This window comes from Shewanella holmiensis (assembly GCF_025370255.1).
Taxonomy (GTDB): domain Bacteria; phylum Pseudomonadota; class Gammaproteobacteria; order Enterobacterales; family Shewanellaceae; genus Shewanella; species Shewanella holmiensis.
The window spans coordinates 115,344-173,014 of sequence record NZ_JAMTCD010000003.1; the positions used below are offsets into that span (position 1 = coordinate 115,344).

The 57,671-nt window shown below is 40.8% G+C and carries 61 protein-coding genes and 2 tRNA genes (2 of these 63 cut by a window edge); 19 read left to right on the top strand and 44 right to left on the bottom strand.

The features are described from left to right. The 10 genes from nusA to rlmE all read right to left on the bottom strand — a co-directional run. Positions 1–94: the 5' end (the start) of a transcription termination factor NusA gene (gene nusA / locus NE535_RS03585; protein ID WP_261297322.1), read on the bottom strand. 1,406 nt of this gene lie to the left of the window's left edge; the window shows 94 of its 1,500 coding nt (coding positions 1–94); its start codon is at positions 92–94; its stop codon lies off the left edge, out of view. A 31-nt stretch (positions 95–125) separates the two neighbouring features. Continuing rightward, on the bottom strand, positions 126–581 hold the full coding sequence (gene rimP / locus NE535_RS03590; RefSeq protein ID WP_261297323.1) for a ribosome maturation factor RimP: 456 nt from the start codon (positions 579–581) through the stop codon (positions 126–128). A 160-nt stretch (positions 582–741) separates the two neighbouring features. Continuing rightward, positions 742–818, bottom strand: a tRNA-Met gene (locus NE535_RS03595). 83 nt (positions 819–901) lie between these two features. Further along, positions 902–988: transfer RNA gene (locus NE535_RS03600), tRNA-Leu, on the bottom strand. A gap of 12 nt (positions 989–1,000) precedes the next feature. Then, complete coding sequence (gene secG, locus NE535_RS03605) at positions 1,001–1,336, bottom strand: preprotein translocase subunit SecG (protein WP_261297324.1); 336 nt, start codon at positions 1,334–1,336, stop codon at positions 1,001–1,003. Between the two features lie 5 nt (positions 1,337–1,341). After that, the gene (gene tpiA, locus NE535_RS03610) at positions 1,342–2,124 is read right to left on the bottom strand and encodes a triose-phosphate isomerase (protein ID WP_188840567.1); all 783 of its coding nucleotides are present in this window, start codon (positions 2,122–2,124) and stop codon (positions 1,342–1,344) included. Between the two features lie 149 nt (positions 2,125–2,273). Then, positions 2,274–3,611, bottom strand: a complete 1,338-nt coding sequence (glmM, locus tag NE535_RS03615; protein ID WP_261297325.1) for a phosphoglucosamine mutase — start codon at positions 3,609–3,611, stop codon at positions 2,274–2,276. Between the two features lie 37 nt (positions 3,612–3,648). Next, entirely contained in the window at positions 3,649–4,503 is an 855-nt protein-coding gene (gene folP, locus NE535_RS03620; protein ID WP_261297326.1) for a dihydropteroate synthase, read from the bottom strand. A gap of 76 nt (positions 4,504–4,579) precedes the next feature. Then, entirely contained in the window at positions 4,580–6,547 is a 1,968-nt protein-coding gene (gene ftsH / locus NE535_RS03625) for an ATP-dependent zinc metalloprotease FtsH (protein WP_280925362.1), read from the bottom strand. Between the two features lie 46 nt (positions 6,548–6,593). Then, complete coding sequence (gene rlmE / locus NE535_RS03630; RefSeq protein WP_261297328.1) at positions 6,594–7,223, bottom strand: 23S rRNA (uridine(2552)-2'-O)-methyltransferase RlmE; 630 nt, start codon at positions 7,221–7,223, stop codon at positions 6,594–6,596. A gap of 90 nt (positions 7,224–7,313) precedes the next feature. Here rlmE and yhbY point away from each other — a divergent pair, with 90 nt between their 5' ends. Then, positions 7,314–7,613 (top strand): ribosome assembly RNA-binding protein YhbY, encoded by a 300-nt coding sequence (gene yhbY, locus NE535_RS03635; protein WP_261297329.1) that lies wholly within the window; start codon positions 7,314–7,316, stop codon positions 7,611–7,613. A gap of 68 nt (positions 7,614–7,681) precedes the next feature. On the opposite strand, the gene secF is transcribed toward yhbY, so the two are convergent. From secF to NE535_RS03720, 17 genes are all read right to left on the bottom strand, one after another. Then, positions 7,682–8,605 carry a protein translocase subunit SecF gene (gene secF, locus NE535_RS03640; RefSeq protein ID WP_261297330.1) on the bottom strand — a complete coding sequence of 308 codons (924 nt, stop codon included), beginning with the start codon at positions 8,603–8,605 and terminating at the stop codon, positions 7,682–7,684. Between the two features lie 4 nt (positions 8,606–8,609). Beyond that, entirely contained in the window at positions 8,610–10,421 is a 1,812-nt protein-coding gene (gene secD / locus NE535_RS03645) for a protein translocase subunit SecD (RefSeq protein ID WP_261297331.1), read from the bottom strand. Between the two features lie 144 nt (positions 10,422–10,565). Further along, positions 10,566–11,159: a hypothetical protein gene (locus NE535_RS03650; protein WP_261297332.1), complete on the bottom strand. Its 594-nt coding sequence runs from the start codon at positions 11,157–11,159 to the stop codon at positions 10,566–10,568. A gap of 234 nt (positions 11,160–11,393) precedes the next feature. Continuing rightward, a complete protein-coding gene (gene greA / locus NE535_RS03655) occupies positions 11,394–11,870 on the bottom strand; it encodes a transcription elongation factor GreA (RefSeq protein WP_261297333.1) in 477 nt (158 codons plus the stop codon). Between the two features lie 266 nt (positions 11,871–12,136). After that, the gene (gene nqrM, locus NE535_RS03660) at positions 12,137–12,358 is read right to left on the bottom strand and encodes a (Na+)-NQR maturation NqrM (protein WP_261297334.1); all 222 of its coding nucleotides are present in this window, start codon (positions 12,356–12,358) and stop codon (positions 12,137–12,139) included. A 25-nt stretch (positions 12,359–12,383) separates the two neighbouring features. Further along, on the bottom strand, positions 12,384–13,364 hold the full coding sequence (locus NE535_RS03665) for an FAD:protein FMN transferase (protein ID WP_425347441.1): 981 nt from the start codon (positions 13,362–13,364) through the stop codon (positions 12,384–12,386). 126 nt (positions 13,365–13,490) lie between these two features. Continuing rightward, positions 13,491–14,738 (bottom strand): NADH:ubiquinone reductase (Na(+)-transporting) subunit F, encoded by a 1,248-nt coding sequence (gene nqrF, locus NE535_RS03670; protein ID WP_261297336.1) that lies wholly within the window; start codon positions 14,736–14,738, stop codon positions 13,491–13,493. 47 nt (positions 14,739–14,785) lie between these two features. Then, the gene (gene nqrE, locus NE535_RS03675) at positions 14,786–15,394 is read right to left on the bottom strand and encodes an NADH:ubiquinone reductase (Na(+)-transporting) subunit E (RefSeq protein ID WP_261297337.1); all 609 of its coding nucleotides are present in this window, start codon (positions 15,392–15,394) and stop codon (positions 14,786–14,788) included. A gap of 5 nt (positions 15,395–15,399) precedes the next feature. After that, positions 15,400–16,032, bottom strand: coding sequence for an NADH:ubiquinone reductase (Na(+)-transporting) subunit D (locus NE535_RS03680; protein WP_188840556.1), 633 nt, complete (start codon positions 16,030–16,032; stop codon positions 15,400–15,402). Further along, a complete protein-coding gene (locus tag NE535_RS03685) occupies positions 16,032–16,826 on the bottom strand; it encodes a Na(+)-translocating NADH-quinone reductase subunit C (protein ID WP_261297338.1) in 795 nt (264 codons plus the stop codon). The genes NE535_RS03680 and NE535_RS03685 overlap by 1 nt, the downstream gene beginning before the upstream one ends. After that, positions 16,819–18,018: an NADH:ubiquinone reductase (Na(+)-transporting) subunit B gene (locus NE535_RS03690; protein ID WP_261297339.1), complete on the bottom strand. Its 1,200-nt coding sequence runs from the start codon at positions 18,016–18,018 to the stop codon at positions 16,819–16,821. Before NE535_RS03690 ends, NE535_RS03685 begins: the two co-directional genes overlap by 8 nt. Beyond that, positions 18,018–19,352 carry a Na(+)-translocating NADH-quinone reductase subunit A gene (locus NE535_RS03695; RefSeq protein WP_261297427.1) on the bottom strand — a complete coding sequence of 445 codons (1,335 nt, stop codon included), beginning with the start codon at positions 19,350–19,352 and terminating at the stop codon, positions 18,018–18,020. Before NE535_RS03695 ends, NE535_RS03690 begins: the two co-directional genes overlap by 1 nt. Positions 19,353–19,833: 481 nt before the next feature. After that, positions 19,834–21,903, bottom strand: coding sequence for a TonB-dependent receptor (locus NE535_RS03700; protein WP_261297340.1), 2,070 nt, complete (start codon positions 21,901–21,903; stop codon positions 19,834–19,836). Positions 21,904–22,164: 261 nt separating this feature from the next. After that, positions 22,165–22,674: an S-ribosylhomocysteine lyase gene (luxS, locus tag NE535_RS03705; RefSeq protein ID WP_188840721.1), complete on the bottom strand. Its 510-nt coding sequence runs from the start codon at positions 22,672–22,674 to the stop codon at positions 22,165–22,167. A gap of 347 nt (positions 22,675–23,021) precedes the next feature. Continuing rightward, positions 23,022–24,119 carry a TRAP transporter substrate-binding protein gene (locus NE535_RS03710; RefSeq protein ID WP_261297341.1) on the bottom strand — a complete coding sequence of 366 codons (1,098 nt, stop codon included), beginning with the start codon at positions 24,117–24,119 and terminating at the stop codon, positions 23,022–23,024. 164 nt (positions 24,120–24,283) lie between these two features. Beyond that, positions 24,284–24,583, bottom strand: a complete 300-nt coding sequence (locus NE535_RS03715) for a BolA family protein (protein WP_261297342.1) — start codon at positions 24,581–24,583, stop codon at positions 24,284–24,286. A 111-nt stretch (positions 24,584–24,694) separates the two neighbouring features. Continuing rightward, entirely contained in the window at positions 24,695–25,306 is a 612-nt protein-coding gene (locus NE535_RS03720) for an alpha-ketoglutarate-dependent dioxygenase AlkB family protein (protein WP_261297343.1), read from the bottom strand. 115 nt (positions 25,307–25,421) lie between these two features. Here NE535_RS03720 and NE535_RS03725 point away from each other — a divergent pair, with 115 nt between their 5' ends. Both NE535_RS03725 and NE535_RS03730 read left to right on the top strand, forming a co-directional pair. Next, positions 25,422–26,021, top strand: coding sequence for a PH domain-containing protein (locus tag NE535_RS03725; protein WP_261297344.1), 600 nt, complete (start codon positions 25,422–25,424; stop codon positions 26,019–26,021). A 1-nt stretch (position 26,022) separates the two neighbouring features. Beyond that, entirely contained in the window at positions 26,023–27,603 is a 1,581-nt protein-coding gene (locus tag NE535_RS03730) for a PH domain-containing protein (protein ID WP_261297345.1), read from the top strand. A 213-nt stretch (positions 27,604–27,816) separates the two neighbouring features. On the opposite strand, the gene NE535_RS03735 is transcribed toward NE535_RS03730, so the two are convergent. After that, complete coding sequence (locus NE535_RS03735) at positions 27,817–28,248, bottom strand: universal stress protein (RefSeq protein WP_261297346.1); 432 nt, start codon at positions 28,246–28,248, stop codon at positions 27,817–27,819. A 343-nt stretch (positions 28,249–28,591) separates the two neighbouring features. Between NE535_RS03735 and NE535_RS03740 the strand changes: the two genes are divergently transcribed. From NE535_RS03740 to NE535_RS03765, 6 genes are all read left to right on the top strand, one after another. After that, complete coding sequence (locus NE535_RS03740) at positions 28,592–30,016, top strand: coniferyl aldehyde dehydrogenase (protein ID WP_261297347.1); 1,425 nt, start codon at positions 28,592–28,594, stop codon at positions 30,014–30,016. A 12-nt stretch (positions 30,017–30,028) separates the two neighbouring features. After that, a complete protein-coding gene (locus NE535_RS03745; RefSeq protein WP_261297348.1) occupies positions 30,029–30,622 on the top strand; it encodes a TetR/AcrR family transcriptional regulator in 594 nt (197 codons plus the stop codon). Positions 30,623–30,805: 183 nt separating this feature from the next. Next, positions 30,806–31,690, top strand: coding sequence for a MipA/OmpV family protein (locus NE535_RS03750; RefSeq protein WP_261297349.1), 885 nt, complete (start codon positions 30,806–30,808; stop codon positions 31,688–31,690). 2 nt (positions 31,691–31,692) lie between these two features. Then, the gene (locus tag NE535_RS03755; protein ID WP_261297350.1) at positions 31,693–32,112 is read left to right on the top strand and encodes a DUF3019 domain-containing protein; all 420 of its coding nucleotides are present in this window, start codon (positions 31,693–31,695) and stop codon (positions 32,110–32,112) included. Continuing rightward, positions 32,112–32,825 (top strand): winged helix-turn-helix domain-containing protein, encoded by a 714-nt coding sequence (locus NE535_RS03760; RefSeq protein WP_188840543.1) that lies wholly within the window; start codon positions 32,112–32,114, stop codon positions 32,823–32,825. The genes NE535_RS03755 and NE535_RS03760 overlap by 1 nt, the downstream gene beginning before the upstream one ends. Before the next feature lie 17 nt (positions 32,826–32,842). Then, complete coding sequence (locus NE535_RS03765; protein WP_261297351.1) at positions 32,843–34,105, top strand: ATP-binding protein; 1,263 nt, start codon at positions 32,843–32,845, stop codon at positions 34,103–34,105. Here the strand turns inward: NE535_RS03765 and NE535_RS03770 are convergent. Next, positions 34,102–34,413, bottom strand: coding sequence for a DUF1289 domain-containing protein (locus NE535_RS03770; protein WP_261297352.1), 312 nt, complete (start codon positions 34,411–34,413; stop codon positions 34,102–34,104). The genes NE535_RS03765 and NE535_RS03770 overlap by 4 nt on opposite strands. Before the next feature lie 146 nt (positions 34,414–34,559). On the opposite strand from NE535_RS03770, the gene NE535_RS03775 reads away from it, so the two are divergent. After that, positions 34,560–35,072 carry a DUF4136 domain-containing protein gene (locus NE535_RS03775; RefSeq protein ID WP_261297353.1) on the top strand — a complete coding sequence of 171 codons (513 nt, stop codon included), beginning with the start codon at positions 34,560–34,562 and terminating at the stop codon, positions 35,070–35,072. Positions 35,073–35,290: 218 nt separating this feature from the next. Here the strand turns inward: NE535_RS03775 and NE535_RS03780 are convergent, their stop codons facing one another. Together NE535_RS03780 and NE535_RS03785 are read right to left on the bottom strand one after the other, a co-directional pair. Continuing rightward, positions 35,291–36,436 (bottom strand): HlyD family secretion protein, encoded by a 1,146-nt coding sequence (locus tag NE535_RS03780; RefSeq protein WP_261297354.1) that lies wholly within the window; start codon positions 36,434–36,436, stop codon positions 35,291–35,293. After that, complete coding sequence (locus NE535_RS03785; RefSeq protein WP_261297355.1) at positions 36,436–36,828, bottom strand: DUF3302 domain-containing protein; 393 nt, start codon at positions 36,826–36,828, stop codon at positions 36,436–36,438. The genes NE535_RS03780 and NE535_RS03785 overlap by 1 nt, the downstream gene beginning before the upstream one ends. Positions 36,829–37,049: 221 nt before the next feature. Here NE535_RS03785 and purT point away from each other — a divergent pair, with 221 nt between their 5' ends. After that, a complete protein-coding gene (gene purT / locus NE535_RS03790) occupies positions 37,050–38,225 on the top strand; it encodes a formate-dependent phosphoribosylglycinamide formyltransferase (RefSeq protein WP_261297428.1) in 1,176 nt (391 codons plus the stop codon). A gap of 96 nt (positions 38,226–38,321) precedes the next feature. Here purT and NE535_RS03795 read toward each other — a convergent pair whose 3' ends face one another. From NE535_RS03795 to NE535_RS03820, 6 genes are read right to left on the bottom strand one after another with little or no spacing between them, the layout of a single operon-like run. After that, the gene (locus NE535_RS03795; RefSeq protein ID WP_261297356.1) at positions 38,322–38,765 is read right to left on the bottom strand and encodes a hypothetical protein; all 444 of its coding nucleotides are present in this window, start codon (positions 38,763–38,765) and stop codon (positions 38,322–38,324) included. A 19-nt stretch (positions 38,766–38,784) separates the two neighbouring features. Then, entirely contained in the window at positions 38,785–39,735 is a 951-nt protein-coding gene (locus tag NE535_RS03800; RefSeq protein ID WP_261297357.1) for a D-2-hydroxyacid dehydrogenase, read from the bottom strand. A 25-nt stretch (positions 39,736–39,760) separates the two neighbouring features. Next, entirely contained in the window at positions 39,761–40,375 is a 615-nt protein-coding gene (locus tag NE535_RS03805) for a porin family protein (RefSeq protein WP_261297358.1), read from the bottom strand. 45 nt (positions 40,376–40,420) lie between these two features. Continuing rightward, on the bottom strand, positions 40,421–41,194 hold the full coding sequence (gene djlA, locus NE535_RS03810; protein ID WP_261297359.1) for a co-chaperone DjlA: 774 nt from the start codon (positions 41,192–41,194) through the stop codon (positions 40,421–40,423). Between the two features lie 29 nt (positions 41,195–41,223). After that, entirely contained in the window at positions 41,224–41,934 is a 711-nt protein-coding gene (gene murU, locus NE535_RS03815; protein WP_261297360.1) for an N-acetylmuramate alpha-1-phosphate uridylyltransferase MurU, read from the bottom strand. Further along, complete coding sequence (locus NE535_RS03820; protein ID WP_261297361.1) at positions 41,931–42,989, bottom strand: aminoglycoside phosphotransferase family protein; 1,059 nt, start codon at positions 42,987–42,989, stop codon at positions 41,931–41,933. The genes murU and NE535_RS03820 overlap by 4 nt, the downstream gene beginning before the upstream one ends. A 152-nt stretch (positions 42,990–43,141) precedes the next feature. On the opposite strand from NE535_RS03820, the gene lptD reads away from it, so the two are divergent. From lptD to NE535_RS03855, 7 genes are all read left to right on the top strand, one after another. After that, entirely contained in the window at positions 43,142–45,442 is a 2,301-nt protein-coding gene (gene lptD, locus NE535_RS03825) for an LPS assembly protein LptD (protein ID WP_261297362.1), read from the top strand. A 154-nt stretch (positions 45,443–45,596) separates the two neighbouring features. Continuing rightward, positions 45,597–46,901 (top strand): peptidylprolyl isomerase SurA, encoded by a 1,305-nt coding sequence (surA, locus tag NE535_RS03830; RefSeq protein ID WP_261297363.1) that lies wholly within the window; start codon positions 45,597–45,599, stop codon positions 46,899–46,901. Positions 46,902–46,905: 4 nt separating this feature from the next. Next, positions 46,906–47,892, top strand: a complete 987-nt coding sequence (gene pdxA / locus NE535_RS03835; RefSeq protein WP_261297429.1) for a 4-hydroxythreonine-4-phosphate dehydrogenase PdxA — start codon at positions 46,906–46,908, stop codon at positions 47,890–47,892. Between the two features lie 9 nt (positions 47,893–47,901). Beyond that, entirely contained in the window at positions 47,902–48,714 is an 813-nt protein-coding gene (gene rsmA / locus NE535_RS03840; protein ID WP_261297364.1) for a 16S rRNA (adenine(1518)-N(6)/adenine(1519)-N(6))-dimethyltransferase RsmA, read from the top strand. Positions 48,715–48,770: 56 nt separating this feature from the next. Continuing rightward, positions 48,771–49,151, top strand: a complete 381-nt coding sequence (gene apaG / locus NE535_RS03845) for a Co2+/Mg2+ efflux protein ApaG (protein WP_261297365.1) — start codon at positions 48,771–48,773, stop codon at positions 49,149–49,151. A gap of 3 nt (positions 49,152–49,154) precedes the next feature. After that, positions 49,155–49,973 carry a symmetrical bis(5'-nucleosyl)-tetraphosphatase gene (locus tag NE535_RS03850; protein ID WP_261297366.1) on the top strand — a complete coding sequence of 273 codons (819 nt, stop codon included), beginning with the start codon at positions 49,155–49,157 and terminating at the stop codon, positions 49,971–49,973. A 108-nt stretch (positions 49,974–50,081) separates the two neighbouring features. Beyond that, complete coding sequence (locus tag NE535_RS03855) at positions 50,082–52,103, top strand: HAMP domain-containing methyl-accepting chemotaxis protein (protein WP_261297367.1); 2,022 nt, start codon at positions 50,082–50,084, stop codon at positions 52,101–52,103. Between the two features lie 378 nt (positions 52,104–52,481). Here NE535_RS03855 and NE535_RS03860 read toward each other — a convergent pair whose 3' ends face one another. From NE535_RS03860 to rplU, 7 genes are all read right to left on the bottom strand, one after another. Then, positions 52,482–52,892 (bottom strand): DUF3718 domain-containing protein, encoded by a 411-nt coding sequence (locus tag NE535_RS03860; RefSeq protein WP_261297368.1) that lies wholly within the window; start codon positions 52,890–52,892, stop codon positions 52,482–52,484. 67 nt (positions 52,893–52,959) lie between these two features. Then, complete coding sequence (folA, locus tag NE535_RS03865; protein ID WP_261297369.1) at positions 52,960–53,463, bottom strand: type 3 dihydrofolate reductase; 504 nt, start codon at positions 53,461–53,463, stop codon at positions 52,960–52,962. Between the two features lie 14 nt (positions 53,464–53,477). Next, positions 53,478–53,948 carry a threonine/serine exporter family protein gene (locus tag NE535_RS03870; protein ID WP_261297370.1) on the bottom strand — a complete coding sequence of 157 codons (471 nt, stop codon included), beginning with the start codon at positions 53,946–53,948 and terminating at the stop codon, positions 53,478–53,480. Beyond that, positions 53,948–54,706, bottom strand: coding sequence for a threonine/serine exporter family protein (locus NE535_RS03875; RefSeq protein WP_261297371.1), 759 nt, complete (start codon positions 54,704–54,706; stop codon positions 53,948–53,950). Before NE535_RS03875 ends, NE535_RS03870 begins: the two co-directional genes overlap by 1 nt. Positions 54,707–54,721: 15 nt before the next feature. After that, positions 54,722–55,897: an Obg family GTPase CgtA gene (gene cgtA / locus NE535_RS03880; protein WP_261297372.1), complete on the bottom strand. Its 1,176-nt coding sequence runs from the start codon at positions 55,895–55,897 to the stop codon at positions 54,722–54,724. 308 nt (positions 55,898–56,205) lie between these two features. Further along, entirely contained in the window at positions 56,206–56,460 is a 255-nt protein-coding gene (gene rpmA / locus NE535_RS03885) for a 50S ribosomal protein L27 (protein ID WP_007650346.1), read from the bottom strand. Positions 56,461–56,476: 16 nt separating this feature from the next. Then, positions 56,477–56,788 (bottom strand): 50S ribosomal protein L21, encoded by a 312-nt coding sequence (gene rplU / locus NE535_RS03890; RefSeq protein WP_188840520.1) that lies wholly within the window; start codon positions 56,786–56,788, stop codon positions 56,477–56,479. A 518-nt stretch (positions 56,789–57,306) separates the two neighbouring features. On the opposite strand from rplU, the gene ispB reads away from it, so the two are divergent. Further along, on the top strand, positions 57,307–57,671 hold the 5' end (the start) of the coding sequence (ispB, locus tag NE535_RS03895; RefSeq protein WP_261297373.1) for an octaprenyl diphosphate synthase. It continues 607 nt past the right edge of the window; 365 of the gene's 972 nt are visible here — the first part of the coding sequence; its start codon is at positions 57,307–57,309; its stop codon lies beyond the right edge, outside the window.

Here is a 57,671-nt window from a genome sequence, read left to right on the forward strand (position 1 = left end):
CAAGCGCAATTTCTAACGCTTCAAAAATTTTCTCACGCGGAACCGCTTTCTCATTTGAAACCGCTTCTGCTACTAGCAGGATCTCTTTATTCATTTGGTCTAGCCTCGTTCTTCACCTGAAACTATTAAAATTTTGCGATGATGTTGCCTTTGCGGATATTATCCAAAGCAACAACCAAGTCTTTGCCATCTACTTTGATTGTCAGCATTTGACCTTCAACTTTAGAAATGGCGCCTTTTAAATTACGACTACCTGCAACAGGCATAGTCAATTGTACTTTTGCATCTTCGCCGATATATGCCGCATATTGCTGAGCATTAAATAGCGGTCTATCAACCCCAGGGGAAGATACTTCTAGTGTAAATTCTGTTGAAATTGGGTCTTCAACATCAAGTACCGCACTTACTTGACGACTCACCTCGGCACAATCTTCAATATTGATCCCATTTTCGTGATCAATGAAAACGCGTACGATTGAGTGTTTACCAGCCTGAACATATTCGATGCCCCAAAGCTGAAAACCAAGTGCTTCAACTGGTACAGCTAACATCTCTACCAATCTTGATTCTAGTGTTGCCAAAAATGACCCCCAAAAAAACAAAAAAAGGGCTAAAAGCCCCTATCAAATCCGCCTTAAAAACACGGAATATCAAAAGTCCATATAACAAAAAACCCCGTAATTACGAGGCTATTTTATTATAGAACCTGTATCTGTTATCAGAAAATCAATAACAGGGAGCTGGTTGCGGGAGCCGGATTTGAACCGACGACCTTCGGGTTATGAGCCCGACGAGCTACCAAACTGCTCCATCCCGCGTCAACTGAGTGCAAGTATATTGACTTACGTCTTACCTTGCAATAACTATTCAGTAAAATCCATTCAACTGAACATTTTTTAACTGGTGCCGAGAGCGGGACTTGAACCCGCACGTCCGTTAGGACACAGCCACCTCAAGGCTGCGCGTCTACCAATTCCACCACCTCGGCTTAATCTGGTAATTAGTCAGGAATCTTAGTTTCTGACTGTTGCTCTACAACTGGTGCATCATCAATGATTTGCTCAGCTGCTGAACCTAAATCGTTCCACTTATCTTCAGCTTTGTTATGGTTAGCACTTAAATTACCGATAATTAAACTTAACGCGAAGAAAGCGATTGCTAAAATGGCTGTGCTTCGTGTTAGAAAATTACCTGAACCGCTAGAACCAAATAACGTACCTGACGCGCCTGCGCCAAATGATGCGCCCATGTCGGCGCCTTTACCTTGTTGAATAAGAATCAGACCAACTAGGCCAATTGCTACCACCAAGTAAACAACTATAAGAACTTCGTACATAATAATTACGCGCTCATTGCTATGGAACATAAACTTAGGAATTCGGACGAATTTAAGCTAGCTCCGCCAATCAGTCCACCATCAACATCAGGTTGGGCGAAAATATCTGCCGCATTACTCGGCGTAACACTCCCACCGTATAAAATCCTGATATTCTCTCCAATAAATGGAGATACTTCAGACAGGCGATTGCGAATAAACGCATGAACTTCTTGTGCCTGCTCTGGAGTTGCACTTTTACCTGTTCCTACTGCCCATAAGGGTTCGTAGGCGATAATTGCATTATCAAAAGCCATGGTGCCATTTTTTTCAATGACGATATCTAGTTCTTCAGCAATAACTTCAAAAGTACGTCTTGCTTCACGAGCTGGACCTGATTCACCTACACATAAAATAGGGGTCAAACCATGTTTTTGAGCCGCAGCAAATTTCTCTGCTACTATGTTACTCGTCTCTCCGTACATACGGCGACGTTCGGAATGGCCAATAATCACATATCGACATCCTGAATCTTTTAGCATCTGCCCGGATATTTCGCCGGTGTACGCACCAAAATCATGTTGACTAAGATTTTGAGCGCCCATTCTAACAAGCGCACCATCTAAGGTTTGCTTATTTGACTCAAGCAGTTGCCTAACACTTTCAAGATAAATTGAAGGCGGGCATAAAACCACTTCAGCTGAATCATTTTGCAGCTTCGAAGCAAACTTCTTGAATAACTCTTGGGCTAATGCCGAATTACCATTCATTTTCCAGTTGCCAGCTACCATAGGTCGTCTGAGTGCCATCACGGTCTCCTCTGAAAGCGGCGTGAATAATAGCGAACCACTTATCAAGTTACAATAGGTAATAGATGAATATTTACAATAAGCTGTCGAAGTGGTTATTTTTCACCCCAGCGACAGCATAAATTAAATATGACTATTTATTTTTAAGATTAGCAGGCCTGTTTTACCGACTCGGCAATTTTATTTGCAAATGCGAGTACTTGATCGTGATCATCACCTTCCACCATAACGCGAATTAACGGTTCAGTTCCCGATTTTCTTAATAGAACGCGACCGCGAGCACCTAGTTGCTGTTCAACGTAAGCCTGGGCTGATTTGACGGCATCTGAATCTAATGGATTATCACTACCTTCAAATCTCACATTGACCAATACTTGCGGTAACATTTTCATTGGTTCGGTAAGAGACTCTAAGCTTGCATTTTGTCGGCGCATTGCAGCCAGAACTAAAATGCCCGCGATAATGCCATCGCCAGTGGTACCGTGATCTAAGTTGAGAATATGGCCAGAGTTTTCACCACCAATACGCCATTCATGTTGCTTTAACAGCTCCATCACATAACGGTCGCCAACATTAGAGCGAACAAAAGGAATATTCAAATCTTGTAAGGCTAAATCAAGCCCTAGGTTGGACATTAAAGTGCCAACAACGCCACCTTTTAATACCCCGCGCTTTTGGGCATCAACAGCCAAAATGTAAAGAATTTGGTCACCGTCAATTACTTCACCACGGCGATTGACCATCATAATTCGGTCGCCATCACCGTCTAATGCAATACCAAGATCTGCATTTTCGGCTAATACGGTTTCACAAATCTTCGCCATTGAAGTTGCACCAACTTTATCGTTGATGTTCATGCCATCAGGTTTATCACCAATAGCAACCACCTCAGCACCTAGCTCACGAAAGACACTAGGAGCGATATGATAAGTGGCACCGTGGGCACAGTCGACGACAATTTTAAGTCCAGTGAGAGTGTGTTCAGCCGGGAAATTGCCTTTACAATATTCGATATAGCGACCAGCAGCATCATCAATTCGACGTGCTTTTCCGAGTAAATGTGATTCAACACAAATTAGCGGTTTTTCTAGTTCTGCTTCAATTTCTAATTCAATCGCATCATCGAGCTTACTGCCATCAGTAGAGAAAAATTTAATACCGTTATCATAATATGGATTATGCGATGCACTGATCACAACACCGGCTTCTGCTCTAAATGTTCGCGTTAAATAGGCAACAGCAGGCGTAGGCATAGGGCCAAGCAATAACACATTTAAGCCTGCAGCGGATAAACCCGCCTCTAAAGCTGACTCAAATAAATAGCCTGATATGCGAGTATCTTTACCGATGATGACTTTCTTTGTACCACTGCGAGATAATACTCTACCAGCAGCCCACCCCAGTTTTAATGCAAGCTCAGGTGTCATTTTGCCTGAACCGACCTTGCCTCGAATGCCGTCGGTGCCAAAAAATTGTCTTTGTTTCACGTTTCCCCACTTAAGTGAATTCACTCAGTTTTTTTCTTTAATCTTGATTAGCTACATGCCTAGCGTAACTGCATGTCTCTGCCATCACCTTTAATACATCGACGGTTTCGGGCACGTCGTGTACACGTATAATATGAGCACCATGTTGTGCAGCTATCAATGCACCAGCCAAGCTGCCAGCAAGACGTTCTGCAGTGTTTCGTTGTAACAGATCACCGATCATACGTTTTCGCGACAAACCAATTAATATCGGTAGGTCGAACTGATGAAATGCCGCTAACCCTGCTAATAGCTGGTAATTATGCGCTAAAGTTTTACCAAAGCCAAAGCCTGGATCTAATATTATCTGGCTTCTTGTGATCCCTGCGTCCTCACAAGCTGAAATTCGTTGCTCAAAGAATTCAAATACATCCTTAAAGACATCTTTATATTCAGGTGAGTTTTGCATTGTTTGAGGTTGACCTTGCATGTGCATCAGGCAGACGGGCACATTCAAACTTGCAGCCATGGCTAAAGCACCCGGTAATTGCAATGCCCTTACGTCATTAATCAAATTTGCACCAGCAGCAACAGCCTGCTTCATCACTTCGGGTTTACTCGTGTCTATCGAAATCCATACATCATGTTTTGATGCGATATATTTGATTATAGGTATCACTCTTTCAAGTTCTTGCTCGACAGTGACTTCAGTTGCACCCGGCCGTGTTGACTCACCACCAATATCGATGATCCTCGCGCCTTGGTCAATAATATGATCAACGTGCTGACATGCTCGCTCAAAAAGGTTAAACGATCCACCATCTGAAAAAGAATCTGGAGTGACATTCACAATGCCCATAACAATTGGCTGAGACAGTTCTAATAGCTTCTCACCATGCGATAATTTGAACATGATTTAATAACCTGTAAATGTTTTCTCATTAAACAAGAAAACCCCTTTCGGGGTTTTCTTTACTCATCAACTCAGCTTATTTAGCAGGTGATTCGTCAGTATTTAATTCGTCTTTTTTAGGTGCGTCATCTGCACTTGAAACGACATCTTCTGCTTTATCATCTTCTGCCGCTTGAGGTTTACTATTCCCTTTATCGTCAGATGAGTCATCAACTTGCCAATCAGCGGGTTGACGAACTTCACGGCGATTCATCAAGTCGTCAATTTGCAATGCGTCAATGGTTTCAAACTTCATCAGTGCATCTTTCATTGCATGTAAAATATCAAGGTTATCAGTCAAAAGCTGATTTGCACGTTGGTAGTTTTTATCAATAAAGACTTTAATTTCAGAATCGATTAACGCCGCAGTGTCACCAGACATTCCCTTAGCTTTGCCCATACTGCGACCTAAGAATACTTCACCTTCTTCTTCAGCATACAGTAATGGACCTAACTTATCAGAGAAGCCCCATTGAGTTACCATGTTACGCGCTATCGAAGTCGCATATTTAATATCCTGAGAAGCACCAGTAGACACTTTCTCGCTACCGTAAATTAACTCTTCAGCTAAACGTCCACCATAAGCTACGGAAATTTGAGACTCTAGTTTGCGACGACTTTGGCTAACTGCGTCAGCTTCAGGTAAGAAGAAAGTCACACCCAATGCTCGACCACGAGGAATAATCGTCACTTTATGCACAGGATCATGCTCTGGTACTAAGCAGCCTACAATCGCATGACCTGCTTCATGGTATGCGGTCATTTCTTTCTCTGCTTCAGACATAACCATTGAGCGACGTTCTGCACCCATCATGATTTTATCTTTTGCACGCTCAAACTCTTCCATACCTACCATTCTACGATTGCCACGGGCTGCGAACAGCGCCGCTTCGTTGACTAGGTTAGCTAGATCTGCACCAGAGAATCCAGGAGTACCACGCGCAATAACACTGGCTTTTACGTCATCTGATAATGGCACTTTACGCATATGAACTTTAAGAATTTGTTCACGGCCACGAACATCAGGTAAGCCGACAACAACTTGACGATCAAAACGTCCCGGACGCAATAAGGCAGAGTCAAGAACGTCTGGACGGTTAGTCGCAGCGATCACAATGACGCCTTCATTTCCTTCAAAACCATCCATTTCAACTAGCATTTGGTTTAGGGTTTGCTCACGTTCATCATGACCACCGCCTAAACCAGCACCACGTTGACGACCGACAGCATCGATTTCATCGATAAAAATAATGCAAGGCGCTGATTTTTTAGCTTGCTCAAACATGTCACGTACACGAGATGCACCGACACCAACAAACATTTCAACAAAGTCCGAACCTGAAATAGTAAAGAATGGTACTTTTGACTCACCAGCAATAGCTTTTGCAAGTAAGGTTTTACCTGTCCCCGGAGGACCTACCATTAAAACACCAGTAGGAATACGTCCACCGAGTTTCTGGAATTTTGTCGGGTCACGTAAATAATCAACTAATTCTTTTACTTCTTCTTTTGCTTCATCACAGCCTGCTACGTCAACAAAAGTCGTTTTTATTTGATCTTCGCTCATCAACTTGGCTTTACTTTTACCAAATGACATTGCGCCTTTACCGCCGCCGCCTTGCATCTGACGCATGAAGAAAATCCATACACCGATAAGCAGCAACATTGGGAACCATGAAATGAAGATTTGCGTCAAGAAACTTGATTCTTCCGCTTCTTGGCCTTTCATCGAGATACCTTTACGATCAAGATCATTGATTAAATCTTGGTCATACATAGGCATGATTGTAGTGAATTTCTCACCTGTACGCTTTGTTCCTTCAATCGTACGTTGGTCACTTTTAATCTCAACAGTATTAATTTGACCATTGCGAACATTATCAAGAAATGCGGAATAATCCATCTTCTGCGAGTTCGAAGAAGTAGGGGAATAACCCTGAAACACCGACATCAACACAACAGCGATGACGACCCAGAGTATTAAATTTTTTGCCATGTCACTCAAATTATTAGACCTCTATTACAGTCTTGCGATAATGGATATTAGACTACTACAACTTGTAACCAGTCGCCACTAAATAGACTTCTCTAGAACGTGCTCTAGAAGAGTCTGGTTTACGGGTTTTTACAACCTTAAATGCTTCTTTAACCGACTTCATATAATCGTCAAACCCCTCCCCCTGAAAGACTTTGACGGCAAAGCAGCCGTTTGGCGCCAATACTTGATGACACATGTCTAACGCTAACTCAACTAAATACATAGCTCGTGGTTGGTCAACAACATCTGCGCCACTCATATTAGGTGCCATATCGGATAATACCACATCCACTTTATCTTCACCTACACGACTAAGCAAAGCTTCAAGTACTTTTTCTTCCCTAAAATCACCCTGAAGGAAATCAACACCCACAATTGGATCCATAGGTAAAATGTCACAGGCGATGACTTTACCTTTATCACCAGCCAATTTAACGGCAACTTGTGACCATCCACCAGGGGCTGCACCTAAATCGACCACTGTCATTCCAGGTTTAATTAATTGATCTTTCTGCTGAATTTCCTCTAACTTGAATGCAGCTCTAGAGCGCATCCCCCGTTTTTGAGCTAATTTCACATAATGATCATCAAAGTGTTCTTGCATCCAACGACTCGAACTGGCCGTACGTTTTTTAGCTACCATCGAAATTCCGCAACGATTGAGAGTTACATAAAGAGTATATAAGGGTAGAATAGCCGTTTTTCAACAGTAACTCAGCAAAAGTTGGTATAAATGAACTTAACAACCAAACAAAAACAGCATCTAAAGGGATTGGCACACAGTTTAAAGCCAGTTGTGATGCTTGGTGCCAATGGTTTGACTGAAGGTGTTCTGGCTGAAATTGATAGCGCTCTTAATCATCACGAATTGATCAAAGTGAAAGTAGCCTCTTCTGATAGAGAACTTAAAAATGCCATCGTTGACGCCATTGTACGTGAAACTCAGTCAACGAAAGTGCAAACTATCGGTCATATTTTAGTTATCTTCCGTCAATCAGCAGAGATGAAAATTGCCATTCCAAAAGCAAAATAGTCTGTGATTTTAGTTAATATAAAGCCGCTGAATTCAGCGGCTTTATATTGTTAAAAATTGCACAAATATTACGGCGTATCGGGTAATGGTATAACCCTGTAATGGTCAGAATTTAAGCCCAGTAATTCAGGAAATGTTGCCCCAATAGAAATTGATGACCACGTCCCCGTTAAAATACCGATAAACATCGCAATTGAAAAACCTTCCAGCGGCGCCCCCCCCATAATCCATAATGCTACTACGGTTAATAATGTCGTACCGGAAGTCACCATAGTGCGCGAAAATGTCGATTTAATGGCTAAATTATTAATATCCGTGATATTCCATTGAGGCTTAATGACTAATTGCTCGCGTATCCTGTCGGCGATAATTATTGAGTCATTAAGTGAGTAACCCAAAATAGCCAATATTGCCGCTAATACGGTTAAATTGAATTCCAGTTGGCTTAAAGCAAAAAAAGCCAACACAAATACAACATCATGCACTAAAGCCAATAATGCACCGGATGCTAAACGCCATTCAAAACGATAACTGAGATACCCCATAATACATAACATGGCCATTAATAACGCTAAGCCGCCTTGCTCAACTAACTCTTGACCAACTTGAGGACCAACGATACTGCTGTTTAATACATTGATGTCACTCTGAAGCGGCGCCAATACTGTTAATAATTCCGGACGTTGATTTTCATCAGGGATATTGGCATAACGCAGTACCCATCGCCCTGGTTCACTAGCCGAAATGACACTGACCTCTTGTTGATAAGCGGCAACCATTAGCGGTTGTATTTCACTGGCGGTGATACGTTTATCGAGTTGAATTTCGGTGACCACCCCGCCGGTAAAGTCCAACCCCCAATTAAACCCTTTGATACCTATTATGCCTAAAGATAACAACATTAGCGCAATAGAAAGGATGCTCGATGCATAGCGCCACTTGGTTAGAAACTTAAGTTTATCTATCGTGTTATTCATTTGAGTTGAGTTCATGATATTACACCTTTATCGCGTGACGAGTATCACGGCCATACACTAAGTTAATGATGGCACGTGAAGCGAAAATGCCTGTAAACATACTAGTTAGCAAGCCTAAACCCAGAGTTAACGCAAAACCTTGAATGGGGCCATTGCCAATAGAAAATAACACTACGGCGGTGATCATAGTGGTGAAATTGGCATCAAATATTGTTGAAAAAGCACTATCAAATCCAACGTCAATAGCACTAGCAAAACTTCGACCTTCTGCTAGTTTATCTTTTATTCGCTCAAAAATAAGTACGTTAGTATCTACAGCCATACCCACTGTAAGCACTAACCCTGCAATACCAGGTAAGGTTAATACTGCCCCTGGAATTAATGCTAACAATCCAAATAACATCACCATATTAGCAATTAGCGCTATATTTGCTACCCAGCCTAAACGCCGGTACCAACAAGCCATAAAGAGTAATGTTAATGACATACCTAATGCTAACGCAGCAAAACCATTGACAATATTTTCAGCGCCTAAACTTGGGCCGATTGTGCGCTCTTCAATGATGGTTACAGGCGCAGTCATAGAGCCGGCTCGTAATAATAATGCCAACTGCTGAGCTTCTTGATGGCTACCTACACCGGTAATTTCAAAATTATTGCCTAACTGACTTTGAATAGTTGCCACGCTAATAACTTTAGTCGTCTGCTGTGATTTCCCCAGACTATTACGGCTATACTCGCTATAAGAAGTGGCCATTGGTTTACCAATATTATAGCGCGAAAAGTCTGACATTAACTTTCCTCCAGCAGAATCTAAGCTGATATTCACTTTTGCCATGCCAAAATCACCAGTGGCGGCACGCGCATCAACAATATGATCTCCAGCTAATACAGGGGTTCTCGCGACATAAATTGGATTGTTGGCTTGATCCTTTAACACTAACGCATTAATTGAACCATTCTCAAGAACAGGATAAAAAGCTAAACTGGCTGTAGCGCCAATGACATTTTTAGCGGTGGCTGGATCCTGTACACCTGGCAGTTCAATACGGATACGGTTGTCGCCTTGGCGTTGCACCAAAGCTTCAGTTATGCCCAGCTCTTCAATGCGGCTGCGCATAATTTGTAAATTCTGTTGTACGGTCAAATTAGTTAATTTCACCTTCTCATTTTCTGATAGCGCTACATTTAGTCTATCTTTTTGTCCTGTTACCTGCCATAACGGATATTGCTCTGCAATAAATTGTCTTATTTGTCCTCTCACCTCAGGCAAAGTGAGGTCAACTGTGACTTCAGCGCTGTCACCAGAGTGAATGCTAACACCGGTTATATGCTGTTTTCTGACAAACTGTTTTAACGAATCACCAACCATAATACTTTGTTGGCGAAAAACTAAATCTAAGTCGACATCCAATAAAAACTGCACTCCACCACGTAAATCCAGCCCCAGCTTAATGGGTTCAAATCCCATATTTAACAACCAAGTAGGCGCTGCAGGTGATAAGGATAATGTCACTTGAGCCTGTTTTTCAAACTCGTTTATTAAGGTGTTTTTAGCAAGCATTTGTTGCTGTGGGTCTTGCAAGACGACTAATACATTCTGCTGCTTTTGCTCAATGCGTTTACTGCTGATCCCCGCTTGATTTAATACCTGATAAACATGCTCAGAGGATAAGGTGTGTGATGATTTTGATGACAGTTGTACAGCTGCATCTTCGCCATACCAAGACGGAAGAGCGCTTAAAAAAAGTATTACTAACGTACTGATAAGCAGCCAATATTTCCACTGAGAGTAATGGTTTAATAGAGTCTTTTTTGATTTAGGTTTCATAACAATAGATCTCACAACATCGTGGAATAATAAATCCACGCAAACAATGCACCACAAGCTATAACTGCATTTATTGCAGATCAACAGCTCAAGGAAAATTCACTAGCGATAGCTAATGGTTATTTTTAATGTTGTGTTATACGTTTAACAAATGTGAGTATGAACGAAGAGTAAATTAGACTCTTTCCAACCGGAAAGCCTTGAAGGGGCTGATACAGTCGATAAAGTCCAGTCTAGTTGTGGACTGAAATCAATTTGATAACCAATTGCCAAACTTGGCACAGGAGGGGAAATAAACTCATATGCTAAAAGGTAGCTTGGTCTAATTTCATCCGAATAGTGTTGAGCTAAATTAATATAGCGTGCTGAATAGGTTGGAACATAATGTATGTCATTAGAGATGGGGAGCTTAGAAGATTGAGTGTTAACACTTGCTATATCAACTAAGTAGAATAAAGAAGTACCGATAACTGTTGATGGGTAATTGGCTGTAATCTCGCCATTTATAACTGAGTCGTTAATATCCACGATCAAATGAGGATGATTAACATCGGACTGATTTGATTGATGGTAAGCGATAACACAATTATCAATAGCAGTAGCAGAGGAACTCGTGCAGCTAGGTGCTGCAGAGTAATTTAATTGAGCTGATATTAAAGTATGATTAGTGGCAAGGAAGCTAGTGCTCAACCCCACAACAATCAATATCATTAATATTTTAGCCCAAGAAAACGTCATATAACCTTAACCTATTAATTAGTTTTATTACTCAATATAGTCGTAAACAATAAATCGCCAATAAAGTGTAAACTGCATGTGATGCTATTAAAAATAGCTTATAGCCAACTTCAGATAATAACTGCACCTGTCATATTCAGCAAATTAATTATTTTGCATGTAACAAAAAGCACTTAACATTTGATATTAAGTGCTCGATATAATTATGCAATAATCGTAAATATCTTTATCTGACTAGATATATTTTACCGACAAAATTTCATAATCTGTGATGCCACCTGGAGTGGCAATCCCCACTTCATCACCTTCATTTTTGCCAATAAGTCCACGGGCAATAGGCGAGTTAACAGAAATTAAATTCTGTTTGATATCAGCTTCATCATCACCCACTATGCGGTAAGTGACTTCAGCATCGGTTTCGATATTCAAAATAGCCACTGTAGTGCCAAAAATAACTCGCCCAGTATTTTCGATTTTAGTGACATCGATGATTTGAGCATTCGATAATTTGCCTTCAATATCACGAATACGCGCTTCACAAATACCCTGCTCTTCTCGTGCGGCATGGTACTCAGCATTTTCTTTTAAATCACCAAGCTCACGGGCAGATGCAATTGCTTCGGTAATTTTAGGGCGTCGATCAAATTTTAAGATTTCTAATTCTTTACGTAATTGATCAGCACCAACAACAGTCATTGGAACTTTATTCATGTTAAGCGATCTCCATAAAACAAAAGCATCCCGTGTCGATAAATTATCAACACAATTAAAATTGGTTTGGAATGACTTACTCTAACAAGTTAAAAGTAATTCGACAGGGATATACACAGATAATGGCAACAGCTTACCTAAGCTTTAACAGACTTGCTAGTCAGATGAGTAAAAATGCTGCCTTTGAAGTAAATAAACAAAACAACCCACTTCAATCGTGGGCTGTTAAAAACAAAACTCATTCAAATTATTGAAAAGATAAAATGCTAAATGATGCGATTTTGCGCTAACTTCTCACGGCGCTCTTCTTCCGCCATGCGGCGTTTACGTTTGTCGCAAGGATCATCACAATCACACGCTTTTTCGATGCCTAACACGCCAAGGCCGCCACAGCTTCCTTCCACAGCTTTTTTCTTAATAATATAACCAATTGACATTAAGACGAAAAAAACTAATAACACCACAAATGTCGCTATTAACTCGCTCATTTTGGACTCCAGTTTAATGGATGGTTTAATCAAGATAAGGCTTGAAGGCCTCACTGTAATAGACCTGATAACCCTGTTCCTGCTTTTCAATCAGCATTATTGCTAAATTCTGCTCTTTGGCAAGTGCTAATGATGCTTCAGTCCCAAGAACCATCATGGCTGTAGCATAACCATCTGCAGTCATTGAACTTTTATGTAATACCGTAGCTGAAGCTAATTTATGCTTAATCGGATAGCCGCTACGCGGGTCTATGAGATGTGAAAAACGCTCGCCATTCTCTTCATGGTAAATACGATAATCACCTGACGTAGCTAATGCCATTGTACCAAGTTCAATGACTTGTTGCACCTCTTGGCCATCTTCACTCGGTTTTTCTACCGCGATACGCCACTCACTGCCATCAGCCTTGTGGCCTTTAACACTAATTTCGCCACCTATCTCAACGAGATAACCAGACACTTGGTACTTGTCTAATAAGCTGGCAATTTTATCCACACCAAAACCTTTGGCTATTGATGATAAATCGACATACAAATCAGCACTATCTTTAATGAGTCGATTGCCATCTATTGTTAGCTCTGATATTCCCGTCTTGGCTTTAGCGGCTTGAATTGCCTCTAACGATGGGGATGTGGTTGGGCGTTTATCAGGGCCAAAGCCCCAAAGATTGACCAATGGGCCTAAAGTAATATCCAATGCACCATCGGTGATCTTGTATAAACGAATCGCTTCTTTTACCACTGTCAGTGTATCAGGAGAGACTTCCGTTCCTTGCCTTATCTGCAGTTTATTAAATCGCGATAACTCAGAATTTGGCCGATAGGTAGACATTTGATTATTGACAATTTCAAGTGCCATATCGATTTCGGTTTGCAGTAAGTTTGCTTCAGGTAATTGATCATTTCGAATCACAGTAATGTGATAAGTTGTGCCCATGGTTTTACCGGCTAACTGTAAAGTCGGTTCAGGCTGAGAACACGCAGTGATAAGGCTTATCACTGCCATAAAAATAACGCTGCGAAGTAAATTAACCATAATGCTCTATTTCTATAAAACAAAAATTGCAGTCCGTTAACGAACTGCAATTTACAAAAAATTAAGGTGCTCTAATAGCACCTTAATTTAATTAACTTAACCGCCGAAGTCATCTAGTAAGATGTTTTCATCTTCAACGCCTAAATCTTTTAACATCGCAATAACTGCTGCGTTCATCATTGGAGGTCCACACATATAGAACTCACAATCTTCTGGTGCATCATGGTCGCGCAGGTAGTTTTCATATAATACGTTATGAATAAAACCTGTATAACCCGTCCAGTTATCTTCAGCTTGAGGATCAGATAATGCAACATGCCATTGGAAGTTTTCGTTCTCAGCCGCTAGGCCATCAAAATCTTCCACATAGAACATTTCACGCTTAGAACGAGCACCGTACCAGAAGCTCATCTTACGCTTAGAGTTAAGACGCTTAAGTTGGTCAAAAATGTGCGAACGCATCGGAGCCATACCAGCACCACCGCCAACGAATACCATTTCAGCATCTGTGTCTTTTGCAAAGAACTCACCAAACGGACCTGAGATTGTCACTTTATCACCGGCTTTTAAACTCCAAATGAATGATGACATCTTACCGCAAGGTAAGCTCAAATTGCGTGGTGGTGGCGTTGCAATACGCACGTTTAGCATAATAATGCCAAACTCTTCTGGATAGTTAGCCATTGAGTATGCACGAATAGTTTCTTCGTCTACTTTTGATTCTAACTTGAAGAAACCAAAATGCTCCCAATCGCCGCGATATTTTTCAGGGACATCAAACTCAGCATATTTAACATGATGAGCTGGTGCTTCAATCTGAATATATCCACCTGCGCGGAATGGAACTGATTCTCCATCAGGAATTTGCAGCTTAAGCTCTTTAATGAAAGTCGCTTTGTTATCGTTAGAGATAACTTCACATTCCCATTTTTTGATACCGAAGATTTCTTCTTCTAGCTCAATTTCCATGTCGGTTTTAACGTTAACCTGACAAGCTAAACGACAACCTTGACGGGCTTCGCCTTTGCTAATGTGATCAAGTTCGGTAGGAAGAATGTCTCCACCACCAGACTTGATATGTACGCGACATTGACCACAAGAGCCACCGCCACCACATGCGCTAGATACGAAAATACCGCTATTTGATAAAGCACCAAGTAACTTGCCACCTGCGCCTGTTTTAATTGCTTTGTCAGCATCACCATTAATACCAATGGTGATATCACCGCTCGCAACCAGTTTCGATTTAGCAAATAAAATCACTAAAACCAACACCAGTACGATAACGGTAAACATACTCACACCTAGATAAACATCTATTGGAGTAGATTCAAGAATACCCATTCACTTATTCCTTAAAGGTTCAAATTAATGCTTCGTCTCAGTACTTCTTACAAAGAAACACCAGAGAACGACATGAAACCTAGAGCCATAAGACCTGCTGTAACAAAGGTAATACCTAAGCCACGTAGACCGTTTGGCACATCAGAATACTTCATTTTCTCACGGATACCCGCTAACAATACAATTGCTAACGCCCAACCGATCCCAGAGCCAATACCAAACACTACGCTTTCGCTTAGGTTATAGTCGCGCTCAACCATAAATGATACCGCACCGAAAATCGCACAGTTAACAGTAATCAATGGTAAGAAGATACCTAACGCGTTGTATAAAGGTGGAAAGTACTTATCTAAAGTCATTTCCAAAATTTGTACTAGCGCTGCAATCACACCAATAAAGGTAATAAACTTCAAGAAGCTTAAGTCTGCTTCTGGAACGCCAGCCCAAGCCAGTGCACCAGGGGCAAGTAAACCTTGATAGATGATTTGGTTAGCAGGTACTGAAATGGCCAAAACCACAATAACTGCAACACCCAAACCCATCGAGGTCGTCACTTTTTTAGACACAGCTAAGAAGGTACACATACCCAAGAAGAAGGCTAATGCCATGTTCTCAATGAATATTGAACGAATTAATAAACTAATATAATGTTCCATTCTGCTTACCCTTTTGCTTCTACTTGCTCTGGCTTATAAGTACGTATCATCCAGATTAAACCACCAATCAAGAAGAATGCACTTGGTGGAAGTAGTAATAAACCATTTGGTTGATACCAGCCACCGTCAGAGATTTTGCTGAGGATTTCAATACCGAATAATGAACCGTTACCGAATAATTCGCGAATGAAGCCTACTGATAATAAGATTGCACCGTAACCTAAACCGTTACCGATACCATCCATAAAACTCATCATTGGAGGTGTTTTCATTGCATAAGCTTCAGCACGACCCATTACGATACAGTTAGTAATAATCAAACCAACGAATACAGATAACTGCTTCGCAATATCATAAGCATAAGCTTGTAATACTTGGTCTACGACAATTACTAAAGATGCAATAACGGTCATTTGAACAATGATACGAACACTGCTAGGAATGTGATTACGCAAAAGCGAAATAAACAAGTTAGAAAACGCAGTCACAACCGTCAATGCTAATGTCATTACGATAGCGGTTTCCATTTTAGCGGTAACAGCTAGGGCACTACATACACCCAAGATTTGCAGAGCAATTGGGTTATTATTGATGATTGGTCCGGTTAGAACCTGCTTCAGTTCTTTAGCATTAGCCATTAGCTAAGTCCTCCATTGCGTGCTTTTTCAATAAAGCGAGCAAAACCTTCTTCACCTAACCAAAATGTTAATGAATGTTGGACACCATTACTGGTTAACGTTGCACCAGATAATGCATCAACACCATGAACAGAAGCGGCTACTGTCGGTAACTTGGTCACTTGAATAGCTAACTCACCATTCTCATTATAAAGTTTTTTACCTTCCCACTTAGCGATCCACTGTGGATTTTGAACTTCACCACCTAGACCTGGTGTTTCACCAGAACCAGTAAAGTCATAATACACAAGGCTACGAATGGTGTTCATATCCGCTTCAACAGCTAAGAATGCAAACATAGTTGACCATAGACCGTACCCTTTAACAGGAATAATCACAGTCTGTAGTTGTTTGTTATCGTCTTTAATCAGATAAACAACACCTGTGTTTGCCACGCGCTTAACCGACGCAATATCGTGCTGCGGTTTGAAAGACGTTGCAGGAGTACGAGCTGCCTTTTCAACATCAAAAGTATCTGCGTTACCTTCTATAAAGTCACCGGTTTTAAGATCAACCAGACGCGCTTCTACGTATTTATTATACGTGTCGATAACGGTTTTCTTTTCAAGCTTGCCAGCTTTAGTATCCACTAAACCCGCCGCTTCAAGAATGTACTTTTGCTTATCTAAAAGCTTATTTTCTTGTTGTGTTGGCTTAAGCAAAACGGCTGCTGTAGACACAAACATCGAGCAGACAAAGCAAAGACCAATCACAACAAATAATGTTTTTCCAAACGAATCTTTATTACTAGCCACGTGCGATCCTCCGTTTGATATTTGCTTGAACGACGAAGTGGTCAAATAACGGCGCGAATAAGTTAGCGAATAAAATTGCTAACATCATACCTTCAGGGAATGCAGGGTTAATCACACGGATGAACACCACCATTGCACCAATTAGGATGCCATAGGCCCACTTTGCAGAGTTAGTAAATGACGCAGACACAGGGTCTGTTGCCATAAACATCATACCGAAAGCAAAACCACCTAGTACCAAGTGCCAATGCCATGGCATGGCAAACATTGGATTAGTGTCGCTACCAATAACATTCAATAACGTTGCGATTGAAGCCATACCAATCATCACACCACCCACAATGCGCCATGAAGCGATGCGAGTATAGATGATGACTAAACCACCTAATAGGATAGCAAAGGTAGAAACTTCACCCACTGAGCCAGGAATAAAGCCCATAAAGGCATCAATCCAAGTCGCGTTGTTTGCGTAATCAAATGTGCCTTGTGCAGCTTGGCTTAATGCAGTTGCACCAGAGAAACCATCAGCAACAACCCATGTCGTGTCACCTGACATACTTAAAGGATAAGCAAAGAACAGGAACGCACGACCAGCTAGCGCAGGGTTTAGGAAGTTTCGGCCGGTACCACCAAAGATTTCTTTAGCTACAACGACACCAAACGTAATACCTAAAGCTACCATCCATAAAGGAATTGTTGCTGGCAAGGTTAACGCAAACAGTACAGATGTAACGAAGAAGCCTTCGTTAACTTCATGACCACGGACAGAGGCGAATAAGACTTCCCAGAAACCACCTACAGCGAAAGTCACTGCGTAGATAGGTAAGAAGAAACATGCGCCATACCACATCAATGATGCAATACCTGAGTCAGCGGTTAACTGAGCACCAAATAATTCAAACAATCCAACTTGCCAAACATCAGGAGTACCAAAGCCTGCAGCTAATGCCACTTGTGCTTGTAAACCTACGTTGTACATACCAAAAAACATTGCTGGAAATGTACACGCCCAAACCGTAATCATCATACGCTTTAGGTCGATGTTATCACGAACATGGGTTCTACCCTTGTTCACTTTACCTGGAGTATAAAATACAGTGGCTGCCGCTTCATAAAGGGCATACCACTTTTCGTATTTTCCGCCTTTTTCAAATTGCGGTTCAATACGCTCGATAAAATCTTTCAAGCTCATTAGCCTTCCCTCTCGATCGTATCTAAACAGTCTCGTAGATATGAACCATAGTCATACTTACCTGGACATACGAAAGTACATAACGCCAAGTCTTCTTCATCTAGCTCAAGAGCACCGAGTGTCACCGCGCCATCATAATCACCTGACACTAAGTCACGTAACAACATGGTAGGAAGAATATCTAGTGGCATAACACGTTCATAGTTGCCAATGGGTACCATCGCACGATCAGAACCACCGGTACTGGTTGTCATTGGGAATAAACGAGAAGGACTTAAGTGACCTAAGAATGCACGAGTAATCGAATATTTATTGGCACCAGGCATTGCCCAACCAAATAACTCTTTTTCGTAACCTTCTTCAACTAAGCTTACTTGTGCGTGGTAACGACCTAAATATGCATGTGGGCCTTTAGCTTCACGTCCATTTAATACCGAACCAGAAATAACGCGAACGTTACCGTCTTGCACTTCATTTAATGTTAACTCAGCAATGCTTGCGCCAATGTGAGTTCTTACTAAACGAGGTTGTTTGGCTTTAGGGCCTGAAATGGCAATAACACGCTCAGTGTTTAACACACCTTGAGTAAATAATTGGCCAATTGCGATAACATCCTGATAGCCAACATGCCAAACACTACGTTTAGCTGAAGCTGGAAGAATATTATGAATGTGAGTACCTACAAGACCTGCTGGATGCTTACCTGCAAACTCTGCCACTTGGGCATTTGCTGAAGGAATATCGGCTCCAGGAGCTTTACATAAGTAAACTTTGCCTTCAGTTAAACGTGCAAGCACTTTTAAACCATTAGCAAAATCATCTTTATGTTCGGCAATGACTACCACAGGATCGGCAGCAAGAGGTTGTGTATCTATCGCGGTAACAAAAATACCTTGCGTCGTAGCATCAACGGCCGGCACTTTGCTGAATGGGCGCGTACGCAATGCAGTCCACAAACCTGATTCAATCAGATTGTCGCGAACAACTTGCGAGTCTAACGTGTCTAATGTACCTGCATCATATTGAGTAAACGCAACGCTATCGTCACCTTCCACCGCAATAACAACAGACTGAAGTACACGCTTTGCACCTCGATTAATTTCTAAAATAGTACCACTGGCTAAAGCTGTATATTTAACGCCTAAATTCTTTTTATCTTCAAAAAGAACCTGGCCTTTTTGTACTTTATCGCCCACTTTAATTTTCATCGTTGGACGTAAGCCAATATACTCTTCACCCAAAGTAGCTAGATGTTTAATGGCTGGGCCATTATGGATAACTTGCTCTGGTCCGCCTGCTATAGGCAGTTCCAATCCTTTCTTAATTGTAATCATATCCACAAGCACTACGTTTGAAGGAAAGACAATGCGCCACGTTCCGCTACAAAAACAATATGTTAACAAACACACCATTATTGAGCTAGCGCAGGTTTAACACGGAAATGCGATCGTAATCACGCTGGTCGCGCGCATTTTACCCCAAATATGAGACTATCGCCACGAAAATAATAGGTGTTTTCAAACCAATGCACCAACTTTGCCCCCTAAACTAGCGCAAAGCAGAGTGTGGCGTTATAACCAATCAATAATAGCGTGGAGGCACCGTGCGAACAAAACTATAGCATTAATTTTAAAAGAAATATTTTTGAAATGAATTTTTTTAAATATTAGAAGTGATGAATAAAGCCCTCGCTAAATTGCCAAGGGCGTTAACATTTTTTAAACACAAGCGGATTATTTATCAACTAGAACAAGCTTTACCATCAAATAAACAGGTTAGCTTAACGTATTAACGCAAGTCTGTTTTTGACTTTCATTAAAAATGACCTTGATAGCCTAGATACGTTGTCATTTCGGTTTGCTGTAACATGCCCATTTGATAATTTTTAGCGACTAAATCTTCATCTAGTAGATTTTCTACACGCACATAAAATTCATGTGATGGTGTCATTTGATACTTTGCTGCTAAATCGACTTTAAGCTGAGAATCAACACCATAATTTCCTGGTGTAAATGCATTGCCTGTTTCTGTCTGATACAGACCATTCGCAACTAGGCTAAATTGTCCCATCATCACACCAATACTGGCACTTAATTGCTGTTCAGGTACCCAAGGTAGCTGCTCACCATCTCTATAGCATCCAATAATGGCGTCACAATCAGTTTGGCCAAATTCTGCTTGGCTGTAGGTATAAGCTAACGACATAGGGATCGAAAAGCTGTCAAATGTCATACTGTAATCAAGATTTACATCAACGCCATTGACAGCAACATCTTTTAAATTCACCTGCGCGGCTTCTTGCCCAGGCAGACAATTTATCCCCCACTGGCAGGTGACATGTTGATTATCAAAATCATGTATATAGGTACTTAAGCCTGCAACAAATGCCCCTTGCTGATATTGCAATGCTAACTGGTATTGCAGCGCCTCTTGTGCGCGTTGCTGGCTATTTCCTGCAGATGCAGCGGTCCAAGCTTGTTTAGCACTTAAGGCAAAAAGCCATGCATCATTTTGATAAGCCACTTCAATAGCTGGTAACCAACCGTCATCAGAAAAATCAGCCGCTGTCATTAAGTCAGTATTATTACCAAGCTCTCGACTCACGCTAACATGTTCGTACCCTAGCCCAATGTTGACTGACCAAGCATCATAGTTAAGTTTGGTATTAACTGATGACGTAATCGCATCCGCTTCATCAGTATAATCTGATACTCCATAAAGAGTATCTTGCAAGGCTAAATGAAGGTTTTCGCCAAGAAAATAATCTAATTGGCTTACTTTTATTTCAGCTTTATCAGTGTGATATCTGGCCTGATACGTCACCTCATGGGCCCCATACATACTGATCCCTTTGGTTTGTACACCAAAGCCATCAAAATCATTGTCTGATATTGCAGTATTCGTTGTTAACCCTTGAGCAGTTGGATTTTTCTCAAATTCAGAGAGTTGCTGCAACAATTGGCGATTAATCAATTGATCATCAACAAACAAGGTGTCCTGCCCCTCCTGCGAGAAGCTCTGATAATAAAAGTCGGTAAACATTGTTGAACCGCTTAAATTCACTTGATGTGCTAAAGCGTAGCGTTGACGTTTGCCTTTTTCATAATCTAATTGTGTTGCCGCATAACGCTTATCAGGCGCTAGTGAAAAATCGTTTTCAGTCAAGCCAATACTGCTATTATCTAGTCTGGTATCTGTAAAATGGTAACTGAACTCTGTTTTTTGCGGATTGCGCGCCCCAGCTAAACTGCCAGCATTGATTTTAAAGAGGATATCGGTTTTTTCATGTTTATCATCAAAACTAGTGTTAAATCCTGCATCATCTTCACTTTTTTGATAATCAACGCCCAAGAGCATGCCATATTCTTTAGTTTTACCGCTGACGATTAACCCACCAGCAGGAGAACCATCTTCATCGATTTCGATGTTTACGATGGTATCTGTGTCACGTTCGCTAATGACAGCGGTAGTGTAATCAAGTACACCAAAAGAGCCTTGACCACCTTGTCCTACATTTGTTTGCTTGTTACTTGAAAGTGAAGATTGAAAAAACAAATTAGGTAAGGAAACAAGATTTTGAGCTGAATAAGGTGCTGCAGAATAAAAAATGTTGTCTTGCATTACCGCTATGCCGTTGGTCGCACCACGGATTGAAATAGCGTTATCTGCATTTGCCACATTGGGATGGACAGTAACCCCAGTTTGAGCAAGTAAGTTAGACGATTGGCGATAATGAAATAAGGAGACGTCAGCCTGCCCCATATCGATATGAGAGTTTTTCGTTTCAAATGATTCAGTTACTGTATCAGCCATACTGGGAAAGCTACCCAGAATTAACACCACTGCAGACGCTACCATTGAAACGCTAAAAGAGCGATCAGACATATAAATCTCCATATTCTATCTTGGCTTTGTAAAATTACGGCTTAATGTTGTATACAATAACGGTTTCAGCAACACAAAAACAGTATCATTCACATACCGCCAAAGAATATCCAACACCTTGCACCCACCAAACCTTAATCGCCAACAAAAATCCTTTATTTACATCAACCTAAACGTCCTACCTAAATACACTTGTTAAAATATAATATTTCAGACACAAAAAAAGCGGCTGTGTGCCGCTTTTTGAATACTTCAATAAGATCAAAGTGTGCCTAAAATCTCACCACTTAGAGCAAGATCATCATTTTTATTAACACTTACACCTGCTGCAATGATGTTTTTGGCAATATCTTGTGCCTGTTCAAGTGAGTGCATTTCATAGGTTCCACATTGATATTCATTTAATTCTGGAATATCTTTTTGTTGTGTCACTTTCAATACATCTTCCATTGCCGCCAACCAAGCATTAGCAACATCTTGCTCTGAAGGCTGACCAATGAGGCTCATATAAAAACCGGTGCGACAGCCCATGGGTGAAATATCAATAATCTCGACACTGTCACCATTCAAATGATCGCGCATGAAACCAGCAAATAAATGCTCGAGAGTGTGGATACCACGCTCACTTAATATATCTTTATTTGGTGCGCAAAAACGTAAATCAAACACAGTAATCGTGTCGCCTTTCGGTGTGCTCATATGTTTAGCAACTCTTACTGCAGGCGCATTCATACGGGTATGGTCTACGGTAAAACTGTCTAATAACGGCATGGTTTTCTCCCAAAAATGGATACGTTTACAGGTTAGAACATTAACAAACGTATTTAACGGTAATGGCGATATAGTAACATTAACATTCACTAACTCTCTAGCGTCATTCATCAAACTAACTCAGTGATTATTTTCATCTAGTCATAAAATAACTAAAAAGCCTTTAAAACGTTTGTGTTTATTAACCTAAATCAGAGCTCGACAAAACTTGAGCCTTATTGGCGTAAGCATGCTGGCATCAACAAAGCGCAATTGTTGGGGATAATCAACTCATAAAAATTTCAACAATAATCAGATTAATACGATGCTCGAGAAAGAAAACGGGACGACAACAAACAAACTATCACTTAGGATCGCGTCATTTCTGCTAATGCATTTTCAGTATATTGAAAATAGCGTTTCACTTGCTTCTCATTTGCTAGGTAAGCTTGGAGTACCTTTTTGAACATAGGATCTTTTTCAGCTTCAGCATAAAGCACAGTATCTCTGGCGCTTTTAAGTTGAGCAATAACCTCTTCAGGAAAACGTTTCAATTGCACATTATGATCATTAACTAAGGTATTTAACGCCTCAATATGCCCTTGAGTATAGTCATCTAACATATCTTGATTAACAGCTCTTGCCGCAGTGATAATAATTTGCTGCAAGTCATCTGGTAGTGCTAAAAAGGCTTGCTGATTAACCATAAACTCCATATTTGAGCCTAGTTCGTGCCAGCCTGGGTAATAATAGAACTTAGCGACCTGATAAAGACCGAGTGGCAAATCATTGTACGGTCCCACCCATTCAGCCGCATCGATAGCACCGCTTTGTAAGGCGCCATAAAGTTCTCGACCAGCGAGTTCTTCAACCGGTACGCCACCGACTTGCTTTAACACTTCACCGCCAATACCTGGTAATCGCATTTTAAGTCCATTTAAATCTTCAATCGAATTGATTGGCTGATTAAACCAACCGCCCATTTGCACCCCAGTATTTCCTCCAGCCATAGGAATAATACCAAATGGCTGGTAAACCTCTTGCCACAGCTCCATACCACCACCGTGATATAACCAAGCATTCATTTGTTGAGCATTCAAACCAAAAGGAATCGATGAAAAAAATTGTGCAGCGGGAGCCTTTCCTTTCCAGTAATACGATGCACTATGAGCCATTTGCACTTTACCTTCACTCACACCATCAAATACTGACAATGCTGGCATCAATTCGCCTGCGCCATAAACACTAATATGTAAACGGCCATTGGACATAAGGTTGACCTTTTGCGCGAAGTTTTCTGGAGCCATTCCTAAGCCTGGTAAATTTTTAGGCCACGATGTTGCCAATCGCCACTCGATAACTGGAGAGGTATGTTCAATCACGGTAACTTTTTGGGGGGCTTGTGGTTCACAAGCTTGAAGTAGCGACACGAAAATGAGAATTGGTAACAATAAACGGCGATACATCTAGATATCCTTTTCTAATTGTATTATGAGTAAGACATTGCTAAACAACAAAAATAACACTTTAGCCAACGTACTAAAAAATAACACTATAGCCAACGCACTAAATGAGGGCAATAAAAAACCCCACTAATTAGTGAGGTTTTATGTGGTATGACTGCTATCAACTATCCTTTGCAGTTTGGCGTACGAGGGACTTCCTCGAGCTCCTGCCATTCCACCTCAGTATAAGTATTGATTGACAAAGCATGAACGCCATTGGCTAATTCATCAGCAAGTGCGCTATTGACCGCTCTGTGTCTTGCTAACGGTCGCTGCCCATCAAACAACTGACTGACAATCACAACTTTGAAGTGAGTTTCAGAATTAGGTGGCACATGATGGCGATTACTTTCGTTAATAACTTCAAGATGTGACGGTGTGAACGACTGATTCAGTTTATCAGTGATTGTCTGTGCAACTGACATAATGACCTACTCTTGGGTTCTTAAAAATCGAAGGTTACTGGGTTAACACTTAAACGTCAAACACTGTCATGGCAAAACGTTAACTGTTAATCACGTTTTATTGTTATAGGCTTATCTTCGATAAAAATCAGGCGTAATTAACCTAAAAGTAAAATTAACCCTTGGTTGTGTTATCGATAAACGCTTAGGTAACGCATGTTGCCAAGTTTGCTGCATACCTGGCGCCATAATGATTAAGTCACCAGAAAAAGGGGTATATGTCACTTTTTGCTGACTTGCTTTATGACGTACCACAAAATCTCGACAAGCACCTAGAGTAATTGAGGCAATTGCACTCCCCGCAATAATTTCTGGCTCATCGTCACTGTGCCATCCCATACAATCATGGCCATCTTTATAATGATTAACCAATACGGCATTAAAATTAAGCTGACAACGATTGATTAAGGTTTGGCGTAACTTTGCAAGCATAGGCGGCCATGGCAAAGGATTGATTAACGTTTTTGAGTATTTACAATCACATCCATCATCACCAAACCAAGCTTGAGTGCGCGGAATAAGGTGTTTTTTGCCGAAAACTTCAATTTCAATTTTAGTCAGTGGGTAATCACTAACTTCATTTAACAATAATTGTTGCTGACGTTGAGTCAAAAAATTTGGATGTAGCGTAACAGGAGGGGCGATAATATTTGGGTCCTGTCCATCAAATAAGTCCAACATCATAGTAAGCCGTTAATCCTTGGTTCGTGGTTAGAAGAGTAATAAACGTAAACCCCTACCATACGACATAAAATGTCGTTATAGTCATTACCGAGCATAAAAAGACGAATGGATTTATATGAACGACATTGAGCATCAACATCAATCATTACCAAATACGGATATTTATCAATATGGTGAGCCATTGCAAGCACAGCAATTGACCCCCATGACTGAGTTAGTATTAACTCACATCGATGATAATTACCCTAAGTTACAACTCTATGTAGCTGGTGTAGTATACAGCCTGATAGCAACCATTATTTGTCTCTTTATTGGTTTTATAACCCCTTTATCAATTACTGCCAAATTGCTGCTTATAGTATTTATCTTAATAGTTGCCGTGTTGATTATTCGTCTAACTTACTTGAAGGCATTGACCGTTTGCTACGGGGTTTTTAAAGATGAATTGATCATGCGACAGGGGTTATTTTGGATGTCAACTACGGCATTACCTTACACGCGTTTGCAGCATGTAAATTTATCTCAAGGTCCGCTGGAACGCCAATATCAACTAGTCACACTGAAATGTTTTAGTGCCGGTTCTGGTGAGGCTGAAATCAATTTACCCGGACTAAACGCTGATACCGCTGAGCACCTACGACAACATTTACTGTATCAAGCCGCTGAAAATCAATCATCTGAGCACAAGGTGATAACGGCGTCTTTGGACTCATAACATGAATGATCTTCAACCACAGGAACCAGACACACAGAAAAATGCGATCCCCTGCGCATTATTAACTGATTGGCAGGCTTTATCTCCCTGGTCGATACTCAGCTTTGTCATGACTTCATTAAGAAGTATATTCACTAATGGCTATGCTTTAGTACCGATATTTTATGCCGGTTGGACAAATGATATTTCATTATTTTGGATCATTGACGGCGCAGCTATTCTAATCGGACTATTAACAACTTTTGCGTTTATTCAATGGCGTAAATTTCGCTACCGAGTAAAGGTAAATCAGCTAGATGTTAAACGCGGACTTTTTTTTACCAAAAAAGATGAAATCCCACTTAATCGAATTCAAAACATTCGTTTTGAACAACCCTTTTATTTTAAGCCGCTTAACCTAGCTGTGTTAGTGATTGAAACTGCAGGATCCAGTAAAGACGAAGCAAGGCTATCAGCTATTAATGCACAGCATGCACATGTTTTAAAACAGCAATTATTGCAGCTGCAGCACGAAGACGTCGAATCATCACAGCTAAAACAAAATGAGAATACGCCACATCAAAGCCTTGCGTTAACGCAACCAATCATCACCCGCAGTTTGAAAGAGTTAATTCTATTTGGTTTTTATCAAAATAATTTTATTTGGTTTGCCATAATCGCTGGCCCAATAGCGGGTCAGATTGAATGGGAAAAAATTGTCCAGTCAGCGCTTTTTCAACAACTCATCACGTGGGTTAATCACACCACCCATGAAAGCTTTATATTGCAATTAGTGTTGTTTGTGGGGCTGTTTATTGCTGGATACGTGCTATTTTCTGCGATTTCAATTATCGCTTCAGTACTAAAGTATTACCCCTATACATTAGATAAACGCCAACAAACACTGCAAAGAAGCGGTGGTATTATTGCCCATCAACAAGATGCGTTAGCGATCAAACGTATACAGGTGATCCATTTCCACCAACCCTTACTTGCAAGGGTTGTTAATCGCTGGACTCTTTACCTTAAACAAGTAAAAGGCAATGAAGTAGAAGAAAAAACCAAACAGCATATGTTAATTCCTGCTGTAAAACCGAATGAAATTGAGCAGATATTTCACCCGCTCTCGTCTTTAAGCCAAACCCCCATTCGTTTACCAGAGGGTTATATGCCAATTAATATTGCTTGGTTATATAAACGTATTTGGCTGCCTTTTATCCCTTTTACTGCATTGTCGGTTTTAGCGTTACTTACGCCATTACCTATTGATAAAGCACTTATTGAAGTCGCACTGGTTGCCGCGCTAATTGTCTGTGCTTTACTTTTTGTCCGCTTTAAAAGATGGGGGTATTTTTTGCAACATGACGCGGTATGGCAACACAGTGGATTATTTGGTAAGCATTGGAAACGCATTCCTTTTGAAAAAATTCAACACGTTAAAATAATTCAAACACATGCCCAAAAGAAAAAACAACTTGCCTATATTGAGCTCGGATTAGCCAGTGGCGCAATTGTGCTACCCTATATTGCTATCGATACAGCCAATCTGATAGCAGCTAGAGCATTCAATACTATTTCGCCGCATTATAAGCAGTGGATTTAATATCGATTTTCGTTCTGGCAATACTGCAACGAGCCTATTTTGAGGTTAAGAGGCTCAGTCTAAACTGAGCTTCCAATAAATTAATCTCACTATCACCATTAAGAGGATTACAACGATTTAAGCAAGTTTTATCACCAAGCTAAATAGCATTAACACATAGGCGGTTAATAGCCCTAAAAGCTAATTTATCTAAGCGAAGTCATTAGCAAAAGGTTATTTCACCACTAGCACTGGGCAATGGGCTTGATTGGCCACCGTTTCAGCTACGTTTTCATGTAAAAAATGCGCCAAACCCGTTCTGCCATGACTTGCAATCACTACCATACCAATATCGCCGGAATTAGCTTCTGCCACGATTTCAGCGGCAGCATCACCACGACGGATGACTGTTTCAATCGGCATTTTGGTATTTAACCCTGCAAGTAATGAATGCATCTTTTTCGCCGCGGCTTCTTCCATGCTTTTAGCCAATTCCTCTGGCGTAACGGCTAATATCATGTAGTTTTCATCACCAAATGGCTGATCAACAACATGCACAATTCTAATACCTACATCATAGAGATTAGCCATTTCGATAGCATACTGGAGAGCATGAGATGCCGTTTCAGAAAAATCCGTTGGCCATAAAATTGTTTTACTTCGCATAATTTCCTCCGGTCACATGGAAATATCTCAATTCAAAATATCTGTTATCTCAGCCATTATATTGAGTGAGATAGTCAGCACAACTGACAAACATTGTTGAAAACAAGATGTCATCTTGAAAATAATACCAGCTAAAACAGACACCCTTTTACCAACCGCATCTAGGCTCATTAGCCCATAAGATACCTTCTAAAGTGTAGCCTGTTGTAAGATGCAATTATTGATATAGCGCATATTATCAACAATTGTTGCATCTATCAGTCGTAGAGGGTAACATCAGACCGACTAATCAGTCGGCTTTTTTTATTGACGTCTAATTGACATTTTTTTGCTGGAGTAACTTATGAATATGACTGTTGAACAATCACAATTGTCACCATTACAACAATTATTGCAGACGCAACGCAGCCACTATTTATCGCATCCCGCCCCTAGCTATCAATCCAGAGTAGAAAAACTAAAACAACTCAAGCAATTACTTTTGCAGTATCAACAGCCAATCGTTGCTGCCTTGATGAAAGACTATGGTCATCGCTCTGAAAACGACACCGTTATTTCAGATATCATGCCGTGTATCAATAATATTAACTACACCCTTAAAAACCTTAAATCATGGATGAAGCCCAGTAAACGTCATGCAGGTTTATTACTTTCACCGTCAAAAGTGTCTGTGCATTATCAACCTTTAGGCGTTGTAGGCATTATCGTTCCATGGAATTTTCCGGTGATGTTATCTATTGGACCATTGATTACCGCTATCGCTGCGGGTAATAGAGCTATGCTCAAAATGTCAGAATTCACCCCACATACCAATCAAGTACTCAATGATTTATTAGGGCAGGTTTTTGCAGAAAATGAAGTCGCGTTAGTAGAGGGAGAAGCTGATATCGCTGCACAATTTTCTGCTCTGCCTTTTGATCATATTTTATTCACAGGTTCAACCATAGTCGGCCGCCATGTGATGCGAGCGGCGGCTGAGAACTTAACACCAGTCACCCTTGAGTTAGGTGGTAAATCTCCAGCGATTATTGCACCAGATATGCCAATTGATACCGCCGTTGAGCGATTAATTTTTGGTAAGTGTTTAAATGCCGGTCAAATATGTGTCGCACCCGATTATGTGCTCTGTCCTGAAGATAAAATTGATGAATTAATCAAAGTCTACCAAGCTAGGTTCAATAAAATGTACCCTGATTTTGATAACAACCCTGATTACGGCAATATTATCAATGACCGTCAGTTTGATCGATTAATAAAAGTGATTGACGATGCAAAATCAAAAGGGGCAAGGGTCGTTTCAGCATCAAACAGTGCAACAACTGTCGGCAAACGCAAACTCGCCACCCAATTAATGACTCAGGTCAATCCAGATATGCTTGTTATGCAGGATGAGATTTTTGGGCCTATTTTACCAATTATCGGTTACAAATCGGTTGATGAAGCAATTGGTTATGTTAATCAACGCGATAGACCATTAGCACTGTATATTTTAAGTTTTGATAGCAGCGCTCAAAATCATATTCTACATCACACCCATTCTGGCGGCGTGTGTATCAATGATACGGTATTTCATGTAGCCGCTGACGACGCGCCATTTGGAGGAATTGGGCCATCGGGTATGGGGCACTATCACGGTAAAGAAGGTTTTCTCACCTTCAGCCATGCAAAAACCGTATTAAACAGTGGTAAAATTAATACCGGTATTTTTGTGCATCCTCCCTATGGCACATTAATTCAAAAAGCATTGATGAAGTTCTTTTTACGTTAGGAATAACCCACTGTGACCATCGAACATGCCACAAAAAAACAAACAGATAAAAAAAACGCCATTTTAACATCGGCTTTGGCGTTATTTGTTCGTCAAGGGTTTCATGCCACATCCACAGCCTCTATTGCGAAGGCTGCGGGAGTGGCTACTGGAACCCTATTTCACCACTTCCCTACAAAAGACTGTATCATTAACCATCTTTTTTTAACTATTAAACAAGAGTTTGCCGATACTATCATCAGCAACAGCCAAGTTACCGGCAATATCGAATCAGATGCAAACGCCCTATGGCAAAATGCCATTGATTGGGCTATCTCTGAGCCATTAAAGCAAAAGTTTTTTCTGCAGTTTTCATTGTCAGCGGAAATTAATGCTGCCACGCGGCAACAAGCAATGAATGGTATTTTAGGTTTTATCGTGGCGTTAATAGAAGAAGGCCAGCAACAAAATATCATTGCGCACTACCCTGTCGATTTGTTGTTGGAAAATTGCCACGGTCAATATTTAGCCGCTATTTGTTTTTTTACCGACCACCCAGAGTTAGGCAAAGACACGTCCCATCGCCATGCCAGCTTTCAATTATTTTGGAAGGCCATCAAAGCTTAAGCCTGTATAATAGCTTTGATGCATCAGTAACATTTTGTATCCAACCGTTGTTAATTATTAATGCCGTAGAGAGATAGTGATAACATGATGTTTATGACTTGTTCTCTATTTAACCGTAACGTGTTTAAAAGGTTAAATATCAGAAATTTAGTACTAAACACATAGAAGGTTATAAAGTCATTTATGCTTAAATACATACGTAATGTTTTATTATTCTTGATTGCCACCCCAGCATCTATGGCGTTGGCAAAGGCTGAACCAGTGTGTTTAACCTCAAGTGACTGTATTACTCAAGGGGAGTGGGACATCTCTTTGGCCGTGGGTTATGGCAAGAAAACGAATCCATTACAAGATTATGATGACATTCCATTGTATGTGCTGCCTTCAATTGCTTACTACGGTGAACAGTGGTTTTTTGACAATGGTAATTTAGGCTACAGCCTAAAAGAGGCGGAAAGATTTTCTATCAATCTTGTGACCAGTTACAGCGATGATAGAGCGTTTTTCTACGATTGGGATCCAAGTAATCTTTTTTTAAGTGGGGATCGCACCTCCGCAGATGTGAATATCATGCCAATGAGAACCATGTCGCGAGAGATAACCGAGCCACCTAAAGTTTTCGAAGAATTAGAAAGTCGTCACTTTACTTTTTACGGTGGCATTGAGGCATTTTATTATGCGCGCTGGGGCTTTTTAAAGTTTGCTTATGCCCATGATTTACTGAATGTTCACAATGGTGAAACGCTTCACTTTAGCTGGAACTATGGCATAGCCATTGAACAATGGGTGTTTGATGCTGCATTACGAGCTGATTGGAAGAGTGCTGAGGTGATTCAATATTACTATGGCGTTAGAGAAAGTGAAAATAGCTATTGGAGCGAACATTATCGCGCCGATTCAGGCTGGAATACCGGGTTAGAATTAACCACACGCTACATTATTAATGAGCAATGGAACATTTTAATGGCATATCGCTACACAGGGTTGTCAGATGAAATAAAAGATAGCCCATTAGTCAATGAAGATAACAGTCAAAGTTATTTTGTTGGCGCAGCTTATAGGTTTTAACGTTGAAGTATTTCACCCTGCGTGCCGCATATTGCTTTTGGAGCATTTTAATTCTATCGATGAGTGCTTTTGGTATAAAAGCTGAAACACTCGAACAACAGGCGCACCTGAAAGCTACGCCTAATTTGTGTTTAACGGATGATCAATTTAGTTACTGTGAAATAGACCTGTTGTTAACATGGGAAACAGTTAATGACGATCTTGTTTGCATCATATCTGATTATCCAACCATACCGCGTTGGTGCTCGGACGATCCAAGCGAAAAATCTGTCAACTTAACAATAAAAACCGATAAAGATATTCAATTTATACTCGTAAGAAAGGACAACAACCTCACCCTTGCTGGCGTAAAGTTGAAAATAAATAAAGCCTCGACACAACAAGTACGCAGGCGCTATCGGAACCCTTGGAGTTTATTTTAATGACCACGCCACAATTTACACATAGAGTTCTATTGGTTGAAGACGACATCAGGTTAGCCAATCTCATTGTTGATTATTTAAAATCCCACGACATGCACGTTGAAGTTGAACGCCGTGGCGATACCGTATTAACCCGTCTAATCAGCTATAAGCCTGATATTATCTTACTAGACATTATGTTACCCGGTCTTGATGGCTTAAGTCTTTGCGAGAAACTACCTGACTATTTCTCTGGCCCTATTTTGTTAATGAGCGCACTAGGCAGTAATGAAGACCAAATTAAAGGTCTTGAATTAGGCGCTGATGACTATATCGTTAAGCCTGTCGATCCTGCTTTATTAGTCGCTAGAATGAACAACTTACTGCGTCGTCAAGCTCAGCCAAACAAACCAGAATCACATTGTCTCAACTTTGGGAAACTCAGCATCGATCCTCACACCCAAGCTATTCGCTTAGGCAATACTGAAGTTGACCTCACCAGTCACGAATTTGAATTGTTATGGTTACTGGCTTCTCAAGCGGGTCAAATACTCAGCCGCCAATATATTTATCAATACCTCTTAAACATCGACTTTGACGGTAAAGATCGTAAAATTGATGTACGTATTTCACGTCTTCGTAAAAAGCTCGGTGATAGCATTGAAACACCTTTCCGTATAAAAACGGTTTGGGGGCAAGGTTATTTATTCGCGCCTGAAGCGTGGAATAATTAATTTAGTCGTAAAATCAATTGAAACGCCTCTTCATCAGCCTGTATCTCCTATTAAGCTTAAGCTTTTTAGGGATCGGCTGGACATTAGATAGTTTGTGGCAAAACCATGTTGAAGATAGTGGTGACGTCGATGCACCGCTCATCGCGCTGGCATTAATACTATCTAAACATTCCGAAGCAGAACGGCAAATGCTGCTTGATGAAATAAGCAAGCAGCATGCTTTTCCACTTCAACTACTGCAGCGAGATCAAATTGCCTTAAATGGTAACATGCAACTTTCTCATAATGAGATTCTCACCAGTCAAACCGATAAGACCCAATTGCAATTCATCGCTGTGGGTAACCAGGTGCTGATTGCTGGCCCGTTTGACATCGATCCTCGAGATAAATTGCGCGGCATATTTACCATCATCTTTTACTTATCCTTAGCATTAGTTGCATTAGTCTGGGTATGGCCTTTATCTCGAGACTTAAAAGTACTGCGAAGTGCCACAAAAAAGTTTGGTGAAGCACATTGGGATACACGCATTGAGCTGAACAGCCGCTCACAGGTTGCCCCTCTGGCGTTGACATTTAATGATATGGCGCAGCATATTAGCAGCCTAATCGACAACCAAAAGCATCTGACTAACGCTGTGTCACATGAAATTAGAACCCCATTAGCCAGGCTTAAATTTGCGTTGGCATTACTGCCTAAATATTGTTTACCTGACAGTGATATGCAACAACGCACTCACTTTTTAAATGAGATGCAAACTGATATCAAAGAAATGGAAGACTTACTGCAAGAATTACTCACTTATGCCAGTTTAGAAACCATGCAGATAGAGCCTGTGTTAGAAAACTGTGAATTAATCAATATCAGTAAGCAGCTTATCATTAGGCTTAAAGATTTAAGCGTGCATCACATTGAGTTAACCTTACCTGATCAGACTGATGAAATTTACATAAAGGGTGAAGGTTCGTTGGTTGAGCGCGCGATTCAAAATCTCATTATTAATGCCCAACGCTATGCTAAATCCACAATCAACATTCATCTCAGTCACGACCTAAATAACGTTTATTTAACGGTTAGTAATAATGGTCCTTGTATTCCTTTAGAAGATCAGCCGCATATATTTGAAGCCTTTTATCGTAGTCAATCACAATATCATGGTAATAAAGGGCATGGATTAGGCTTAGCCATTATCAAAAGGATCATGTTGCGCCATCGTGGTAACGTCAGCATAGAGAGCAATGATCAAAAAACGGCGTTTACACTAAGCTGGCCTAAAAACTAATCCAGCTTAAAATCACTGATATCGCCTAACACATCGTTATCGTCCGACTCATCAAAGTCCAATTGAGTATTGATACTGGCTTGCAATTGCTGTTGCTGTAATTTTCTTGCATTAAAAATAGCGTATTGGCGGCGCCTTTTACGTTGGACACACAAGCGGATCACATCTTGTTTTTGCAGTTCAGAGAAACTCATCCAATTAAAACGTTCATCTCGGCTACGAAAACAGCCCAAGCAATAACCTTTAGGATCTGACTGGCAAATACCGATACAGGGGCTTGGTACTGCAAAAAAACTTAATTGTTCCATAGTTGAGCGTAATTGACTTATTGACGTATAGTTAAGGTTATACTAATAGCAGTAAAATTGTACAATTTTTGGAGAGTCATATTATGTTGCAGTACATTTTTAGTGGAAATTTTTATCGCTGTGTTTTTTCAGCCTCAGCATTACTCATGGCTAGCTTGACAATATCTGGTTGCCAAAGCACACCTAAAAATGACTATGATGTTGACTATGATTTTAGCCAACTGAAAAGCTTTACGCTATTAGATGTGGTTAATGCTGAAGATCCACTGACTGTTCAACGTGTGCGTGAAAACATTATTCAAACACTAACCCAACAAGGTTTTACCCAACAAGCACAACCAAGTGATTTTAACGTTAGCTTTGCCTTTAAAACCGAAGATAAACCCAAAAGTTCAGGCATGTCGATTGGTTTAGGTACTGGAGGTTGGGGCAGTAGCGGCGGCGCCAGCATTGGTACGAGTGTGGGGGTTCCGATAGGAAGCGACACTGCCAAAATACAAACTATTCAAATCGACATAATCGATCCAATTAAAAACCGTTTAATTTGGCGTGGTTCAGATAAGTATGACTTCGACATGGGTGGCCAAGATAAAGCAGACAAGACAGCAGAAACCGTGCAGCAAATTCTCAAACAGTTTCCGCCTAAAAAAATTCAATAACCTTCAACGCCTCATCATTATTAGAAGATTATCATTCAAGGTTTACGTTGAAGGTTAAGACTAACACTTAACCACTGATATGATTTATCGATGTAAAAACCTAAGCTAGCAATAAAAAACGTCCGCTATTACGGACGTTTTTATTAAGGGCTGGCGAAGCCACCTCGACTCCTGATAGTCAATCGGCCTGACTTTATTCAGCCAATGTAACGAGGGTATTAGTGCCCCTCACCAAATAAGTAATTTAACCAGCCTTGCATTCTAAGTAATACTTTTCGCATGACCGACACATGGCTGAAATGTTCAGTATAAATTGCGGCCTGCCCTGCGACACCTGCGGGTAACGAATTAATTAACTCGTGATCATCAAGATCAATTAATACTAATACTCTGCCTCGTTGAAATAACCGATTTGATGACTGCAAGCTGCCACTGAACTGAAGCTCACCTTCAGCCATAGCGGGTAGTATTTTAGCAACTTTACCCTTGAATACCACACCAGGCACAGCATCAAGAATCATCTCTGCTTCATCACCTTCTTTTAAACGCAGTAATGAGTTCTGCCAAAACGCACCGGCAAAATAACGCTCTTCATCAGGAATGAATGTCAATGCTGGGCGAAGTGGAAGTGGAACGGCCATTGCACCTTCCCTAAGCGCTAATTGAGTCACCACACCGTTTGATGGAGCACGTACAATGGTTTGCTCTAATTCAAACTGCGCTTTGTCAAGTTCAGCCTGTAAGCCGGCAACTTTTGTATTAACGCCATCAATATTCGACTCATACGCCAAACGATTACGAAGTTCTTCAGCTCTTGCACCATCTAATTGAGCTAACGATGCTAAATACACCTGACGACGATTATCTAATTCAAGTTCAGTAAACGGAGAGTTTTTCCCGCCTTTTCTACGACCCTCATCATATCTTCTAAAGGCTGACTCGTTACGCGTCGCATCTGCTTGAGCTTGTTCAAACTTTGCATGTGCTGCCTCATATGCGGCTTTCAATTGTGGTACTTGCTGCTCAGCTTCTTTTAATGCAGCTTGTTTTTGCTTCACAGTAGCTGCATAAGGTGTGGGATCAATTCTAAAAAGAATATCACCTTTCGATACTGGCATATTGGGGACAACATTAACTTCAGTGACAATACCTTTTACCCCTGGGGTAATAGGAATGGAGACAAAGTATTCCCGAGCAAATTTAGTATAAGGATGGTTATAGTTCATCAATAACAACAGGGTACCGATTAACACTATGCCCCCTAATATTGCGGTTGGCACAGTCCATTTAGTCAAAGGGATTTTGAATATTTTAAAAATCGCGATACACAGTGCGCCATAAGTAAGAATGAGTAATAAATCCATTATTTAAGTTCCTCACTATGAGATTTAGTGGCTTCTTCAGCGTTAAACTCAGCTGTATTGGTGTTTTCCACAAGTGCTAATCGCTGCGACAGTTCTGTAACCTGTTGAATAAGCTCTTTAACCTCCCCCTCAAGAATCAACTCTCTTTTACGACTATCGCTAAAGCCCCAGCCCCTATCTTCTCGATACAAGGTGGCCCATATCCATAAAAATGGCCAAATGGCATGTAAAGTGAACAAACTCACCCATCCGGCAATATGCAGTGCATCTTGCTGGGGATGATTGCGCTTTTTAGCTATTTCATACGGGATATCATGAATAGCGATAATGCCGTAAAAGATGAAAATCACGACAAAAAACAATACCCCTAACGCGAAGTAATCTAGAAACATTTTAGCCTCCAAGCCAAATTTAACCTTCTGCCCACACATCTTACATAACCAGTTACACTTTACAACGCTTGTTTTATTGCTAGAACAAACATAACAGGTAAATCTAACGAATCTATATCACAAATAATGTTCAAAAATGGCAAAGTTGCTTATTGAACAGGTAAACTGTTCCGATAATAGAACACTAAGAAAGGTTTATTATGAGTCATTCTTCATTAGAAATTTTAGGTACCCCGAATCGTGCTGATGCCGTGAAAGCCATGTTACTTGGCTGTGGTGAATTAGGTAAAGAAGTCGCCATTGAGCTGCAACGATTTGGTATTGAAGTCATCGGGGTCGATAGGTATCCCAACGCGCCGGCCATGCAAGTCGCCCATCGCTTCCATGTCATTAATATGCTCGATGGCGCGGTATTATCGGCATTAATTGAGTCTGAAAAACCAGATATCGTGATCCCAGAAATTGAAGCGATTGCAACGGATATTCTAGTTTCTCTAGAGGCGAAGGGCTTGAATGTCGTACCTTGTGCGCAAGCAGCAAAGCTCACAATGGATAGAGAAGGCATTCGTCGCCTTGCAGCAGAAACCTTAGGTTTACCGACCTCTGCATACTTTTTCTGCGACAGCTTAGATGAACTCACTATTGCAATTAACGAAATAGGTTTTCCCTGCGTCATAAAACCTGTCATGAGCTCTTCTGGTAAAGGTCAAAGTGTTATTAAGTCGGCTGCAGATATTCAACCCTCATGGGATTATGCTCAACAAGGTGGAAGAGCGGGCCAGGGACGCGTTATTGTTGAAGGTTTTATCGCGTTTGACTATGAAATCACCTTATTAACCATTAATGCCATTGATGGCATTCATTTTTGCGATCCTATTGGTCATAGACAAGAAGATGGCGATTATCGTGAGTCATGGCAGCCTCAGAACATGCCTGATCATCTGCTAGAAAAGGCACAGATAGTCGCGATGAAAGCCGTTAAAGCATTGGGTGGTTTTGGATTATTTGGTGTTGAGTTATTTATTCAAGGCGATGAAGTGTATTTCTCAGAAGTCTCCCCTCGCCCTCACGACACCGGACTTGTCACGCTCATCAGCCAAGACTTATCCGAATTTGCTTTACATGTTCGTGCCATTTTAGGGCTACCTATTGGTAAAATAACCCAGTATGGGCCTTCTGCATCTGCCGTTATCCTTGGTGAAGGAAAATCAGACAATATTCGTTTTCAAGGAATGGGTAAAGCACTGGCTCTGCCAGATACTCAACTCAGATTATTTGGAAAACCCGATATTGATGGCCGCAGAAGGTTAGGTGTGGCTTTAGCAAAAGATAACAGCATCGACAATGCGGTCACAAAAGCCAAGAAGGTTGCAGCAGAAATCAGCGTAATTCTGTAACGATCAGCGTTTGTTCTCACTTTCAATATATCAAAGCAAGTACGCCATATTTCAAAATATGGCGTCTGTGTATTTTAGTCGCGAGTTGGTGGCGAGTTATTGGCGACGAGGCAAAGCTTTATCGGCAAGATGGTAATGAACCAGCATGAAAAATCGAAATAACGATTTTAATTTAAGCTGCTGATCATGTTGCCCTGCTGCGATGAGCTTTTTTAGAAGATGCAATCTTAAATAGGCTCGTTCAATTAACTTATCAGCGTGCCAGTGCAGATATTTTTCAAATTCTTTGTAGCCATTAATTGTTGAGCTTTTTAATGGTTTAGCATTGATAGTGTAAGACTGCTGCATAAGCTGTTTGAACACGCAATTTTCCAACCCCGCAACTATCACATCGCTGGGCAGGCGCTGCTTAAAGGCGCTTGCCATGTAATGAATATTTGATTCAATTTCAAATTGCAGTTGGCGTAATTGGGCATCGGAAGCTTTCTTTAAATTGCGTTCTTTGTCGAATACATCATAGAGTTCTTTGTAAATGCTCATGCTAATTCCGGCGATATCCTTAAACCAAGTTAATTGGTGTACCATTTATATACTGAACAACGTTGTTCACCGCTATGTTCATTAAATTTTGTCTGGCTTCCGTAGTTGCCCAAGCAATATGCGGGGTAATACTCATATTATCTGCTGACAATAATGGATTATTCGCTTGAGGCGGCTCAGTTGATAACACATCTACACTAGCATAGCCTTGATTTTGATTAAGCCAATTGGCTAGGGCTTGTTCGTCAATTAGGTCACCTCTGGCTGTGTTTATCACCATGGCATTTAACGGCAGCGCTTTCAAAGTTGTAGCATTGATCATTCGATATGTTGCCTCGGTCAAAGGGCAATGCAAAGATAAAAACTGCGCCTGAGGTAACAACTCATTCAACTCGCACCAGCTTACGCCCTGTGGCAAATGTTTTTTGCGCTGAGGTGTATGAATCAATACTTTCATTCCAAAGGCAAGGGCAATTGTAGCCACTTGCTGGGCAATATCACCATACCCAACTAGGCCTAATATTTTACCTTTTAATGACATTAAAGGCTTTAACGTAAAACAAAAGTCTCGCTGCTGAGTCCACCCCCCCTGTTTAACCGCATGATCGTGTAACGCGACATGTTGGCTGTGATGCAAAATATGAGCAAATACCATTTGCGCAACGGCATCAGGGCCATAAGCTGGCACGTTAGTCACCACTATGCCTTGTTGTTTAGCAAAAGCGACGTCGACAACATTGGTACCTGTCGCAAGTACCCCAATATATTTAACTTGGGGCAGCTGCCTGATCACATCAGCAGTTAAGGCAGTTTTGTTAGTTAATACGATGTCACAATCTTGGCATCTGTTAACGACATCTGCCGCCAAGGTATGTTCGTAAACTTGGCACTGCTCTGCTAAATCGCTAAAACCGTTCCAGCTCAAGTCACCAGGGTTTAAGGTATATCCGTCTAAAATGACTATGTTCATGACTATCCTAACGCTTCAAGACTGACTAAAAGGCAACCGCAACGCCTATATTGGTTTGACCTTGCCACATTAAATCACCTTCAATTTGCCAAACACAACGGGTTTCGTTACAAAACAAACCACCTGTCGAGTTAACAAACGTGGCATAGCCCCGAATATCAGCAAATAAACTGACGTTGTCGGTTAACTCGTACGCCACTCCACCACCAAATCCCATAGATAAATTAGTTTCACTTGAATATTGTTTATCAGGGCGAAGTTGGGTTAAACCGGCACTAGCAGTGATGTAAGGTTTAAAATGACCATTGGGGAAATATAATGTACCGCCCAAATGAAAATAGTTAACATCTAAGTCGGTCAATACCTCGGAAGATAATAATCCTTGACGTAAATCAGTATTATGGCGGCTAAACAGTAGGTAAATGTTCCCTGGATCATTCGTGGTGATGCCAAGCATTAAACCAGCACTTCCGCCCTCGTTCATCTCTAAGTCAGTGGTTGTCTCATCACTGACTAAAACCTCCAAACCATTGCCGCCAAAACTGTAACCGCCAAAAGGAGCAATAAACACATCAGCATGACTAGGAACACTGACGGTTAAGCATCCTGCTATAAGTCCTAATATTATCTTTTTCACCATTGAATCACTCCTGTATTCACGAACAATAAAAATATTACCTAATGTCTAACGCATGCCCCTTGACGTTTTTATCACCTCATAAGCCGCTTGAATGTCTTGTGCTTTATCTTTAGCAATCATCATCATTTCTTCGGGTAAGCCTTTAGCCACCAACTTATCGGGATGGTGTTCATTCATTAACTTACGATATGCGCGCTTGATTTGTTGATCACTTGCAGACTCATCAGAACCCAATACTAAATATGCATCCTTAATAGGCATTTTACTGCCATGACTAGATTGATGATGTTGAAATTCAGCTTGCCAACGGGATAACAAGTCTTTTAATACGCCCGACATCCCTAACTGTTCAGCGATGACTGCTAATACTTGTTGCTCTTTTGCCTGAAGTTCACCATCGGACAATGCGGTTTGAATTTGAATTTCTAAAAACATCTGCAGCAATTCATGTCGACTTTGGGTGACTCTTTTAAAGTCAGCAAGTTGCTTGGATAGATCAAATCCACTTTGACGCCCAGAGCGAAACGCTTCTTGAGCCTCTTGGCGTGCTCGGCCTGTGAGCTGCATTTTATCCATAAGTAATGTGGCAACCCGAATATCCGCTTCAGTAACATGACCCGATGCTTTAGCAACATGCCCCATGACCGCAAAAGTGGTATTAAAGAAAATCGCTTGGCGCTCACCCGCATCTTGGATCAAGCTTGATAATCGTTGACGTTTATCATAAAGGTGCCCCAGCCATAGTCCCAACAGACCACCGAACACTTTGCCAAACATAAAACCTATAATAAATCCGAAAACCTTTCCCCAAATTCGCATCGACTTGTCCGTTATATAAAAAGTGTATTTTAAGTTAGTGACCTTAAGCGGTCATTCAAAGCATCTAATCTGGCTATCGTGCCAACATCGCACCAATATTGCGTTAAACAGTGGCCATATATCTGCTCTTGCGCAATAGATTGTCTTAATAACGGCCCCAATGGCTGTGAACCCTCTGCGAGCCCAGCAAACATTTTGGGATGATAAACGCCCATTCCACTGTAAGTAAATCGAGGCTCACCCTCTAATGCAACCAGCGATAGAGTTTCAAGATCAATATCTTGTGTGCTAGTCACAAGACTAAAATCACCTTGAGGGTGATGCGCCGGATTATCAACAAACCAAATATAAGCATCGGCTTGCTGCTGATTCAACACCAAGAGTGCCTGGGTGATATCAGGTAATTCATCAATAAAAATATCACCATTTAGCAATAGAAAAGGCTCTGTTCCCAATAAAGAAAGCGCTTGTTTAATTCCGCCTGCGGTTTCTAATGCCTCAGCTTCTGCGCTATATTGAATCGATAATCCCCAACGTTCACCATTGCCTAATGTTTCAGGCAACAGATGTCCGAGCCAAGCGTGATTGATCACCACCTGCTTAATCCCGATGGCGGCTAGCTTTTCCAAATGATATTCAATTAGTGGTTTACCATTAACGGCAACTAAAGGTTTGGGTAAGGTATCGGTTAATGGTCTTAAACGCTCGCCTCTTCCTGCCGCTAAAATCATAGCCTTCATTGAGTTAACTCCTTAGAAAGACGATTTCTCTGTTGCACCAAAGGCAATACAACCTTATCAACCCACTCACTTAAAGGTGTTAAGTTTTGGTATCGTTTAGCAATATCAATGACATATTGTAGTGTTAGCGGAATATCGGCCATGTAGCCTGGCTTGCCATCTCGTAGCTTTAATCTTGCAAAAATTCCGGCGGCTTTAAGATGACGCTGTAAGCCCATCAAATCAAACCATTGTAGATACTGCACAAAACTGATATCGGCTGTCATTAATTGATACTTAATCGCCAATGCATAATGATATTCGATTAATGGATTAATTAAATTTTCAGGCCATCTGATATAACAATCTCGCAAAAGTGATACCGCATCATAAGTAACCGGCCCAATAACCGCATCTTGAAAATCAATCACTGCAAGGCGAACTTGTTGTGGATCATCATGATTAATCAGCAAATTTCGACTGTGAAAATCTCTATGCATCCCCACTTTAGGTTGTTGTTCCACATTTTCGACAAGAAGCTGAAAACAGGTTGTTAGCATAGTGGTTTCTGCTGCGGTCATTTCATATTGAAGGTGTTCGCCAATGAGCCACTGAGTGAAAATAGCTAACTCCCGCTCGACAAAGGCCGAGTCATATTCGGGTAAAAGTGATTGCTGCCCCGTCACATGAGTAATGGTAGTTACTTGACTGATGGGAACGAGTAGGTCTAGAGCTTGTTGATAATAATTGCTGACATTGGCTGGCGTAATGACCGACAGTAATTGTGCTTGACCAACATCCGTTTGCAAAACAAAACCATGCTCATTGCAAACATGAATAATTTGCGGCACCAATAGCCCAGCTTGTTGGTAAGCCTTTGCTACCGACACAAAAGGGGCTACAGGCACTAAAGCAATGGGAGAATCTGCGACAATATAATCGACTTTATTAACTGTTAACCTAAAGTAACGTCTAAAACTGGCATCTCCACAAATCAGCGATATGCACACTTCTTGACCAAAGTATTGGGCTAGCCAAGACACTAATAAATTGAATCTTAAATCTGTTTCACTCATCTCAATGGCTCTTCATCAAAAATTGCTTTATTATAGCCAGCATAACATTTGGAAACAGCTAAAGAATGGATTGTTTTGTATATACTTAACTAGCTGCATTTCTTTATCTCTCCAAACTTTCCAGAACAAGAATTCATAATTATTTGACTATAATGCAAATCCGATATTTTCTGGCCTTATGCCTTTTGCCTCATACAGTGTTTGCCCAAGCACCAGCTCCCGAAGCGGAACAACTTCCACTTTGCGTTGTTGAACCTCCTGTTTCACGTTCATTTAATGATCGTGAAAAACTTTCAGGCATTCAAGACACCGACATTGTCATTATTTCAGATAATTCTTCCGCGGCTTTTGATGATAAAGCCCATTTCAGTGGTGATGTAAGTTTTAGCCAAGGCTCTCGGCATATTGCTGCAGATCAGGCTATTTTAGATCAGAAAAAGCAGCAACTAAGTGCCAATGGTAATCTTATTTTTAAAGATGATCAGTTTACGATTACCGCTGAAAACTTACAGGCGCAAATGAGCAGTAACAGTGCCACATTAGAAGGCGCTGAATATTGGTTTCATGGGCAACAAGCCCACGGCGACGCTAAAAAATTACAAATCACCTCAGAGAATAACTTAATCCTTTCCGGCACCAACTTTACAACTTGCCCACCTGGCGATGAATCTTGGTTGCTTGAAGCTGACATGATCAAAATAGACAGTGAAGAGGAATGGGGCGAAATTTGGAACGCTAAACTACGGATTGCTGATGTCCCAGTGATGTACATTCCTTATATGACCATTCCGGTGTCAGATAAGCGTAAAACAGGATTCTTATTCCCAAGTTTTAGCACAAGTACGACAAATGGTGTGCAACTTAGTACGCCTTATTATTGGAATATTGCTCCAGAATACGATTTAACCTTTACACCTGATGTGATGTCATCGCGGGGTTTATTTGTCAAAACTGAGTTCCGTTATTTAGCAGGCGAGCAACAAAATGGCCAACTCAATGTTGAATACTTAGGTAATGACCGTAAGTTATTTAATAACCCTGAACGCTATTTATTCCATTGGAGTCATCAAGGTGCAATCGACGAAAATTGGCGAGTCAGAGCAAATTATACCGATGTTTCAGACAACAATTATTTCAATGATTTAAATTCGGATGTAAACCGCTCAACGGATAACCAATTATCACGAATTGGAGAAGCCAGTTATTTTGAACAAAACTGGGACTTCAACATGCGAGTTCAAGATATTAAAGTGCTTGGCGAAGACGAACGTCCTTACCAAGTGATGCCGCAGCTGAACTTCAATTATCGAAAAATTAATTTCTGGAATGCGATTGATTTTAGATTCAACTCTGAGCTGACAAACTTTCAGCATCAAGATAATCAATACACCACAGCCACACGTTTACACATGGTTCCAAGCCTAACATTACCGATTCAAGGCCCAGCCGGAAGCTTAACTAGCGAAATTAAACTGCTGCAAACCCAATATTGGCAAGCACCAGATGAAAAAGACACCCAGCTTGCTGAATCCGTTAGCAGAACCATTCCACAAGTGCGCCTGCACGGCCAAATTAATTTTGAGCGCCCAACAACGTTTTTTGATAGTGAATTTAAGCAAACATTAGAACCACAATTTCAATACCTATATGTCGGGTATGAAGACCAATCTGACATAGGTATTTACGATACCGCTCAACTTCAAGAAGATTATTTTGGGCTATTCCGTGACCGACGCTTTTCAGGATTAGACAGAATTGCTGATGCAAATCAATTAACCCTCGGATTCACAACTCGATTTTTGGATGGCAATAATCTAGAGAAATTCAAATTTAGCCTAGGACAAACCCTCTACTTTGAAGACTCCAAAGTGCTATTAGAGAACCATTATCTTCAAGAGTCTGAATCTACGTCGGTTTTAGCTGCCGAACTCGATGCTCACCTTTATAAAGATTGGTTTATTAGCGGCTCAATGCAGCACGATACCGAAAACAATAAAAACAAAAAGAATGAAGTGACATTAGATTTCAGACCCAGCAAAGATAAGTTACTGCAGTTTAGTTATCGTTACGTTCCTGACTTGCTAAATACCAATACCAATGATCGAGTCAATATTTCTCAAGCAGGTATCAGAACGTCATGGCCAATAAGTGATGACTTATATTTTGTGGGTAACTGGTATTATGATTTGAATGAATCCCGCCGTATTGAAACCTATACCGGCTTCCAATACGAATCGTGTTGTTGGGCTGTTCGCTTAAGTTATCATTACCGCATCAAAACCAATTACGACGATGACTTATCAGAAAGCATTGATAGTCGTGAAGAGTTTGAAAAAGGTGTTTACTTAAACTTTGTTATCAAAGGGCTCGGTGGTTCTGGACCACTTGGGGTTGATGATATGTTGAATGAAGGTTTATTTAACTACCGAAAACCACTTTACTTAAGGAATTAAGCGGCTTTTATGCTAGCTTATGGTAAATTGCTGAACCAAGATTAAAAAGCGTAGTCCAACGTTAAGTTAATTGAGTTTTACTTAACGAAACAATAACGATAGATTTGGGCTCAACACCCGATTTGACAGAATTAAAGTGCCAAGGATTTTTTGGATGAAACACAGTAAGAAACTTTTTATTGCATTATGCGCACTCGCTATGAGCCAAACAGCTTATTCTGCTCCACAACCGTTAGATCACGTTGCGGTTCAATTAAATGACGGCATTATTTTAGAAAGTGAAATTAGCAATATGATTGCTAATGTTACCGCCAATGCAAAAAAGTCAAATCAGACTTTACCATCGGCTGAAGCACTGCGTACGCAAGTCATCGAACGTCTTATATTGACGCGCTTACAATTGCAAACAGCAGATAGAATCGGTCTTTCAATTGGTGATTTACAATTAGACCAAACCATCGAGAATATTGCTAAAGAGCAAAAATCCACTGTAGCTGAAATGCAACAAGAACTTGAAAAAGATGGCGTAAGTTTTAGTCAATACCGCGAGCAATTACGTGAAGAGATCACCCTAGGTGAAATTCAACGTATTCAGGTTCAACGCCGTATTCAAGTATCACCTCAAGAAGTGAATAATCTTGTTAAACTCATTTCAGAACAGGGATTAAAAGATGTTGAATTTCAAATTGGTCACATTCTGATAGAAATCCCAAGTAACCCATCGAGTGAACAACTTGAATCATCAAGCAAGCGTGCAGACATTGTTCTTAAACGCCTAGATGAGGGTGAAGATTTCCGTAGTACAGCAATTGCATCATCATCTGGACCTAAGGCTCTAGAAGGCGGTATTTGGGATTTCATGAACATTAATGAAATGCCAACCCTGTTTGCTGAAGTCATTTCAGGTGCAAAAAAAGGTGACATATTTGGCCCGATTAAATCGGGTTCGGGTTTCCACATTATTAAAGTGATGGATACTCGTGGATTACAAACACAGGAAATTGACGAAGTAAAATCGCGACACATTTTATTAAAGCCATCACCGATTTTATCCGATGATCGTGCCCAAGCCATGTTAGCTAATTTCCTAAAAGATATTCGCAGTGGCGATGCTGAGTTTGGTAAGTTAGCGCGTCAATACTCTGAAGACCCAGGCTCAGCAACGAAAGGCGGAGAGTTAGGCTGGGCTGAGCCTAGCTTGTATGTTCCAGAGTTTTCACAGACGCTAGCCAGCTTAACACCCGGCCAAATCAGTGAACCATTTCGTACAACTCATGGCTGGCATATTGTACAATTAGAAGAACGCCGCAAAACGGATGCTACAGACAAGTTCAACAGCAATCGAGCGCATCAATTAATTTTTCGCCGTAAATTTAACGAAGAATTACAAAACTGGTTAGATGAAATGCGTAGTGATGCATACATCGAAATATTCGAGCCTGAAAATTTACGAGGCTAATATAATAATGATCAAACGTATCGCGATAACGCCGGGCGAACCGGCGAGTATCGGCCCTGACATAGTCATTAAACTAGCTCAGCAGGAATGGCCTGCTGAGTTAGTTGTTTGTGCCGATCCACAATTATTAATAGATAGAGCTAAATTACTCAATTTACCTCTTGAACTGCGCCTATATGACGCATTAAAACCCGCCCAAGCTCAACAGGCTGGCACACTAACCATCTTGCCCTTTACCTTAGCCGAACCGGTAGAGTGTGGTGTACTAAATGAAGCCAACAGTGCTTATGTGGTGGAAACGCTGCGCGTAGCCGGTGAAAAAAACATGTCAAAGGAATTTGATGCTGTTGTCACAGGTCCTGTTCATAAAGGCATTATCAATCAAGCCGGTATTCCTTTTAGTGGCCACACAGAATACTTCGCCTTACAGGCTAACTGCCCTGACGTAGTAATGATGTTGGCGACACCAGGGTTGCAAGTTGCGTTGATGACCACACATATTCCTTTAGCGTACGTGTCAAAAGCTATCACGCGAGACAGATTGCACCATATTATCAAAATTTTACATCGTGAATTAGTCAGCAAATTTGGCTTAGGTTCGCCCAAAATCTTTGTATGTGGTTTAAATCCACATGCGGGTGAAGATGGTCATTTAGGACGTGAAGAAATTGATGTCATGATCCCTGCATTGAACGAATTACGTGCTCAAGACATTGATATTATTGGGCCATTGCCGGCAGACACCTTGTTCCAACCTAAATATCTAGAACAAGCGGATGTTGTACTCGCTATGTACCACGACCAAGGGTTACCTGTACTAAAATCTATCGGTTTTGGTAAATCGGTCAATATCACCTTAGGTTTACCGTATATAAGAACTTCTGTTGATCACGGCACCGCACTCGATCTTGCAGGCTCCGGAAAAGCAGATAGTGGCAGTTTATTCTGCGCACTTCACAAAGCCATTGAAATGATCGACAAGAGTAAATAAATAAACGTAATGAGCAATAAAGTACACTTAGGCCACACGGCCAGAAAACGATTTGGACAAAACTTTCTCACTGACGAAGGTGTCATTAGCAGCATTGTTGGTGCTATTTCACCTGACAACGACCATGTGATGGTTGAAATTGGTCCTGGCCTTGGCGCGCTAACTGAGCCTGTTGCAGACACAATTGACAATTTAACCGTTGTTGAATTAGACCGTGACTTGGTTGAGCGTTTAAAAGTACATCCAATTTTAAAAGACAAACTCACGATACATCAAGGTGATGCACTGCAGTTTGACTTTACCCAATTACTACAAGATGGCAAGAAAATGAAAGTGTTTGGTAATTTACCTTACAATATTTCCACGCCATTAATGTTCCATTTATTTGAATTTGCTGAACATATCGAAACTATGCACTTTATGCTTCAAAAAGAAGTGGTGCTTCGATTATCCGCCAGTCCAGGTTGTAAAGCATATGGCCGTTTAACCGTTATGGCACAATATTACTGCCAAGTAGTGCCAGTATTAGAAGTGCCACCAGGCTGTTTCACTCCACCGCCTAAAGTGGATTCAGCGGTTGTGCGGTTACTTCCATACGAGCAAAAACCCTGGCCCTGTAAAGATGTGACTGTCATGCGTCATCTATGTACTACCGCCTTTAATATGCGCCGTAAGACACTGCGTAATAATTTAAAAGGAATGTTAGATGATGAAGACTTTGCCGTTTTAGGTATCGATTCAACCTTAAGACCAGAGCAAATAAGTGTCGAACAATATGTGGCGATGGCAAACTTGTTCATTGATAAAAGCCCCGCTAATTAATCTCTACCTTAAAGGGCACATTCATTGAATCTGCCCTTTTGTTTTAGGATCCCCTTATGAGTCAAGCTGAATCTCCGATCAAAATTAAAGTTGAAACAGAATACCTCAAACAGCAATCTGATATCGCAGAACAGAAATTCCTGTTTACGTACACTATCACCATTATTAATACTGGTGATCAAGATGTTACCTTGAAAGATCGCCATTGGATCATCACCGATGCAGATGGTAATAAGAGTGAAGTAAAAGGTCCTGGTGTTGTAGGCGAGACTCCTACAATAGCGCCTAATACAGCATATCAATACTCGAGTGGAACCGTGTTAGATACCCCGATTGGATTTATGGAAGGCGCTTATGGCATGACATACAATGACGGTAAAACGTTCTCCGCCCCTATCCCGACATTCAGATTATCAGTGCCTGGAATATTACAATAGATTATGGCCAATTATTTTGTCGGCGATATTCAAGGCTGCTATGAAGAACTGCAGCGCTTATTGATAAAAGTCAGTTTTAACGCTTCAAGAGATACGCTTTGGGCTGTTGGCGATTTAGTTGCAAGAGGTCCTGGATCACTTGAAACACTGCGTTTTTTCGAATCACTCAACGATAGTGGTAAAGTGGTACTCGGTAATCATGACCTCCATTTAATGGCGGTACAGGGTAACGTAAAACGAGCAAATCCCAATGATCATTTACAAGCTTTATTGAATGCACCAGACTGCCCTAAACTGATTAATTGGTTAAGACTACAACCTCTAACACGCTTTTTACCTGAACACAATTTGATCATGTGTCATGCCGGAGTTCCCCCTCAATGGGATCTCAACACCTTAAAACAAGAAAGTGAAAGAGTGAGTGAGCAACTAGCAAAAGCGGATTATCTTGATGCTGTGATTCGTCAAATGTATCAAAACCAACCCAGTGTCTGGAATAAAGATCTGATAGGCATAGAACGGACAATATATTGCATTAATGCCTTAACTAGAATGCGTTTTTTATATCCAGACGCTAGCTTAGACTTTGAATGTAAACACCCCCCATGCCAAATAAACGATAAAAATTTATCTCCCTGGTTTGCATTTGAATCTAATCTTCAAGCCCCCTACCAAATTGTTTTTGGCCATTGGGCTGCATTAATGGGTAAAACACCGCATACTTATCTTCACGCATTAGACACAGGGTGCTGTTGGGGTGAGCATTTAACTATGTGGCACCTTGAAACAAATGAAAAAATTACCCAAAATAAGTTAAATTAGCGTTAAACTAAAAGGCAAATAAGCCGATACTTAACTATCGGATTTAGAAATACCTGAGTACCCGAGCCCGCATTACAGGGATAAAATAATAATAGGTTGGAGTAACATATGAAAATTAACGTGGCCACTAGGGTTATTGGTGGGTTTTCTGCCGTAACGTTATTGCTGATAATTCTTGGGGGTGTCACCCTCTTAGGCAATAGCAGCATTAAAGATGGGACTCAAATATTACAGCAAGTTAGTCTACCAGCTTTAGAGTCAACAAATTTGCTCAGCGAAAACTTAAGCAGCCAACAACTAGAATCATTACAAGGCTATTACAGTAATCACTCTTCAAAAATTCCTGCTATTGAAAAAAATCTTGCCAACGAAAATAAAAAATTTCAAACAGAGTTTAGTAAGTTAACTAACTTAATCTCTGGTCAAGCACAACTGACGCAACCGTTAAACCAATTGAAATCAGCTTACCTGAGTTATGAAACTATCGCTGAAAAAATGCTTAACGAAAGAACACTAGCGTTATCAAAGCAGGAAACACTACTCAAAATGAGAAGTGATTTAGAAAATGCAGCCGATGATGGCTCATCAATTCTATTGGATATCATTGACTTAGAAACTAGCGAAGATGAAACAGAGAGAAGCCTTGCGGCATCAGCAAGTGTAGTTGATAACACCTTTATCAACTTAATTACCACTGTATATGATTTAGTCGGCGCAACTGAGCAAAGTAAATACGACCTTATAATTAAAGAACTAGATTACATGGTCAGTGAAGCAAAAGGCAAATTAAGCCACATTAATATGCAGGGCCAAGATGTTATCGACAATGATATTTTATCTGATTTAAGCAAAGAAACGGATAAAGTATTTAACCTTTTATCTGGTTCAAATTCTATCATTGCATTAAAAAGTCAGCAGTTACAACACGATGACACATCAACTAGAGCCCTAGACGAAACCCAAAAGAAAGCGAAAGTAGCTAACGCCAAAATGACGGAACTGGCAAATGCTATTGAAGGCTTTACGGATGGTATCAGCACTCAGGCAATCGAAGTTATCGATTCTGCAGCAATTAAAACCATGGTCGTAGTATTAATTGCCATTTTTGTCGCAATATTCGTCAGCATTGCTGTTGTGCGACCTTTAACACGCTCATTAGAGCAAGTTAACCAAGCGCTGAACGTGCTTGCTTCAGGCGATTTAACCCATAAACTTGACGATACTGGTCACGATGAATTTGCCGAGCTATCTAAAAACTGTAATCGTTTAGTCGACAGTTTACGCAGTTTGATTGCCGGTATTTTAGACCGCTCTAACCAACTAGCCGCCGCCGCTGAAGAAACATCCGCGATTACCTCTCAAACCACAATAGGTATTCAAGAACAAAAGAGCCAAGTTGATCAAATTGCTACAGCAACTACGGAACTGAGTTCAAGTGCACAGCAAGTTTCAATGAGCGCGGATCAAGCACTAGAACAAATCAAACAAGCGGATCAAGAAACCCAACATATGCGTGCTCTTGCTGATGAAAGTAAGCTTACCATTCTGGCGCTTGCTGACGAAGTATCTAAAGCAGGTACCGTGATTAATAAGCTGCATACAGACAGTGCTTCTATCGGCTCTATTCTAGATGTTATCCGTGGCATTGCCGAGCAAACAAACTTACTGGCTTTAAATGCTGCTATTGAAGCAGCTCGTGCTGGTGAACAAGGCCGAGGTTTTGCTGTTGTTGCTGATGAAGTGAGAAGCCTGGCTTCACGTACACAAGATTCAACCCGTGAAATTCAACTTATGATTGAAGTATTACAACAGGGTGCGCAACAAGCCGTTGCGGTAATGGAGCTAGGTCGCTCACAAGCAAACTCCTGTGTAGACAAAAATGAACAAGCTAATTTAGCCCTTGAGTCTATCATTAAATCTGTTCACAAGGCTTACGATTCAGGTACCCATATTGCGCACGCGGCGCAAGAGCAAAACCTTGTTAGTCAGCAAGTTTCAGAGAAACTTGAACACATTGCTCTTATCTCTGAAGAAACAGCGACAGGTGCAGAGCAAACTGCACAATCAAGTCATCAGGTTGCTGTGCTCGCTGAAGAGCTTCAAGCATCTGTGGGTGAGTTTAAAGTGTAATCTCGCGACCTTACACTCAAATAAAAAAGGCCATATTGGCCTTTTTTATTTTATGAAATAATGTTCAAGATAAAAACGAATTAAGCACGACGAATGGATTGCAGCCTAGCAATCTAAATAAAATTCACTCAACAAAGATTATTCGTTTTTAGCTGAATTCTTCTAACCGTGTTAATTGACCATTTTATCGCGTTATCACCTTTTATATTGAATAGCGACATGACAAAGCCTTTGCCTTACATTAAGGGCTAATAATTCGTTGCAAAAAATAGGTTGAAAGGTCAACAGCCACTAAATACAAATTTCTGCCAAAAAAATACCGACTATTTAAGTCGGTATGTTTGGTGACAACTATTAACTTATTTAAGCTATTAAGAATTAATCTTCATCACCGGCACCACCACTAACACGATCATTAATCGCAGCAGTGATTGGACTACCACTATGACCATTAGCATTTGCCCAATCAAGAATGGTTTTACCATCGGATTCAACAACAGAAAGATCTGAACCAGGTAAACGCTTCGCAATAAACTCACCAACATCATTTGCATTTGAATTGTAGGCAGTACGCAATAAACTGCTGCCATCACAACTTAATCCAGTATAAATGTTGCGTAATTTTACGCGGGCTTCTTTCAATTTTTTACGTAAACGGTTTTTATCATCTGACTTAACATAATCACATATGTTAGCCACTAACTGATCAGTGTTTGCGACGGCAGGGGCTGACACAGAAGATGCAGCAATCAGGACAGCAACGGCAACAGCCGCAGGCATTAAACGCATCTGACACTCCTTTTATATTATTATAGTATTTTGAACATTCCATCTTGGTGGATATGATTCATTGTTCTTAGGGTAACTCGTGATCAAGTTTACAGTTTTTAACAAAAGTGTTAAAGCTATATTGCAAACCTTTGTCATTTGTTGCAGTAACAGTTTGTTGCCGTTGCCAACTACCATCGTCCCAATCAGGAAAATAGGTATCCCCATCTACATCCAGTTCAATGTGGGTTAAATATAGTACATCTGCTTTAGGAAGCAACTGTGCATAAAGCTGGCCACCACCAATAATTACAAGCTCTTCACATTCCCCTGCTGCCAAGATGGCTTGTTCAAAACTGGTAACGCAGGTTATCCCCTCGGGTGAATAATCATGCTGACGTGTAATAACAATATTGTGCCTTCCGGGTAAAGGCCTTCCTATTGACTCAAAGGTTTTACGCCCCATTACCACAGGCTTGGCTAGTGTCATTGCTTTAAAGTGCTTTAAGTCTTCAGGTAAATGCCAAGGCATTTGGTTGTCTTTACCAATCACTCGGTTGTTAGCCATAGCGGCAATCATTGCGATACGCATACAAAATCCTATGATTAAATAATGGGTCTATTTCGATAATACAGCAAACTCGGCAATGCAAGTCCGACGGCTAAAGCACCAAGTATAAATACGGTTTTTAAACCATTAACAATAACTTGGGCACTTAATTCAGGGCTTACCTGGTTCTGGGCTGTTAACTGAATAAGGGCAATGACGGTATTAAATGCATAAGTGCCTGGCACCATAGGAATAATAGCCGCTACAGCATACATTAATGGCGGAGCAAGATGACGCTTAGCAAATTGAATGGTAATAACACCGACTAATGCTGCTGCAGCAAACGTGGCCCATTCAATTGGCATATTAACATGCATTAGTAAGGTTCTAGCACTATGCCCTAGAGCACCGGCCAAAGCGCAATAGACAAGATAACGCTGAGGAACATTAAATAAAATGGCAAAACCTAATGCTGGAATAGCTGAAAAAAATGCATCATTGAGTAAATCGAGTAATAGTGACGACATTAGAAAATGCCCCCTAACTGCATCGCAATAGTAATACCAATCACTGATGCTAAAGTGAGCAAACTAGCATTGCCCCAGCGAGAAATACCCACGTTAATATGGCCTTTTACCATATCCGAGATGGCATTTATCAACGGAAAGCCTGGAACAAGCATTAATACACTCGCAGCAAGAGTGACTTGAGGTGTGTCAGTAATTGGAAATATATACCCGAGTTGAGCGACAACATTAGTTACAAATGCGGTAATAGCAAAATTAACAAGTAGATTGTAATGACGTTTGGCAAAATACAACCTGACTGCCATTCCTACTGAAGAGGCTAGAAACGTCAGTAGACATGCTATTAAATCGCCACCAAATAAATGACAAAAACTAGCACAAGATATACCGATGATTGGAATAACAATTTTGGCAGGGTAAGTTTTGGGTTTAATTCTAGCAAGGCGACGGCGAACTTCATTCGCGCCGTAGACGCCTTTCTCGGTTAACAGACATAACCGTTGCAATTCGCAAACCACCATCATATTGATCCCATGAGCACGAATACGTCGGGTTGTGGTAATACAACGGCCATGTACAAGACTGGTCAACACAAGGGCATTAGAGGAAATGGAAAGTTCAACACTTGCAAGACCCAAAGCCTTACCTAGACGCTGACTCAATTCTTCAACCAAGTCAGAATCAGCACCATAGGCAAGCAACAATTGGGCACTGCGAACAACTAAACGGGTAATATCATTTTGGTTGTCAGCGTACACGGTAATCCTTGAAAATTAACGTTGGTAAATAACTTCAACATCGTAGTCATCTTCATCGAAGTCATCATCATCTAGGTCGTCACTATCATCATAATTTTCATTAAGGTTATCGTCTTTACCCTGATGGTAATTATCCCATTTGAATTCTACTTCTTTCTCACCATCTTGCTCATCGTCATCGACAGGCAGAGCTTGTATATAGTCTAACAATTTAACACTTAGCTCTTCTGTACCCTGACGACTATATGCTGACATAGTGAAAACCTCGCCTTCCCAGGCAAGTTCTTTAACAATGCGTTGTACTTTTTCTACAACTTCATCTTCAAACAATAAATCGATTTTATTAAAGACTAACCAACGTGGTTTTGCTGCTAATTTAGGAGAGTATTTTTCTAGCTCTGCCACAATAGCTTTAGCAGACTCAACCGGATCGCTTCCATCAATAGGGTTAATATCAACAATGTGCAACAAAGCTCGGCAACGTTCTAAATGCTTTAAGAAACGAATACCTAAACCTGCGCCGTCAGCAGCACCTTCAATCAAACCAGGAATATCTGCAATAACAAAACTTTGCCCTGGACGTGGGTTAACCACACCTAAGTTAGGAACCAAAGTTGTGAATGGATAATCGGCCACTTTTGGTGTTGCACGAGAGACTGAACGAATAAAGGTTGATTTACCAGCGTTTGGCAAACCGAGCAAACCAACATCCGCGAGCAATAACAGTTCAAGTTTAATCTCGCGAACTTCACCTGGTGTACCCAGTGTTTTTTGGCGAGGTGCGCGGTTAGTGCTGCTTTTGAAGCGCGTGTTACCTAAACCGTGAAAGCCACCTTTAGCAACTAATAACTTTTGGCCATGGGTAGTTAAATCGCCTAAACTTTCTTCAGTTTCGATATCAATAGCACGAGTTCCCACTGGAACTTGCAAAACTAAATCTTTACCAGCATGACCTGTACAATCGCGACCTCGGCCATTTGAACCACGCTCAGCCATATGAAATCGAGTAAATCGATAATCAATAAGGGTATTGAGATTTTCGTTTGCTTCTAAAAAGACGCTCCCACCATCACCACCGTCACCACCGTCAGGACCGCCATCAGGGACATATTTTTCACGGCGAAAACTAACACAACCGCTACCACCGTCTCCGGCTTCTACACGGATATTGGCTTCATCAACAAACTTCATACTGACTCCTAACACTCCAACCTTCAAAAACAAATCCGACAGAACCGTTTCATTTTTGAACTATGGCGCTAATTATAACCCTAAATACAGTAAATATCAGGGAGCAGAAAAGCGTTGTGTACGTCAATACATCTTGCGCTTGCTGCAACAAATAATACTTCAAATATGATGTTCACTGTTCGTTATACAAAACAGGATAACATCATTATTTTAAGTAAATCTTGTATCGGTTTTTTAAAGAAAACTGATAACAAAAACACAAAAGCCCTACCAGAGGCAGGGCTTTAGATTCTAGCTTAGTTAAAGAATTAAGCTTCGATGCTAATAAACTTACGGTTATTAGGACCTTTAACTTCAAACTTTACTTTGCCGTCAGTTAATGCAAACAGAGTATGGTCACGACCAATACCTACGTTTACACCAGCGTGGAATTTAGTGCCACGTTGACGAACAATAATGTTACCAGCTAGAACTGATTCACCGCCAAAGCGCTTAACACCAAGACGTTTACTTTCTGAATCGCGGCCGTTACGAGTAGAACCGCCAGCTTTTTTATGTGCCATGAGTTAGACTCCTAAATTATGCGCTGATCGCAGTGATTTTAACTTCAGTGAACCACTGACGGTGGCCGGTTTTCTTTTCGTGATGCTTACGGCGATTAAACTTTTGAATAGTAATCTTTTCACCGCGACCGTGGCTAACCACTTGAGCAACAACTTTACCACCAGCAACTAGTGGAGCACCGATGTGAACGTTCTCACCGTCAGCAACCAATAGTACTTGGTCAAACTCAATAGTTTCACCAGTAGCAACTTCAATTTTTTCTAAACGAACTGTATGACCTTCAGCAACACGGTGTTGCTTTCCGCCACTTTGAAAAACAGCATACATAGCTATTTTACTCCAAATGACTAGCACACTAACTCGATCTTACGAGACTAGGTGCTAAAAAACTTTTAATGACAATGGGCGCGGATTCTACGCGAAGATTTTTAAACTGGCAAGGATTAATTCATCATCAAATGAAAAAGCCCTAACTACTGCACAATATTCATCTATATAAGCTGAACATTACCTAAACATTAAGTAACATCGCCACATATAGAGGCTGCAGTACTATCAGAGTCGTAAATAAATCTTCTTGGATTATCTTTGCTGTATTTTGAAGTGATTTTACCTAAATCCATATAGAAAAGCACTGACTCTTTTACCTTGAAGCACTTTAATTCATTAACTTGCTGCCAAGGGTTAGGTTAAAAAGAGCATTATATTGATAAAGTGCGTTAAATATTCATTTTTAGTCATAACAACTTTGAAAAACAGCTGCTTTCTCCTGTAAGATATGTACCCAAATGCGACCCTATTTAGAACGACGGACAACGTCTTCCACCAATAAACCAGAGAGTATTATGGATTTAACCGCCATTCGACAGTTGACAGACACGGACATGCAAGCCGTAGATCAACTTATTTATAAGCAACTCGAATCTGATGTTGCCCTAATTAACCAATTAGGGTTTTACATTATCAATGGTGGCGGAAAACGTCTAAGACCTTTGTTATCTATCCTCGCTGCACGTGCCATTGACTATAAAGGTCAACACCACGTCAAATTAGCTGCCATTATTGAATTTATTCACACCGCATCGTTACTTCATGATGATGTTGTTGATGAATCAACACTTCGCCGAGGCCGCGAAACAGCTAATGCATTATTTGGTAATAGTGCTAGCGTACTGGTAGGTGATTTTCTCTACACTCGCTCTTTTCAAAT

Coding starts and splice junctions, on each gene's coding strand:
- secG (WP_261297324.1), bottom strand. CDS start 1,336: ATGTACGAAGTTCTTATAGTTGTTTACTTGGTGGTAGCAATTGGCCTA.
- tpiA (WP_188840567.1), bottom strand. CDS start 2,124: ATGGCACTCAGACGACCTATGGTAGCTGGCAACTGGAAAATGAATGGT.
- folP (WP_261297326.1), bottom strand. CDS start 4,503: ATGTTCAAATTATCGCATGGTGAGAAGCTATTAGAACTGTCTCAGCCA.
- rlmE (WP_261297328.1), bottom strand. CDS start 7,223: ATGGTAGCTAAAAAACGTACGGCCAGTTCGAGTCGTTGGATGCAAGAA.
- yhbY (WP_261297329.1), top strand. CDS start 7,314: ATGAACTTAACAACCAAACAAAAACAGCATCTAAAGGGATTGGCACAC.
- secF (WP_261297330.1), bottom strand. CDS start 8,605: ATGAACTCAACTCAAATGAATAACACGATAGATAAACTTAAGTTTCTA.
- secD (WP_261297331.1), bottom strand. CDS start 10,421: ATGAAACCTAAATCAAAAAAGACTCTATTAAACCATTACTCTCAGTGG.
- NE535_RS03650 (WP_261297332.1), bottom strand. CDS start 11,159: ATGACGTTTTCTTGGGCTAAAATATTAATGATATTGATTGTTGTGGGG.
- greA (WP_261297333.1), bottom strand. CDS start 11,870: ATGAATAAAGTTCCAATGACTGTTGTTGGTGCTGATCAATTACGTAAA.
- nqrM (WP_261297334.1), bottom strand. CDS start 12,358: ATGAGCGAGTTAATAGCGACATTTGTGGTGTTATTAGTTTTTTTCGTC.
- NE535_RS03665 (WP_425347441.1), bottom strand. CDS start 13,364: ATGGCAGTGATAAGCCTTATCACTGCGTGTTCTCAGCCTGAACCGACT.
- nqrF (WP_261297336.1), bottom strand. CDS start 14,738: ATGGGTATTCTTGAATCTACTCCAATAGATGTTTATCTAGGTGTGAGT.
- nqrE (WP_261297337.1), bottom strand. CDS start 15,394: ATGGAACATTATATTAGTTTATTAATTCGTTCAATATTCATTGAGAAC.
- NE535_RS03680 (WP_188840556.1), bottom strand. CDS start 16,032: ATGGCTAATGCTAAAGAACTGAAGCAGGTTCTAACCGGACCAATCATC.
- NE535_RS03690 (WP_261297339.1), bottom strand. CDS start 18,018: ATGAGCTTGAAAGATTTTATCGAGCGTATTGAACCGCAATTTGAAAAA.
- NE535_RS03695 (WP_261297427.1), bottom strand. CDS start 19,352: ATGATTACAATTAAGAAAGGATTGGAACTGCCTATAGCAGGCGGACCA.
- NE535_RS03700 (WP_261297340.1), bottom strand. CDS start 21,903: ATGTCTGATCGCTCTTTTAGCGTTTCAATGGTAGCGTCTGCAGTGGTG.
- luxS (WP_188840721.1), bottom strand. CDS start 22,674: ATGCCGTTATTAGACAGTTTTACCGTAGACCATACCCGTATGAATGCG.
- NE535_RS03710 (WP_261297341.1), bottom strand. CDS start 24,119: ATGTATCGCCGTTTATTGTTACCAATTCTCATTTTCGTGTCGCTACTT.
- NE535_RS03715 (WP_261297342.1), bottom strand. CDS start 24,583: ATGTCAGTTGCACAGACAATCACTGATAAACTGAATCAGTCGTTCACA.
- NE535_RS03720 (WP_261297343.1), bottom strand. CDS start 25,306: ATGATGTTGGACTTATTTGATGGACAGGACCCAAATATTATCGCCCCT.
- NE535_RS03725 (WP_261297344.1), top strand. CDS start 25,422: ATGAACGACATTGAGCATCAACATCAATCATTACCAAATACGGATATT.
- NE535_RS03730 (WP_261297345.1), top strand. CDS start 26,023: ATGAATGATCTTCAACCACAGGAACCAGACACACAGAAAAATGCGATC.
- NE535_RS03735 (WP_261297346.1), bottom strand. CDS start 28,248: ATGCGAAGTAAAACAATTTTATGGCCAACGGATTTTTCTGAAACGGCA.
- NE535_RS03740 (WP_261297347.1), top strand. CDS start 28,592: ATGAATATGACTGTTGAACAATCACAATTGTCACCATTACAACAATTA.
- NE535_RS03750 (WP_261297349.1), top strand. CDS start 30,806: ATGCTTAAATACATACGTAATGTTTTATTATTCTTGATTGCCACCCCA.
- NE535_RS03760 (WP_188840543.1), top strand. CDS start 32,112: ATGACCACGCCACAATTTACACATAGAGTTCTATTGGTTGAAGACGAC.
- NE535_RS03770 (WP_261297352.1), bottom strand. CDS start 34,413: ATGGAACAATTAAGTTTTTTTGCAGTACCAAGCCCCTGTATCGGTATT.
- NE535_RS03775 (WP_261297353.1), top strand. CDS start 34,560: ATGGCTAGCTTGACAATATCTGGTTGCCAAAGCACACCTAAAAATGAC.
- NE535_RS03780 (WP_261297354.1), bottom strand. CDS start 36,436: ATGGATTTATTACTCATTCTTACTTATGGCGCACTGTGTATCGCGATT.
- NE535_RS03785 (WP_261297355.1), bottom strand. CDS start 36,828: ATGTTTCTAGATTACTTCGCGTTAGGGGTATTGTTTTTTGTCGTGATT.
- NE535_RS03795 (WP_261297356.1), bottom strand. CDS start 38,765: ATGAGCATTTACAAAGAACTCTATGATGTATTCGACAAAGAACGCAAT.
- NE535_RS03800 (WP_261297357.1), bottom strand. CDS start 39,735: ATGAACATAGTCATTTTAGACGGATATACCTTAAACCCTGGTGACTTG.
- NE535_RS03805 (WP_261297358.1), bottom strand. CDS start 40,375: ATGGTGAAAAAGATAATATTAGGACTTATAGCAGGATGCTTAACCGTC.
- djlA (WP_261297359.1), bottom strand. CDS start 41,194: ATGCGAATTTGGGGAAAGGTTTTCGGATTTATTATAGGTTTTATGTTT.
- murU (WP_261297360.1), bottom strand. CDS start 41,934: ATGAAGGCTATGATTTTAGCGGCAGGAAGAGGCGAGCGTTTAAGACCA.
- NE535_RS03820 (WP_261297361.1), bottom strand. CDS start 42,989: ATGAGTGAAACAGATTTAAGATTCAATTTATTAGTGTCTTGGCTAGCC.
- lptD (WP_261297362.1), top strand. CDS start 43,142: ATGCAAATCCGATATTTTCTGGCCTTATGCCTTTTGCCTCATACAGTG.
- surA (WP_261297363.1), top strand. CDS start 45,597: ATGAAACACAGTAAGAAACTTTTTATTGCATTATGCGCACTCGCTATG.
- rsmA (WP_261297364.1), top strand. CDS start 47,902: ATGAGCAATAAAGTACACTTAGGCCACACGGCCAGAAAACGATTTGGA.
- apaG (WP_261297365.1), top strand. CDS start 48,771: ATGAGTCAAGCTGAATCTCCGATCAAAATTAAAGTTGAAACAGAATAC.
- NE535_RS03850 (WP_261297366.1), top strand. CDS start 49,155: ATGGCCAATTATTTTGTCGGCGATATTCAAGGCTGCTATGAAGAACTG.
- NE535_RS03855 (WP_261297367.1), top strand. CDS start 50,082: ATGAAAATTAACGTGGCCACTAGGGTTATTGGTGGGTTTTCTGCCGTA.
- NE535_RS03860 (WP_261297368.1), bottom strand. CDS start 52,892: ATGCGTTTAATGCCTGCGGCTGTTGCCGTTGCTGTCCTGATTGCTGCA.
- folA (WP_261297369.1), bottom strand. CDS start 53,463: ATGCGTATCGCAATGATTGCCGCTATGGCTAACAACCGAGTGATTGGT.
- NE535_RS03870 (WP_261297370.1), bottom strand. CDS start 53,948: ATGTCGTCACTATTACTCGATTTACTCAATGATGCATTTTTTTCAGCT.
- cgtA (WP_261297372.1), bottom strand. CDS start 55,897: ATGAAGTTTGTTGATGAAGCCAATATCCGTGTAGAAGCCGGAGACGGT.
- rpmA (WP_007650346.1), bottom strand. CDS start 56,460: ATGGCACATAAAAAAGCTGGCGGTTCTACTCGTAACGGCCGCGATTCA.
- rplU (WP_188840520.1), bottom strand. CDS start 56,788: ATGTATGCTGTTTTTCAAAGTGGCGGAAAGCAACACCGTGTTGCTGAA.